Genomic DNA, 56,240 nt, shown 5'->3' on the forward strand with positions numbered 1-56,240 from the left:
GCTGTGGGTGGGCGGTGATCGTTTCCGTGCCCTCGATAGGCGCCCGCTTCATGTGTGGACCCAGGCGCCGCAGGTAGCTTCTACCTGCGGCTACGCCTCCGCTTCCGCTACGCGGAGACGTAATGAGGCTCGGCCGCCGACCACGTTGTAGATCTGATGGTGGTCGCGGGCGAGCAGCGCGGCCGCCTGCCGCGAGCGCGCCCCGAACCGGTGATCATCGGGCGATCCGCCGGCACTTCATCGACCCGGCCAGGGAGCTGGCCGAGCGGGATGTGCCGGGCCCGGGGTGCGTGCCCGGCACGCCATTCGGCCGGCTCCCGGACGTCGAGCAACTGCCCCCACCGGCGACCAGGGCCGCAGCCTCCTCGGGCCCTATGGACGTGTACGGCTCTCCGAAGACCTTCTTCAGCGTCCCGCCGAGGTTCACGCGCGTCCGCTCCCGTCACCACGGCGCGACCACTGTGGGCCCACCCGCCGGCGCGAGCTTCGAGGAGGCCGTCACCCGCGACGGGACCGTGCTGGTGGACTTCTGGGCGAGCTGGTGCGGCCCCTGCCGCGGCTTCGTCCGTCTTCGAGCAGGCCAGCGAGAAGCACCAGGGCATCGTGTGCGGCAAGGTGGACACCGAGGCGGAGCAGAGCCGGATTCCCGGGGAGCCGGCGAGCCGGTGACACCCTGACGACCTCCTCCCGGGCGCACGGCCGCAGCCCGCAGGCATGGCTCTCCCGGCACCGGGTGGGGGTGGCCGTCGGCGTGCTCGGGACTGCGGCCGGCGTCCTCGCCTGCCGCCGGAACTGATCACCCTTCGCCTGTGGTCCCGCGACCACCGACCGCACCACCCCGGTTGGCGCCGCCCGTGCCGATCCAGGTCGAGCGCGCGTAGCGCCGGCGAAGCCGCTGCCGGCGGGTAGAACGCGCTGAACAGATCGGTGGTGAAGCCGGGCCCCAGCACCTCCGCGGAACGCACTGCCCAGCCCGGCACGTCGTCCGCCTCCAGCACGAGGACGTGCCACCCGGCGTCAACCAGCAGGTTGGCGGTCGCACCCGCCCGTGCTCATCGGGCCAATCCTGTCTGTCCAGACACGTCCTGGCGTTCCCCGGCGCCACCGCCGAAACGAGCGGTCACCCACCGGGCGGCGCCGCCGCGTCGGGCACGTCGGCAAGACTGCTGCCGTCTCCGAGGCGGCCGCGGGTGATGACGCTGAGGCTCCCGTCGGTCTCCAGCACCACCGCCTCGAGGTCACCCAGATCGCCAGTGCCCTGGCTACGCGCGGCTTGCCGGATCTCGCTCTCCGCCACCCGGACGCTGCGCATGGTTTCGTACCGGAGATGTCCGTCCCGCAGCAGCAGGGTCGGGCGTGCCTTGAGCAGCCGCTGCGACGGCGGCCAACGGACCGCGAGCAGCGCGGCCCCGTACTGCAGGCCGACCAGCAGCGCCAACGCGAGGATCCCCTCGACCAGGGAGACGTCCCGAGACAGCAGGATTGTCGCCAGCGTCGAACCCAGTGCCACCGTGACCACGAAATCGAACGCGTTGAGCTTGGACAGCGTTCGCTTCCCGGACACCCGCAGGATCACCACCAGCGCCGGGTAGACGAGCAGCGCGACGACGAGTAGACGCAGCAGGTCCGCGGGGTTCTTCCACACCATGCCGGGGAGCTACCCACGAGGTCCGGTCCCTATCCAGCGCGGTGGTTTCTTTCTGCCGGTGCCCGTCACGGCGGGCACGGCGGCGGCTTGCAGCCCAGCCAGGATCCGGGCCCAGGTGCCATCACGCTGCCAGCAAGGGAACCATCGATACAGCGTCGGCTACGGGGCGTCGTTGGCGGCGGGTCGTCGGCTGGGAACGATAGCCGCTCACCTCGAGCTCTCGCCCGACATGCGACCGGCGGTGGCGTGCCGCGCACGGGGACCTGAGCGAGAATGGGCCAGTTCGAACTCTGCGCAACCCTGGAAGGACTCCTCCCTTGGCCGGTGGACTCGTAGCCCTGCTTGATGACGTGGCGGTGCTGGCCCGAGCCGCTGCCGCGTCGATCGATGACATCGGGGCGGCCGCCGCGAAAGCCGGCGCCAAGGCTGCGGGCGTCGTCGTCGACGATGCTGCCGTCACGCCGCAGTACGTACGGAGCCTGGCGGCCGAGCGTGAGTTGCCGATCATCAAGCGCATTGCCCTGGGGTCGCTGCGCAACAAGTTCTTCATCATCCTGCCGGCGGTGCTGCTGCTCAGTCAGTTCGTGCCCTGGCTGCTCACTCCGATCCTCATGCTCGGCGGCGCCTACCTCTGTTACGAGGGCGCGGAGAAGGTGTGGGCCAAGATCGCCCATCACGATGCCCACGGCGCGGGCGAGGAAAAGGTGCAGGACGAGACGACACTGGTGTCCGGGGCGGTACGAACCGACCTGATCCTCTCGGCGGAGATCATGGTCATCGCCCTCAACGAGGTGATCGATGAGGCGTTCTGGTCCCGCCTGGTGATCCTGGCTGTCGTCGCCGTCGTCATAACCGTTCTGGTGTACGGCGTGGTGGCCCTGATCGTAAAGATGGACGACGCCGGGCTGCGCCTGTCGCAACGTTCCGGCGCCGTCGCCACGTTCGGCCGCGGTCTGGTGAGGGCGATGCCGGTAGTCCTCACCGTGCTGACGGTAGTCGGCACCGCGGCGATGCTGTGGGTGGGCGGGCACATCCTGCTGCTGGGCACGAACGAGCTGAACCTGCACTTCCTGTACGAGGCCGTGCACCACGTGGAGGTCGCCGCCCACGACGCCACGGGTGTTCTCGGCGGGCTCGTCGGCTGGCTCGTCAACACGGTGGCCAGCGCGATCCTCGGGCTGATCGTCGGAGCGCTGGTCGTGCTGGTCATGACTCTCACGCTCCACCGCCGCAAATCCAAGGCTGCGACTGCGGCGGCGGCCACGACTCGTACTGACGCCACCGTCCCCGCGCAGCCGAGCCGTGCAGCTCAACGTCGCGACGCTCCCGCGGACCGCGCGCCGCGCGGTTGACCGCGAAATCATCGCACTCAAAGACCGAACTGTGGCCTATTGCTGCTATGTCGACCGAAGGTGTCGGATTCGGGCAGGGGTGTTCGTAGTCAGGGTGAGGGGCAGCCTGCGAGCGTGCTGTCGCGGTGACAGGAGGTGATGGGTGATGCACCCGTGCGTCGAGGTCTGCCGCATGTTCGATCTCGTCGGCCCATTGCCACCGTGACCTTCTCCGAGGCGCCGAACGAGGCATCCTGGCCGTCGTCATGTGCGATTACCGGAGACGGCTACTTCGCGGGCCGGGCCGCGCTGCTGGGGCTGGTGACGGCGCAGGGATGCACGCGGTCGTCGGCAACGTGCGGGTGGCCGATCGACCTTGCCGCCTGGGCCGTGGTCAGCGCGCCGACCACGGGCCGGGCTCTGTATGCCGGCTCCGGGCACTCGATGTGCCGGAGGAGCCGGGCCCGGCTTCATGCGTTCACCACGCTGACGAGTGTCCAGGCTGTTGCGGTTGATCATTGAGAGGTAGGGGCATGACAAAGCTGATATATGTGAACAACGTGTCGCTTGACGGCTACATGGAGGACGAAAGCGGCGCGTTCGCCTGGTTGCCGATGGACGACGAGGTGTTCGTTGTCTACACCGATCTCCTGCGGTCCGTGGGCACGTTTCTCTACGGGCGGCGACTGTACGAGGCGATGGCGGTCTGGGAGACCGACGCCGCTCTGGCCGCGCAGTCCGACCTCATGGCCGACTTCGCAAGCGCCTGGCAGGCAGCGGGAAAGGTCGTGTACTCCACGACCCTCGCCGCGGTGTCGACCGCCGATACCCGACTCGAACGCCGCTTCGACCCCGCTGCGGTACGCGAACTGAAGGCCACGGCCAGTAGCGATCTCACCGTTGGAGGTGCACACCTCGCGGCGCAGGCTCTTGAGGCCGGGCTGGTCGACGAGTGCCAGCTGTTCGTCTGGCCCGTGGTCGTCGGCGGGGGTAAGCCGGGCCTGCCGACCGGCATGCGCGTCGACCTCGAACTCCTCGATGAGCGCCGATTCCGAAACGGCGTCGTACGCCTCCGCTACCGCCCTCTCGGGCAGTGAACGACGGCCCCGCCCCGATCGCCAGCGCTTGCTCGACGGCGCAGCGCTGACGGCTGATCCGGCCGGACGAGGTCGACCATCGCCAACTCCGGTTGCGTCTCGTTGCAGTGTGCGGGGGCGTCAAGCGCCGCGTCGGGACGGCGGTGGCGATCCTGGCCTCCGGGCGGGCCTCGACCGGCCGAGGTGGACTGCTGGTCGACCGCCTCCAGGACCGGGTCGTGGTCGGCGTCAGCGATCCCCGGACGCGCGGCGCGCGGCCTGGTCAGCTTCGTCGGGTGCGCCCCGCCCGGCGCCGATGGGTCTGTGCCGCCGATGCTGCACGGCCGCGCCACCCCGCGATGTGGGCGAGCGGTCCGGCGTGACCTCCCGGAGCGCATCGGAGAGGGCCACGCACTCGGGAAAGTCCTCGTGACCGTCGTCTGACCGGCGGCATCCGGATCCGCCGCTGTCGAGGCGTGCCGCCCCCGTGAGTGCGGTCGGTAGATGCAGGTCAGCAGTCGCTGGCCGGACGCCGCCGTCAGCCGATTTCGCCGGCTCCAGGAGCGACGAGCCGTTGTCCGGCAGCCTGCGCGACCGTTCATCCCAGCTCGTCCGCGGCAGCCCGATCACGAGCCGGAATCGGGGGAGCAACCGTGGGGCGGCCCGGCGTCGAGTCGACCCGGCGCCGGCGCGGTTCGATCCCTCATCCCGAGCACACTGTTGCCCCCGCCGCCGGCGATCCTCTACGGTCGGTTGAAGCGGTGGGCGGTGCGGTCCGCATCCGACCGACACCGCCGGGAGCCCGTCGCGCGGGCCGGGATGGTGGAGTCCCGGGCCACCCCGCCGGCGGTCGTCGCGGCGGTCGTGTGACTCCAGCTCGTACTCCGGGTGGTGCTGCCCGGCGCGGCTTCGCGCGGAGCCGACGGCGAGCGGGCCACGCCGATCCCCACCGGAGAATCCCGTGTTCCTCAGCCCGCACGAGCAGGACCGCCTGCTCGTCCACGTCGCGGCCGACGTCGCTCGCCGCCGCCGCGAGCGCGGCCTGCGACTCAACTATCCCGAAGCCGTCGCGATCATCGTCGCCTTCCTGCTCGAAGGGGCCCGCGACGGACGGTCGGTGGTCGACCTGATGTCCGCCGGCCGGACGGTGCTCGGCCGCGAGGACGTCCAGGACGGCATCCCCGAGATGCTGAGGGAGGTGCAGGTGGAGGCGACGTTCCCGGACGGTACCAAGCTCGTGACGGTGCACCACCCGATCCCGTGATCCCCGGGGAGATCCTGCCGGCGGCCGGACCGGTCGAGATCAACGTGGGCCGGCCGGTGACCACAGTGGTCGTGGTAAACACCGCCGACCGTCCGGTGCAGGTCGGCTCGCACTACCACTTCGCCGAGGCCAACCCGGCGCTGGCGTTCGACCGGGCCGTCGCCTGGGGCCGGCGTCTCGCCGTTCCGGCGGGTACCTCGGTCCGGTTCGAGCCGGGCGTGAGCCGCGTCGTCGAGCTGGTCCCGCTCGGCGGCGCCCGCGTCGTACCAGGCCTCCGCGGCGAGTGCGCCGGACCGCTGGACGGGGCGTCACCGCCAGCGCCGGAAACAGCCGCGCCGGGAACAGCCGCGCCGGGAACAAATGCGCCGACAACAGGCGGGCCGGCGCGGTGAGCGCCGTGCGGCGGGACCGCTACATCGACCTGTACGGGCCGACCACCGGCGACCGCATCCGGCTGGCCGACACGAGCCTGCTGATCGAGGTGGAGACCGACCACTGCGTGGGCGGCGACGAGGCGGTCTTCGGCGGCGGGAAGGTGATTCGCGAGTCGATGGGCCAGTCGCGGGCGACCCGCGCCGAGGGCGCCCTCGACACCGTCGTCACCGGCGCGGTGGTGCTCGACCACTGGGGCGTGGTCAAGGCCGACGTGGGTCTGCGCGACGGGCGGATCGTCGCGCTGGGCCGGGCCGGCAATCCGGACACCATGCCCGGCGTCCACCCTCAGCTGGTCATCGGCCCGGCTACCGAGGTCATCGCCGGGAACGGCCGGATCCTCACGGCCGGCGCCGTCGACACCCACGTGCACTTCATCTGCCCGGAGATCGTCACCGAGGCGCTCGCAAGCGGCATCACCACACTCGTCGGCGGCGGCACCGGCCCCGCCGAGGGCACCCGGGCCACGACCGTCACCCCGAACGCCTGGTACCTGGCCCGCATGCACGAGGCGCTGGACACGCTGCCGGTCAACGTGCTGCTGCTCGGCAAGGGCAACACCGTCTCGCCGGAGGCGCTGTGGGAGCAGTTACGCGCCGGCGCGGGCGGTTTCAAGCTGCACGAGGACTGGGGCACCACACCGGCGGCGATCGACGCCTGCCTGCGGGTGGCGGACGCCTCCGGGGTGCAGGTGTCCATTCACACCGACACCCTCAACGAGGCCGGTTTCGTGGCCGACACGCTGCAGGCTATCGCCGGCCGGGCCATCCACTCGTACCACACCGAGGGTGCGGGAGGCGGGCACGCGCCGGACATCATCACGGTGGCCGGCGAGCCCAACGTGCTGCCGTCGTCGACCAACCCGACCCGGCCGTACACCGCCAACACCCTCGCCGAGCACCTGGACATGCTGATGGTCTGCCACCATCTCAACCCGTCCGTGCCGGAGGACCTGGCCTTCGCCGAGAGCCGTATCCGGCCGTCCACCATGGCCGCCGAGGACCTGCTGCACGACCTCGGCGCGATCTCCATCATCGGCTCCGACTCGCAGGCGATGGGCCGGGTGGGCGAGGTGATCCTGCGAACCTGGCAGAGCGCCCACGTCATGAAGGAGCGGGTCGGCGCGCTGCCCGGCGACGGCGCGGCCGACAACCACCGGGCCCGCCGGTACGTGGCGAAGTACACCATCTGCGCGGCGATGGCGAACGGGCTGGACCGGGAGATCGGCTCGGTCGAGCCGGGCAAGCTGGCCGACCTGGTGCTGTGGGATCCGGCGTTCTTCGGCGTACGACCGCACCTGGTGCTCAAGGGCGGCATGATCGCGTACGCCCAGATGGGTGACGCCAACGCGTCCATCCCGACGCCGCAGCCGATGCTGCCGCGACCGATGTTCGGGGCGTACGGCGCCGCGGCGTCTGCGACCAGCCTGGCGTTCGTCGCGCCCGCCGCCCTCGACGCCGGGCTGCGCCTCGACGTACGGCGACGGGTGGTGCCCGTCGCGGACGTGCGCTCGCGGGGCAAGGCCGACCTGCCGGAGAACGACGCGATGCCCCGGATCGAGGTGGACCCGGACACCTTCACCGTGCGGATCGACGGTCAGGTGGTGGAGCCGGACCCGGTGCCACGCCTGCCGATGGCCCAGCGGTACTTCCTGTTCTGATGGCCACGTCGAGCCTGCTCCTGCTGCTGGCCGACGGTCGTTTCCCGGCCGGCGCGCACGCCCACTCCGGCGGCCTGGAGGCCGCCGTCGCCGCCGGCCGGGTCACCGGCCTGGCCTCGTTGGAGGCGTTCCTGGCCGGCCGGCTGGCCACCGCCGGGCTGGTCGGTGCGGCGTTCGCGGCGGCGGCGCACCGGGCGGTGACCTCGGCCGGTCCCGCCGTACGCGGGTCCACGCTGGCGTCGCTCGACGCGGAGCTGGACGCCCGGACGGCGGCGCCGGCGCTGCGCACGGTGTCCCGTCGCCAGGGACGTGCTCTGCTGCGCGCGGGCCGGGCCATCTGGCCGGAGGCGCCCTTCGACGACCTGCCCGCCACACCTGGCGGGGCACACCAGCCGCTTGTGCTCGGGCTGCTGTGCGCCGCCGCCGGTCTGAACCGCGCCGAGACCGCCACGGTCGCCGCCCACGGGACGGTGACCGGTGCGGCCAGTGCGGCCGTTCGCCTGCTCGGCCTCGACCCGTACCGGGTCCAGGCCCTGCTTGTGGGTCTCGCCGGCCTGTGCGACGGCACCGCCGCCGCCGCGGCCCGGGCCGCCGACGATCCACCCGAGCGGCTGCCCGCGGCAGCCGCGCCCCTTGCCGACATCCATGCCGAAGCTCATGCCACCTGGGAGGTGCGTCTCTTTGCGTCCTGAAACCGTTGCGCCCGATGCCGACCGGAACCCTGCCCCGCACGACGAGACCGTTCCGCACACCCACCCCGAACCGGGGGCGGACCCGCATCCGCCCCTGGCGCAAGCCGGGCGGGCGCTGCGCGTCGGTATCGGCGGGCCGGTCGGATCCGGCAAGACCGCCCTGGTGGCGGCCCTGTGCCGGGCGTTCGCCGGCGAGCTGCGGCTCGGCGTGGTCACAAACGACATCTACACGACCGAGGACGCCGACTTCCTCAAGCGGGCCGGCGTCCTGGACCCGAGCCGGATCCGTGCCGTGGAGACCGGGTGCTGCCCGCACACCGCCATCCGGGACGACATCGGGGCCAACCTCGACGCCGTGGACGAGTTGGCCGAGGCGGTCGGCCCGCTGGACCTGGTGCTTGTCGAGAGCGGCGGGGACAACCTGACCGCCACCTTCAGCCGGGGCCTGGTGGACCGGCAGATATTCGTGGTCGACGTGGCCGGCGGGGACAAGGTGCCGCGCAAGGGCGGACCCGGTGTGACGTCCGCCGACCTGCTCGTGATCAACAAGACCGACCTGGCCCCGATGGTGGGCGCGGACCTTTCCGTCATGGACCGGGACGCGCGGGCCCGGCGCGGCGACCTGCCGACCGTTTTCCTGTCGATCGTCGGCGACACGGCGGCGGGGCCGGTCGCCGACTGGATCCGCCACGAACTGGCCCACCACGCGGCAGTGCATCCGGTCGCCGCGCGGGGCGGCCCGGCCTGATGCGCGCGTACGCCCGGCTGGCGGCCCGGGCCGACGGCCGGGGCGGCACGGTACTCGCCGAGCTGCGCGGTGAGACGCCGCTGCTGCTGCGACAGACCCCCGGCACCGGTCGTGCCGTGACCGTGTACGTCGTCGGCGGGGCGGCCGGCCCGCTCGCCGGCGACGACCTGCGGCTGGACATCGACGTGGGACCGGGGGCGGCGGTGCGGATACACACCGTCGCCGCCTCGGTCGCACTGCCCGGCCGGCCCGGCGTCGTGTCGCGGATGGCGGTCCGCGCCGTGGTGCACGACGGCGGCGCACTGCACTGGCTGCCCGAGCAACTGGTCGCGGCGGCCGGCTGCGCGCATCTCGCCGAGTCCCGGGTGGAGCTGGCCGCCGGGGCGAGGCTGACCTGGCGCGACGAGGTGATCTGCGGCCGGTACGGCGAGGCGCCGGGCGGCGCCGTCGTCCACACCCGGGTCGACTACGACGGCCGGCCGCTGCTGCGCCAGTCGCTGGCCGTGGGACCGGGTGCGCCCGGCTGGGCCGGCCCCGCGGTGCTCAGCGGCGCACCGGCCACCGGGTCGCTGCTGGTGGTGGACCCGTCGCTTCTCCACGAGACCGCGACGGTCGAGGGCACAGTCGCCCGGCTGCCCCTGGCGGGTGGCCCGGCGACACTGTGGACCGCCACCGCTGCCGACGCGCACACGCTGCGCGCCCACCTCGAAGGCGAGCCGCTGCTCACCGAGGTGTAGGGAGGCGAAGGCCGGCCGCCTCGGCGTTGTCGCGGCGACCCGCCGGGTCGAGGCGGGCGATCAGGTCGGCGAGATGGTCGAGCAGGGCGGTGCCGGCCGGTACGCCCGCCTCGGCGAGGCAGGTCCGGACCCGCTCGTCGAGGCGGGCGTGCTCGCGGCGGCCCCGGGTGGTCAGGTAGGCCCGGATACGTCTGCGGTCCAGCGGGTCGATCCGCCGGAACACCAGGTTACGGTCGACGAGCTGGTCGACCAGCTTGGTGAGGGTCCCGGGCGGCAGCGACGCCTCGGCGGACACCTCGCTCATCGGATGGCCCTGACCGTCGGCGAGCAGGCAGAGCACCCGCCACGCCTCGGTGGTCAGGTCGTCGTCGGCCAGTACGGCGGCCAACCGGCGGGAGAGCAGCCGTTCGGCGCGGGTGAGCGAGCGCAGCAGATCGGCTGGCGCCCCGGGCACGTCTGACATGGAACTCCCTGGGCCGGTGGCCCTGTCATGGTAGCGACTCGTCCCGCTCCGTGGAGAGCTGTGGTTTTCCCACGTCGGCCGGGCAATCATGGGCTCATGTCCGCGCCGGCACCGCCGTGGCTCACAGTCGATCGGACCGTGGTAAGCATCGCGCTGGTGTACCCGATGCGCGGGCCGGCGGGAATGTTCGGCCCGACCTGCGAACTCTGTGCCCAGCTCGCGGTCGAGGAGATCAACGCCGGTGGCGGGGTGCTGGGCCGCGAGGTGCGGCTGGTGCCGGTCGACGGTGGCGCCCCGCCGGCCGAGGTGGCCGCCCAGGTGGAGGCGCTGGTGTCGGTGGGTGCCGTGCAGGGCGTGACCGGCTGGCACATCTCCTCGGTGCGGCAGGCGCTCGCGCCCCGGGTCGCGCACCGCGTGCCGTACGTCTACACCGCCCTGTACGAGGGCGGTGAGCGTACCGAGGGGGTCTATCTGACCAGCGAGACGCCGGACGCCCAGCTGTGGCCGGCGATGCGGCTGCTCGCGGGGGAGCAGGGCGTGCGCCGCTGGTTCGTGGTCGGCAACGACTACGTGTGGCCCCGGCGCACCGCGCGGGCGGCTCAGCGGTACGCGTTGCGCGGCGGTGGCCGCGTGGTGGGCCAGGCGTTCCTGCCGTTGGAGACGCACGACTTCGACGACGTGTTGCGCCGGATCGAGCGCAGCGAGGCCGATGCCGTGGTGATGCTGCTCGTCGGCGCGGACGCGGTGCGGTTCAACCGGGCGTTCGCGCGTGCCGCGATGGACCAGCGCTGCCTGCGGCTGAGCACCCTGATGGACGAGAACATGCTGCTGGCCAGCGGGGCGGGTGCGACGCGACGGCTCTACAGCGCGGCGGGCTTCTTCGCCGGCCTCGTGACGCAGGAGAACCTCGACTTCCACGGCGAGTTCGCCCACCGGTTCGGGGTGGAGGCGCCGCCGCTGGGCAGCCTGGGGGAGTCCTGCTACGAGGGCGTGATGCTGCTCGCCGCCCTGATCGGGCAGGCCCGCACCCTCGACGTACGGGCGATCGAGACGGCTGCCGACACGGTGGCGTACCACGGGCCGCGCGGCCGGCTGCAGCTGCGCCGGCGGCACGTGCGCCAGCGGATCTACCTCGCCGAGGCCGACGGCCTGGACTTCACCGTGCTCGCTCAGATCTGACCGTCCGATGCGGACCCTTGACACGTCCACCCGGTCCGGCCCTAAGATGCTTCCTGCGTGAAGTATCTGTCCCGGAGGATGGATACCGCGATCTTCTGTCCACCGTCGGCGAAATGCGTCCGCCGACCTCGTGGTGGCAATTCTTCACCGCACTGACCACGGCTGAAACCGTCTTGCATCCGACGGTTTCAGTCGTCGTGGCGTGCTCTCTCTCCGCTGCGTGGGAAACAGTCAATTAAGGGCTGGGAAACGTTAACGCAATCATGCCGGTCGACGCTTTGCGTGCCCATGACCGACGCGATGACCACAGGCGACGTCCACCCGTCGACCCCGCATCGCCGACTCCACCGGACCGCACCGCCCGTCCTTTCGCTTCTTGAGTGCACCGCAGGGAGATTAGATGTCACTTCTTCGGAGCCGCCGCATCCTGGCGGGTGCCATGACCCTCGTCGCCGCGGCGGCCATGACCGCGTGCGGCAGCAAGACCAGCGACGAGGGCGGCGCGGCCGGCGTCACCGCCGACGTCTCCGGCGACACCGTCAAGGTGGGCCTGCTCAACTCGCTCTCCGGCACCATGGCGATCAGCGAGGTCACCGTCCGCGACTCCATCATGCTCGCCGTCGAGGAGATCAACGCGGCCGGCGGCGTCCTCGGCAAGAAGATCCAGCCGGTCGGGGAGGACGGCGCCTCGGACTGGCCCACCTTCGCGGAGAAAGCCGAGAAGCTCATCTCCGAGGACCGGGTCGCGGCCGTTTTCGGGTGCTGGACGTCGGCCAGCCGCAAGGCGGTCAAGCCGGTGTTCGAGAAGAACAAGGCGCTGCTGTTCTACCCGGTGCAGTACGAGGGTCTGGAACAGTCGCCCTACATCTTCTACACGGGCGCGACGACCAACCAGCAGATCGTCCCCGGGCTCGACTACCTCAAGGCTCAGGGAACGAAATCGGTCTACCTGGTCGGCAGCGACTACGTCTTCCCACGGACGGCCAACAAAATCATCAAGGCGTACGCGGCGGCGAACGGCATGACTGTGGTCGGCGAGGACTACGCGCCGCTCGGGTCCACCGAATTCGGCACGATCGTCAACAAGGTCAAATCGTCCGGCGCGAAGGCGGTCTTCAACACCCTCAACGGCGACAGCAACGTGGCGTTCTTCAAGGAGTACAAGTCGGCCGGGCTGACCGCCGCCGCGATGCCGGTGGTGTCGGTGTCCATCGCCGAGGAGGAGGTCAAGAGCATCGGCACCCAGTACCTGGAGGGCCAGCTGACCGCCTGGAACTACTACCAGACCACGCCCGGCACGGCGAACGGCAAGTTCGTGGCCGCGTACAAGGCGAAGTACGGCGCGGACAAGCCGACGAGCGACCCGATGGAGGCCGCCTACGTCAGCGTCTACCTGTGGAAGGCGATGGTCGAGAAGGCCGGCGCGTTCGACGTCGAGAAGGTCCGCGGCGCCTCCGACGGAATCACCTTCGACGCGCCGGAGGGCCTGGTCACCGTCGACGGCAAGACCCAGCACATCGCCAAGACCGCCCGCATCGGCAAGGTCGGCGCGGACGGCCTGATCACCGAGGTGTGGAACTCCGGCAAGCCGATCGCGCCGGATCCGTACCTCAAGACCTATCCGTGGGCGAGCGGCCTGAGCTGACGACGCCGGACCCGGGCGGGCACCGCGACGACGCGGCCCGCCCGGGGCCACCGACCAGCAGTACGGGAGTACCCACCGTGACAGTCCTCTTCGGTCAACTCTTCACCGGCATCAGCATCGGCGCGGTGCTGCTGCTCATCGCGCTCGGGCTGGCGCTGACCTTCGGCCAGATGAACGTCATCAACATGGCGCACGGCGAGTTCATCATGGCCGGCGCCTACACCACGTACGTGCTGCAACAGAGCATCACCGGCGCCGGTCTGTCGCTGCTGGTCGCGCTGCCTGTCGCGTTCGTGGTCGCCGGCACGATGGGGGTGCTGCTGGAGGTCCTGCTGATCCGCCGGCTCTACGCCCGTCCCCTGGACACCCTGCTGGTCACCTGGGGCGTGTCCCTGATGCTGCAGCAGCTCGCCCGGGACGTCTTCGGCAGTCCGAACGTGCAGACCCGCGCGCCGGAGCTGCTCACCGGCAACGTGGCCCTGCCCGGCGGGCTGACAGTCGCCAACAACCGGCTGTTCATCCTGGCCCTGGCCCTGGCCGCCGTCGCCGCCCTCACCCTGGCGCTGCGGCTCACCCCGTTGGGACGCCGGATCCGCGCGGTCGTGCAGAACCGCGACCTCGCCGCGGTGTCCGGCATCCCCACCGCCCGGGTCGACCGGACGACCTTCTTCCTCGGCTCGGGCCTGGCCGGGCTCGCCGGGGTGGCGCTCACCCTGCTCGGCCCGATCGGCCCGACCATGGGCACCAACCTGATCATCGACGCCTTCCTGGTCGTCGTGGTCGGCGGGATCGGCCAGCTCAAGGGCAGCGTGATCGTCGCCTTCGCCCTCGGGGTCCTCCAGGCCACCGGGGAGTACCTCACCACCCTCAGCGTCGCCAAGGTGATCGTCTTCGTGGCGATCGTCGCGTTCCTCCAGTGGCGGCCACAGGGCCTGTTCACCCTGCGGACCAGGAGCCTCGCATGACCGCCGTGACACCCGCGCCGCCGAGCACCGCCGGCGCACCGGCCCCGGCCGACGTCGCGCCGGCGAGCCGGTCCGGTCGCCGGTCCCGGCTGCGCGCGGCGGCGGGGTTCGCGTTCGGCGCGGCGCTGCTGTTCGCCGTCGCGCCGCTGGCGCTGTCGGACTTCCGGCTGTCCCTGCTCGCCAAATACCTGTGCGTCGCCATGGTGGCCGTCGGCATCGGCATCGCCTGGGGACGCGGCGGCATGCTCACCCTCGGCCAGGGCGTCTTCTTCGGCCTGGGCGGCTACGCGATGGCCATGCATCTCAAGCTCGCCGACGCGGGTCCCGGTGGGATGCCCGACTTCATGCAGCTGTACGGGCAGCTCGACGAACTGCCGGTCTGGTGGCGGCCGTTCGCCAGCCCGTGGTTCGCCCTGCCGGCCACGGTGCTGCTGCCGATGGCGGTCGCCTTCGGGCTCGGCTCACTGGTGTTCCGCCGCCGGGTGCGGGGCGCGTACTTCGCCATCCTCAGCCAGGCGCTCGCCGCCGCCATGGTGATCCTGTTGATCGGCCAGCAGGGGACCACCGGTGGCACCAACGGGCTCACCGACATCCAGGGCTTCTTCGGCTACGACCTGGACGACCCGGTCAACCAGCGGATGGTCTACTTCATCATCGCCGGCGTCCTGCTCGCGCTGCTCGCGCTGGCCCGCCAGATCGTCCACAGCCGCTACGGGGAACTGCTGGTGGCGGTGCGGGACAGCGAGGAGCGGGTCCGTTTCCTCGGCTACGACCCGGCGTCGGTCAAGCTCGTCGCCTACGTGGTGGCGGCGGGCATGGCGGGCCTCGCCGGCGCGCTGTTCGTGCCGGCGGTGGGCATCATCTCGCCCGCCCTCATCGGCATCGTCCCGTCGATCGAGTTCGTCATCGGAGTGGCGGTGGGCGGCCGGGCCACGCTGCTCGGGCCGGTGCTCGGCGCGGTGGCGGTCGCCTGGGCGCGTACCGCCCTCTCCGAACGTTTCCCGGGCACCTGGACGTACCTGCAGGGTCTGCTGTTCGTGGTGGTGGTGGCGTTCCTTCCCGGCGGCCTGGCGTCGCTGTGGGCGCTGGCCCGCCGCCCCGCGAAGCGGGCGGAGGTGGAGACACCGTGAGCGACGACCGGCTGGACGGGCTGTCCGTCCGTGACGTGCGGGTCAGCTTCGACGGCTTCACCGCCGTCGACGGCGTCTCGCTGGAGGTGCCCGCCGGTGACATCCGATTCCTGATCGGGCCGAACGGCGCCGGCAAGACCACAGTGGTCGACGCGATCACCGGTCTCGTGCGGGCCACCGGCTCGGTGTGCTTCGGCGACCAGGAGCTGCTGGGCCGCCCGGTGCACCGGATCAGCCGGCTCGGTATCGGCCGGACGTTCCAGACGTCGACGGTCTTCGAGGAGCTGTCGGTCGTGCAGAACCTCGACATCGCCGCGGGCGCACGCCGGAGCTGGGCCACCCTGGCCCGGCGCCGGCGGGGGATCCCCGACGAGGTGGCCGCCGCGCTGGAGACCGTCGGGCTCACCGGCCGGGCCGACCAGCTCGCCGGCACCCTCGCGCACGGCCAGAAGCAGTGGTTGGAGATCGGCATGCTGCTTGTGCAGGACGCGCGGCTGCTGCTGCTCGACGAGCCGGTCGCCGGGATGAGTCACGAGGAGCGCGACGCCACTGGCGCCCTGCTGGAGACGGTGAGCCGGGACCGCACGGTGGTGGTGATCGAGCACGACATGGACTTCCTGCGTCGCTTCGCGCGCAGCGTCACCGTGCTGCACGCGGGGAAGGTGCTCAGCGAGGGCACCGTGGCGCAGGTCCAGGCGGACCCGCGCGTGCAGGAGGTCTACCTCGGCCACCCGGTCGACGCCGGGCGGGTCCCCAGCCCTCTGGAGGCATGATGCTGACTCTGCGCGGGGTGCACGCCGGATACGGGCGTTCCCGGGTGCTGCACGGCGTGGACCTCGCCGTCCCGCCCGACGGGGTGGCCGCGGTGCTCGGGCACAACGGCGCCGGCAAGAGTACCCTGCTGCGGGTCGCGGCGGGCCTGCTGCGCCCGAGTGCCGGCACCGTCGAGCTGGACGGCGAGGACGTCACCCGGCTCGCGCCGCACGAGCGGGTGGCGCGCGGCATGGCGTACGTCCCGCAGGGCCAGCAGTGCTTCCCGCACCTGACGGCGGCGGAGAACCTGCGCCTCGTCGCCGACGCCCGGCGCGACGGCGCGGTGGCGACGGCGGAGGCGCTGGACCTGTTCCCGGCGCTGCGTCCGCTGCTGCGGCGGCGGGCCGGGCTGCTCTCCGGTGGCCAGCGTCAGCAACTCGCCATCGCCCGCGCGTTGATCACCCGGCCACGACTGCTCATGCTCGACGAACCGACCGAGGGCATCCAGCCGTCGGTGGTCGCCGAGATCCAGGAGCGGATCGTCGAGCTGACCCGGCAGTCCGGCTTCAGCGTGCTGCTCGTCGAGCAGCACCTCGGGTTCGCGCTGCGGGTGGCGAACCGCTACCACGTCCTCGAATCCGGCCGGGTCACCTCGCACGGCGACGGGGGAGTGACGGCGGAGCGGGAGGTACGCGCGGCCCTCGCGGTCTGACCCGATACGTCGGTATCGATTTACATTGACAGCCGTCTTCACTACCATCGTGGCTGGGAGTCGCCAAGCGCTGCTGGGCAGCAGTGCCGTCCACCTGGTGGGCGGCTTGAACCGATCGGCGTCATCTTCTCCGGGGTGGGCACCCAGCGAGGGTCACTGGGCGTCGGCGCATCCACTGGAGCATCATGAAAATCTCACGGACAGCACGCCGTCTGGGACTGGCCGGGGTCGCAGTTCTCGTCGCCTCGTTCACGATGGTCGTGGTCAACCAGGCCGGTCCGGCCTCGGCGCACGGATCGGTCACCAACCCGCCGTCACGCAACTACGGATGTTACGAGCGCTGGGGTTCCGACCACCTCAACCCCACGATGGCCCAGACCGACCCGATGTGCTGGCAGGCGTGGCAGGCCAACCCGAACACCATGTGGAACTGGAACGGCCTGTACCGCGAGAATGTCGGCGGCAACCACCAGGCCGCCGTGCCGGACGGGCAGCTGTGCAGCGGCGGCCGCACCCAGAACGGCCTGTACGCCTCGCTCGACGCGGTCGGCGCGTGGACCGCGAAGCCGATGCCGAACAACTTCACGCTGACGCTGACCGACGGTGCCAAGCACGGTGCCGACTACATGCTGATCTACATCACCAAGCAGGGCTTCGACCCGACCACCCAGCCCCTCACCTGGAATAGCCTCGAACTGGTACTCCGCACCGGCAGCTACCCGACCACCGGGCTCTACGAGGCGCAGGTGAACGCGGGCAACCGCACCGGGCGGCACGTCGTCTACACCATCTGGCAGGCGTCCCACCTCGACCAGCCGTACTACCTCTGCAGTGACGTGATCTTCGGCGGCGGCGGCAACCCGCCGCCGACGACCCCGCCGCCCACCACGCCGCCGCCCACCACCCCGCCGCCGACGACTCCGCCGCCCACCACGCCGCCGCCGGCCGGAAACGGTGCCTGCACCGCCACCTTCCGCAAGACGAACGAGTGGTCCGGTGGATTCGGCGCCGAGGTCACCGTCCGGGCCGGCAACGCCGCCATCTCCGGGTGGACTGTGGCGTGGACCTGGCCCAACGGCCAGAGCATCACCAACTCCTGGAACGCGACGGTCACGTCGAGCGGTTCGTCGGTCTCCGCGTCGAACGTCGCCTACAACGGTTCCCTGAGCGCCAACGCCAGCACCAGCTTCGGCTTCAACGCCTCCTGGAACGGCACCAACTCCACACCCACCCTCACCTGCACCGCCCGGTAACAGCATCTGCGGTGGGGTGGCGCGGCACGCGCCACCCCACCGTCGGCGCGCTCCGCCACCATCAGGAACCGCGACGAGGTGAAGAACGATCATGATTTCCCGGGTAGGCGTCGGCGGCTGGTACCGGAGCCACGTCGTGTGGATCGAGGTGTGCCTGCTGGCCGCGTCGATCGGTGTGGCCGCCGTGGCCACCGCGACCACCCCGAAGACGGACCGGGCGGTTCTCCACCAAGAGATCCTGACCCGGATGCGTACGACCCTCGAGCAGGCGGACCCGGCGCAGCATCAACACGCCGGGCACACCGCTGCCCAGGTACCGGCCGGAGAGCAGGGCGCGCCGGCGATCGTCTGCGGAGTCCATGTCTACGGTTACGAGCCCGCCGGGGCCGCCACAATGGCCGACGTCGCGACGGTCTACGGCTTCCACCTCTGCGGCGTCGCCGAACAGAAGCGCCACTGGGACGGAGCGGTCAAACTCGTCGGTCCGGTGATCATGGACATGACCACCCGACCTCCCGGCATTCAGGTGGTCGAGGCGACCGCCGACGTCAGGTTCGTCGACCGGCTACGGGAGATGTTCCCCGACAAGTACGAGGAACTGGCACTCAGGGAAGCGCTTCCTCCATCGGAGATGGCCGACCTGCGGCGCCGGTACGACGCCGCCGCCGGCCTCTGACCACGCCGGATCGGCGTGCAACGGACCGAGACCGTGCGAGGCGCGGGGGTAGCTGTGGCACTCGTTCATGCGCGCGGCGGGTCCAGGAAGCGCTGCGCCAGGTCGGCGAGGGTGTCGGCGGTGTGGTCGACGGGCGCGGTCGGCAGCACGATGTGGCTGACGACCAGTCGCGCGAGGGATTCGGCACCGACGGTGACGTCATCGGGCGGCACCCGGGGCAGGTGCGTGTCCGCCCACTCCCTCAGCACCGTGACGGCGGCGGCCAGGGCCAGGTCGGCGCGGGTGGTCAGGTAGGGGAGCAGGGCGTCGGTGCCTCGGGCGCTGTTGAGGACGGCTTTGACCAGCGGATCGGTCCCGGCCTGCGTCAACACGAACGTGACCGCGGCATGGACGGCGGCTCGCACGTCGCTGCCGTGGGCGGACAACGCCTCCCGCACACCGTCCATGAACCGGTCGATCTCGCGGTGGGCGATGGCTTCGCCCAGTCCGGCCTTGTTGGTGAACTCGTTGTAGAGCGTCTGCCTGCTCACGCCCACGCGGGCTGCCACGTCGGCCATTCGTACCGCGTCCCAGCCGCTGTCGATCGCCAGGTCGCGACCGGCCGTGATGACCGCGTCACGCAGGTGCCGGCGGGCGGTGTGGCGATAAGGCGGAGGGGCTGCCATGGTGCGCCGAGTCTATCGACTGGACACACACACCTTCTGTGTCCACCGAATTGACGCAGCGGCAGATATTGTCAAGCGTGGTTATCCGTGTGACAGTCGACGCAGCGCTCGACACTCCGGAGGCGGGACATGCAGACCTCGACCGATGCTCCAGCAGTCGCCGCCGGTTGGCGTGACGGCAAGAAGCACCTGTGGCCACTGGCTCTCCTCGTGCCGGTGCTGCCGTTTCTGGCGTACGCGTTGTGGCGGGCCGGCGCGGGCCCCGCTGCCTGGTGGCTCACCCCGGCGGTGGTCTTCGGACTCATCCCGATCATCGACGTGCTGCTCGGTGACGACGGAGAGAACCCGCCCGACGACATCGCCCGGCGGTTGCAGGAGGTCCGTTACTACCGCTGGATCACGTTCCTGTTCCTACCGGTGCAGTACGCCGCACTGCTGCTCGGCGCATGGGTCTGGACGCGCGGCGGTCTCGGTGCCGCCGGCGCCGCCGGCCTGGTCGCCACCATCGGGATCGTCAACGGATTGGCCATCAACACCGCACACGAGCTCGGCCACAAGCGCGAGACGGTCGAGCGGTGGTTGTCGAAGATCGCACTCGCGCCCACCGGGTACGGCCACTTCTACGTCGAGCACAACCGCGGACACCATGTCCGTGTCGCCACACCGGAGGACCCGGCCAGCGCCAGGCTGGGGGAGAGCTTCTACTCGTTCTGGCCACGTACGGTCTGCGGCAGCCTCATCTCGGCGTGGCGGCTGGAGACCGGCCGCTTCCGGCTGCGCCACAAGAGCCCGTGGACGCTGCGTAACCACCTGCTCAACGCCGGGCTCATGACCGTCGTGCTCTTCGCCCTGCTGATCGCGGTGTTCGGGTGGCGGCTCGTGCCCTTCCTGTTCCTGCAGGCGATCGTCGGCTTCTCGCTGCTGGAAGCGGTCAACTATCTCGAGCACTACGGATTGTGCCGCCAGCGCACCGCCACCGGCCGCTTCGAGAAGGTCGACCCACGGCACAGCTGGAACAGTGACCGCGTCGTCACCAACGTGTTCCTCTTCCAGTTGCAACGCCACAGCGACCACCACGCCAACCCGCTGCGCCGCTACCAGACGCTGCGCAGCTTCGACGTCTCGCCGCGACTGCCCGGAGGCTACGCCTCGATGGTGTTGCTCGCTCTCGTCCCGCCGCTGTGGTATCGGGTGATGAACCCACGGGTTCTGGCGCACTACGGCGGCGACCTGAACCTCGCCAATCGCAACCCCCGCGCCGAGGCCCGGCTGCGTCGCCGCTACGGCCGGCCCGCAGCGGACACCACAGCGGTTCACGCCGCCTGACCCGACCCGGGAAGTGTGGGGCTGACGGCACCTCTCTGTGTCAAGGCGTAGGATCTCTGTTCCTGCACGGAACGGGGCCGCGCCCGGCCGATCGCGCCGCCTCGGCCTCGCCGGGCGCCGCGGCGTCCGGGACGAAGGGTGGACACCCCGGATGCACCAGCGGATCCTGCTGCGAGCCCGCAAGGGCCCGTTCGACGTCGTCACCGCCGAGGAGACCTACGAGCGGGACTGGATCGGCAAGAACAGCGGCAACCTGGTCTTCAGCCACGCCGCGCACAAGCTGCTGGCCACCTCGACGGCGGAGATCACCCCGTCGCGGTTCCGGGCGGACCCGCGCGATGCCGACGAGATCAACGAGAAGTACGACGTCTTCGTGATCCCGCTGGCGAACGCGTTCCGCCACGACTACGCGAACCGGCTGATGTCGATGGCCCGGCTGATCGAGCGACTCAAGATCCCGGTGGTGGTGCTCGGGGTCGGGGCGCAGACCGACGTGGACGGCGGCCTGGAGTCCCTGCGCCCGATCGACGAGCCGGTGAAGGCGTTCTGCCGGGCGGTGCTGGACCGGTCGCACAGCATCGGCGTACGCGGCGAGATCAGCGAAAACTACCTGCGGAAGCTGGGCTTCTCCGCCGTCGAGCAGATCGGCTGCCCGTCGATGTTCCTGCACGGCGACAGCCTCCGGGTCGAGAAGGCGAAGGCGGCCCTGAGGACCGAGGACCGGCTCGCGTTCGTCATCTCGCCCTACGTCCGCGCGTTGGCCCCGCTCGTCCGGCACCACCACCAGCGCTACCCGAACCTGCGCTACATCGCGCAGGGCCTGTACGCCCTGGGCACCCTGCTCTACGGCGACGCACCGAACTTGCGCGGCAAGACCGACGACATGCCGATCCACACCTCACATCCGCTCTTCGTCGAGGACAAGGTGCGGATGTTCATGGACCCGTGGCCCTGGATGGAGTATCTCGCCGGATTCGACTTCGCCTTCGGCACCAGGATCCACGGCACCATCACGGCGCTGATCTCCGGCACTCCCGGCTATCTCCTCGCACACGACTCGCGCACCCTGGAACTGGCCCGCTACTTCGACATCCCGCATCGGTTGATGCGCGACGTGCCGGCCGACGTCGACGCCGCCCAGCTCTACGAGGAAGCCGACTACTCGGCACTGAACGAGGGCCACAAGGAGCGGTTCGCGCGGATCAGCGCGTTCCTCGCCAAGCACGACCTCGGCCTCTCGTTCGCCGACGGGGACAGCGCGGTCCGCTTCGACGAGCAGGTCCGCCGAACCGTCTACCCGCCGGCGGTCCGGCCGGCCTCCGCCTACACCGCCGAGGAACTGCTGGCGCGCATGCAGTGGCTGCGGGACGAGAACCAGACGTTGCAGCAGAAGCTCAAGGCACGCCGCGCGCAGCCACTGCGCGACCAGGTCAAGCAGGCGGTGGGCAGCCGGGTCCGCCGGATGCTGTCGCGCTGACCGTCGTACGCCTGCGCAGGCTCCGCCGGCCGCGAATCGCGAGAACCCTTCTTATTCCCATCGACCGGCATTACGCTCTGGGCCAGCCCTGAGGTGCATCACATCGGAGGTTCCTATGAGGATGATGACCATCCGTCGCACGACTGCACTCCGTCTGGTGTCCGGCGCACGCCGGCTGTGGATCGAGTGGTGCTGGTAACTGCCGGCCCGGCGGGCGCTTCCGGGCGCCCGCCCCTGCGGCGCCGGGCCCTGCGGTGACGGACGGCGCGGAGCGCTACGACTGCCACCGCGACCACGGACCGTACGCCGGAGTCTCGGCCTTCCTCGGTCGCGTCGCCGCCGACCGGCCCCGCCTGGCGGCCCGGCACGCGGTCGAACTGCACGCGATCGTTCCCCGGCTCGATCCGGCGGCCCGGCCGGCCGGCGAGGAGGAGCCGATCCGCTTCCACCCGGCTCGTCGTACCGCCTGCCTGGCCTACGGTGCGGCGGAACTCGTGGCAGCCTGGGCCGGCACACGCCGGCGGCCCGTGACCGTCCGGTTCGATCACGTCGCCGGCGCCGACGAGACGACAGCCGAACTGCTGGGCGCGCTGGCCCGCCGGCTCGGGCCTTCCCCGCTGCGCCTCGACCTGCGCGACGACGGTGCCCCCGGCCCGGCGCCCGACGAGCGCACCCCGCAGGCGTTGCGGCGGGCCCTGGGCGACAGCCTGGCCAGCGGCTACTACCACCACGCGGCCCGGGTCGCCCGGCGCGGGCGGGCGGCGGTCACCCCCGACGGCGACCTGCGGCACTGGTGGGCGTTCACCACCGGCCTGGCCACCGCCCTGGCGGCCCTGAACCGGGCCGCCGAGGCGCTCGATCTCTACGACGAGGCGCGGGCCGCCACCGACGATCCGAAGATCACGATGTCGGCGGCGTACGCCACCGCCATGCTGCACGCCCGGCACCTGCCGGCGGCCGACCAGGACCCGGCGCTGGCCCGGCAGTGGCTGGAGCGGGCGCTGTACCTCGCCGCCGAGCTGGCCGATCCACGCCAGCGGCTGTTGTCGACGGTCTTCTACGAGCAGGGCCTGGCACTGCTGGACAGCCGGGCAGGCCGGCCCGACCGGGCGCTGCGGCTCGTGGACGACGGGCTGGCCCGGCTGACGGCCGCGCTCGGTCCCGGTGAACGCCCGCAGGACCTGGCCCGGCTGCGCCACAACCGGGCGCAGGTGTACCTCGCGCTGGGCGACCCGGCGCGGGCGCTGGCCGACCTGGACACCGTGATCGCTCAGGACCCCGGCAACTGCGAGTACTACGTGGACCGCGCCGCCCTTTACCGGGCAGCGGGCCGGACCCGAGCCGCGATCAGGGACTACGACGCCGCCATCCGGCTGGGACCGCACCTGCCCGAGGCGTACTACAACCGGGCCGCGCTCCAGCAGGAGCGGGGCCGCCCCGAGCGGGCGCGCGCCGACCTGGTGCGGGTGCTCGCCATCGAACCGGGGCACCTCGACGCCCGGATCGCCCTGGTCAACCTGCACGTGGAGCGCGGCGCGCTGGACGCCGCCGAGGCGAGCGCGCGGGCCGGGCTGGCCGGCGCTCCGCAGGAGCCCGCGCTGCTGTGCACCCTGGGCCTGGTACTCGCCGAGCGTGGCCGGGCCGCCGAGGCCGACGAACTGCTCACTCGGGCACTGAGCGGGGACCCCGAGCTGGTGGAGGCGTGGACGAACCGGGCCGCCGCCCGGTTCGAGCGCGGCGACGTGGCCGCCGCGCTCGACGACCTGGACCGGGCGGTGGCGCTGTCGGAGGCTCCCGTGCCGCGCTACAACCGGGGTACGGCCCTGGCCCGGCTGGGCCGGTGGGACGAGGCGGCCCGCGACTTCGCCCAGGCGCTCGCCCAGCCCGGCCTGGACCGGGCCCTACGGCGGGATCTGCGAGCGGAACTCGCCCGGTGCCGCCGGGCGCTGGCCGTCTGACCCGGCCCGGCCGGGGAACCGGCGCTCATCGTGCCCCTCCCCCCGGCCCCGGCCGGGGGGAGGGGAGCGGGTTCAGCAGCCCTGGCGGCGGCTGTAGATCTGGTGGCGCTGACCGGCCCATCCGATGTAGCCGACCGCCTCGACGCAGTAGTTCGCCGTGCCGGTGACGGCGACCGGGCCGGCGTAATAGCTGAAGTCACCGGAATTGGTGTCCGCGCCGCCCGACCGGGTGCAGTGCGCGCCCTCGCCCGACCGCTCCGCGCAGCGGTAGATCTGCACGAAGGTGGGCGCCGACTTCCCGTACGCCGCGCCGCGGTGGTAGAAGCAGGCGCTGTTGGTGCCGCCGTTGCTGCTGTTGTAGTAGATCACCAGCTCACCGAGCCCGGACGACTGCACCTGGCTGTAGGTGATGGTCCCCGAGCAGGAGCCGGCCGCTTGGGCGGCGGGGGCGCCGACAGTCAGGCCCGCCGCGACGGTCACCAGCGCGGTCAGCGCCGAAAGCATGCGTCTCATGAACCACCCAATCCACAGTCGACTGTTCCGGAGTGGATCTTAATCAACCGGTGACCTTCACCGTGGCCCCGATCCATAGCCAACCACCTATTGACAAACAATATTAACAATTGGACCCTGCTGAGAGAGCGCTCTCCCGTCCCCCCTGTCTCCAGCGAGGTGTCGCCATGCGTCTCCGAAGAAGGCTGCTCGCCGCCGCGTCCGCCCTGCTCGCCGGGCTCACCGGCGCCGTCGTCGCCACGCCCGCCCAAGCGGTCGGACCGGCGTTGCTACCGGTCACCGTCACCAACACCACCGGCCGCAGCGACCCGGTCTACCTCTACGTCATCGGCGTCCAGCTGTCCTCCGGCCGGCTCGGCTACGTCACCTCCGGCGGTGCCTTCGTGCCGTGGACCGGCGGGCAGATCCCGCCGTCGCCCGCGCCGGACGTCTCCATACCGGGCCCCGGCAACGGCGGCAGCACCACGATCCAGTTCCCCCGCGGCTTCTCCGGCCGGGCCTACTTCTCCCTCGGGCAGAAGCTGACGTTCTTCCTCACCCCGGACGGACTGGTGCAGCCCGCGCCCTGGGCGGCCGGTGACGCGAACCGCGACATCCTGTTCGACTGGAGCGAGTTCACCTACAACGACTCCGGGCTGTGGCTCAACAGCTCCCAGGTCGACATGTTCGCGATCCCGCACGCGGTCACCGTGACCGGCGCCAACGGCGTCACCAAGCGCACCGGCGACGTGGTGGCCAACGGACGCAACGCGGTCATCGACGGGATCCGGGCGCAGCCGGGCTGGGCCGGCACCGTCCACACCCGCTCCGACGGGACCGTGCTGCGCGTCCTGGCTCCGGGCAAGGCGGCCGGGGCCGGCCTGCTCAGCACCACGTACCTGGACTCGTACATCGCGTCCGCGTGGAACGCGTACACCACGAAGACCCTGACCGTGGCGCCCTTCGCCGACCAGCCGGCCATCCGGTACTACGGCCGTACCTCGGGCAACACCATGACCTTCACAGACGGCAGCGGCCAGGTCGTCGCCTCCTTCAACCGGCCCTCCTCGGCCAGCGTCTGGGGCTGCGACGGCGACCTGCCCGCGCCGAACGACCAGGTGGTCGGCCCGATCTCGCGTACGCTCTGCGCCGCCCTCAACCGCGGCACACTCGGGACCATCGACACCCAGCCCAGCACGAACGCCGCCGACTTCTACCGCAGCAACCCCACCAACCAGTACGCCCGCCTGATCCACGCCAACATGACCGACGGCCGGGCGTACGCGTTCGCCTTCGACGACGTCGGCGGATTCGAGTCGCTGGTGCACGACGGCGACCCCCGTTCGGCCGGACTGATCCTCAGCCCGTTCACCGGCGGTGGCGGCGGCACCCCGGCCACCGGGGTGCCAGTGGTCAGCAACTGGAACAACAAGTGCATCGACGTGCCGAGCTCCAACTTCGTCGACCGCGCGCCGCTGCAGATGTGGAACTGCAACAACACCAGCGCGCAGAAGTGGACGTTCAGCGGCACGGCGCTCAAGAGCCAGAACAACAAGTGCATGGACATCGACGCCGGCTCCACCGCGAACGGGGCGGCGGTGCAGCTCTACACCTGCAACGGCACCGGCGCCCAGCAGTTCACCCTGAACGCGGCCGGAGACCTGGTCAACCTCCAGGCCGGAAAGTGCGTCGACATCAAGGACTGGAACGGCGGCGACGGCGCGAGGCTCCAGCTCTGGGACTGCGGGGGCACGGCCAACCAGAAGTGGCGCAAGGGCTGACCGGCCCTGCGACGAGGGCGGGGGCCGACCGCGAGTCGCTCCCGCCACCCGCCGCGACGGCTTGCCGTCCCGCAGGGCGGACGCGCCGGCCACGTCGGCTCACCGCCCCATACGATGAACAACGGTGCTGGTTCGCCGTGCCCGTGACGGGTGTGGCGTCGTAAGAGGGAACCCGGTGTGAGTCCGGGACTGCCCCGCAGCGGTGAGTGGGAACGACAGCCGTCATCGAAGCACTGGACCGTGAGGTCTGGGAAGCGACGGCCAGTAGGTGACCGGGTGGATCCGGTCGCGCCCGCGAGTCCGAAGACCTGCCCGCACCGCGTGCACCGTCCGGTGTGCGCCGCCGACGGTCGCTCGGGACGGCCGGTGCGGAAGCCGGTACGCCGCCTGTACCTCTTCCCTCCCTGCCCCGATCGGCCTCGTGTGCTTCGAGGGAAGGGATCTCCATGAGTACCGCATTCGGTCAGAGCACCGTGCTGGGCTATCCGCGTATCGGGGGCAACCGGCAACTCAAGAAGGCCGTCGAGGCCTACTGGGCGGGCCGGATCGACGCCGAGGAGTTGGCGGCGACCTCTGCCGCGCTACGGGCGAAGGTCTGGCGGACGCTGCGCGACGCGCGCCTGGACGCGATCCCGTCCAACACGTTCTCCTACTATGACCACGTGCTGGACACGGCCGTCGCCGTCGGCGCGATCCCGCACCGGTTCGCCCGGCCCGGCCTCGGCGATCTCGGCACCTACTTCGCCATGGCCCGGGGCGTCGATGCCGAGCCGGCGCTCGAACTGACGAAGTGGTTCGACACCAACTACCACTATCTGGTTCCCGAGATCGGCTCCGACACCGCCTTCGCGGCGAATCCCGACAAGGCGCTGCGCGAGTACCGTGAGGCCCGCGAGCTGGGAATCGACAGCCGGCCGGTGCTGGTCGGGCCGGCCACATTCCTGCTGCTGGCCAAGCCCACCGAGGCGCGCGGCGAACCGTTCGACCGGTTGACCGACCTGGTCGACGTGTACGCCGACATCCTGCGATCCCTCGCCGCGGCGGGCGTGCGATGGGTGCAGCTGGATGAGCCCGCCTACGTCGCCGACCGGAGCACCGCCGAGATCGACGCGCTGCGGGAGGCGTACACCCGGCTCGGCGCGGTGGAACAGCGGCCGGCGATCTTCGTCGCCACCTATTTCGGCGAGCTCGGTGACGCGCTGCCCGCCCTGCTCGACACGCCGGTCGAAGCGGTCGGCGTGGATCTGGTGGCCGGGCCCGGCAACCTGCGGCGGCTGGCCGGTGCGGGACCGCTGCGCGGCAAGACGATCGTGGCCGGCCTCGTCGACGGCCGCAACGTCTGGCGTACCGACCTGCGCGCCGCCGTTGCGGCTGGTGCCGCCGTTGCCGCCCTCGCCGACCACGTCGCCGTGTCCACCTCGTGCTCGCTGCTGCACGTGCCGGAGGACCTGTCCGCCGAGACCGCCCTCGACCCGGCGTTGGTTCAGCGGCTCGCCTTCGCCCGGCAGAAGGTTGATGAGGTCGTTCGGCTCGGCCGCGCGCTGCGCAACGGCACCACGTCCCTGCCCGAGCCGCTGCCGCCCACCCCCGCCGCATGGCGCGACGACACCGTACGCGGCCGGCTCGCCGCACTGCGCGCCGGGGACCGGCGGCGCGGCGCGTACCCGGAGCGAGCGGCGGCACAGCAGGCCCGGCTGAATCTGCCGCCCTTGCCGACCACGACCATCGGATCGTTCCCGCAGACCGACGAGCTGCGCCGCGCGCGTGCCGAGCATCGAGCCGGCCGCCTCGACGACACCGCCTACACCCGGCGAATGCGCGCCGAGGTCGAGCACGTCGTCCGGCTTCAGGAGCGGCTGGGTCTGGACGTGCTCGTGCACGGCGAGCCGGAACGAAACGACATGGTCCAGTACTTCGGCGAGCAGCTCGACGGGTTCGCCGCCACCGAACACGGCTGGGTCCAGTCCTACGGCTCCCGATGCGTGCGTCCGCCCGTCATCTACGGCGACGTGGCACGCAGGGCACCGATGACCGTCAACTGGTCCACCTACGCGCAGTCGCTGACCGACCGGCCGGTCAAGGGCATGCTCACCGGCCCGGTCACGATCCTGGCCTGGTCGTTCGTCCGCAGCGACCAGCCACTGGCAGACACCGCGGACCAGGTCGCGCTCGCCCTGCGCGACGAGTGCCGTGATCTCGAGGCAGTCGGTATCCGGGTCATCCAGGTCGACGAGCCGGCGCTGCGTGAGACGCTGCCACTGCGCAGGGCGGACCAGAAGGCGTACCTGGACTGGGCAGTCGGGGCGTTCCGCCTGGCCACCTGCGGAGTCGCCGACGACACCCAGATCCACACCCACCTGTGCTACTCGGAGTTCGGGGAGGTGATCACGTCCATCGACGCCCTCGACGCCGACGTCACAAGCATCGAGGCGTCCCGCTCCCGGATGGAGGTCCTCGACGACCTCGCTGCGATCGGATACCGCCGAGGTGTGGGGCCCGGCGTCTGGGACATCCACTCACCCCGGGTGCCGTCCCACGACGAGGTCGTCGGCGCGCTGCGCCGGGCGGTGGCCGCGGTGCCGGCCGAGCGGCTGTGGGTGAACCCCGACTGCGGCCTCAAGACGCGCGGCTATCCCGAGGTCGAGGCGTCCCTCCAGCACTTGGTCGCCGCCGCGGCCGAGCTGCGCGGACGCTGAGCCGGCGGGCCGGGCGGAACGCCGCGCCGTTCCGCCCGGCCCGGACCCGGTTCAGCCCTTGACAGACCGTGCCCCGACCGCCGGCGTTCGCCGGGGGCAGAGACCAGGCACGCAGGACGGTGTCCGGCACTAGATTGAGGCGGTGAGCCGGGGCGAACCATCGGTGGAGGCCGGTCCGTCGGGCGAGGACCTGACGGCAACGCTGCTGGCTGCGGCGCGTGCGGGCGACGGCGCGGCCTTCAGCCGCCTGGTCGCGCCGCTGCGTGACGAGCTGCGTGCGCACTGCTACCGGATGCTCGGTTCCTTCCACGACGCGGAGGACGCGGTTCAGGACACTATGGACCGGGCGTGGCGGGCTGTCGACCGGTTCGAGGGGCATTCGATCCGGTCATGGCTCTACCGGATCGCCACCAACCGGTCGCTGTCTCTCCTCCACTCGCGCGGGCGGCGTGAACTGCCCACCGATCTCACCGCCCAGGGCGTGTCCCGGGCCGAGGTGAGCTGGCTCGAACCGTACCCGGACCGCCTCGCGGCCCCGTCCGTCCAGCCGGACCCGGAGGCCCACGTGATCGCGAGGGAGGCCGTGGAACTCGCGTTCGTCGCCGCGTTGCAGCATCTGCCACCGCGACAACGTGCCGTTCTGCTGCTGCGCGACGTTCTCGGGTACTCCGCCGAGGAGACCGCCGCGATGCTGGTCTCCACCGTCGCTGCGGTCAACAGCGCGATGCAGCGCGCCCGCCGGATCGTCGCCGGGCTGACGCCGCCGGACAGTCAGCAGCGGATCCTCGCCGACCTGGGCGACGCGGGGCAGCGGGAGGTGGCCAGGCGGTACGCCGAGGCGTGGGAGTCCGGCGACGTCGAGACGATCGTGGCGATGCTGACGGAGGACGCGCGGTACTCGATGCCGCCGCTGACCATCTGGTACGAGGGCCATGCGCAGATCCGCGGTTTCCTGGCTGAGGTGACCGCGGGGCGAAGGTGGCGGTTCCGGCGGGCGAGTGCCAACGGGCAGCTCGCTTTCGGGACGTACCTGTGGGACGACTCGGCTGCCGCCTACCTGCCGGCGGGGCTGGACCTGCTCGTGCTGCGGGGGCGCCGGGTGGCCGAGGTCGTCTCGTTCCTCGACGCGCGCCTGCCCGCCTTCGACCTGCCGGATCGGCTGCCGGAAAGTTCGCGCGGACGCGATGAGTTCGCGGTCCGGTCGGGGTTGTAGTCCTGACGGGTTTCACCAGCCACGAAGGGCAGAGCCGACATGCCGAGCAACGAAGAACAGATCCGCGCCCTGGTCGAGCGCTGGGCCGCCGCGGTTCACGACGGGAACCTTGCCGGCGTCCTGGCCGACCATGCCGAGGACCTGGTGATGTTCGACGTGCCGCCGCCGTACGAGGGCGTACGCGGGCTGGACGCCTACCGGGAGATCTGGCCGCCCTTCTTCAGGTGGCAGGCACAGGGCGCGTCGTTCGAGGTCGAGTCGCTGGACGTCGTCGCAGGCGAGGACGTGGCCTTCGCGTACGCGCTCGTGCGCTGCGGCACGGCGGCCGACTTCGCCGCACGTCCGGCGAACCGCCTGCGGGTGACGTTCGGCCTGCGGAGGCGGGAGGGCCGGTGGGTCGTCACCCACGAACACCACTCCTTCCCGCTCGCCGATCCCGCCGCCGAGGCGGCTCCGGACGCGGCCGTCGCCGAGGCGGAGGTACGCGGGCTCCACCGGCGCTGGTTCGACGGCACCGCGGCCAAGGATCTCGATGCCCTGATGGAGGCCGTCGCCGACGACGTGGTCTCGTACGAGCACGACCAGCCGCTGCGACACGTCGGCGTGAACGCGGTCCGCGAGATCTGCGCGGCGGGCCTGGCGGCGTCGGGTGACGGATCAGTCGCCTGGGACGTGCCCGACCTGACGATCGTGGTCGACGGCGACCTCGCCGTCGCGTGGGGCCTCAACCACGTCTCGGTACGCCCGAACCTTGGTCCGTCGATCGAGAGCTGGTCCCGGGGCACCCGGGTCTTCCAGCGACGCGACGGGGCCTGGCTGATGACCCACCAGCACCTCTCCTACCCGTACGACCCCTCGACCGGGACGGCGCGGACGGATCTGCGCCCGTAGCGGCGCGAGCACGACGTCGCACACCGAGTCGTCCATCGACGTTCATCCAACAGATCGGCGCGCGTAAGCTCCGCACGGTCGGATCTGGGGAACCTACGGAGGAGGTTCCATGGATCGTCGAACGATGTTGCGGGCCACTGTTGTCGGTGCGGGCGCTGTCGCCCTGCCGTTCACGGCATGGTCGGCCGCGTACGGAGCCCCGGCGCAGAACGCGGCGGGCCCCTACGGTGGGCTCCAGCCCGCCGACGCCAACGGCATCCAATTGCCGGCCGGCTTCACCAGCTCGATCGTCGCGCGGTCCCGTCGGACGGTGCCGGGGACGTCGTACACCTGGCACGACGCTCCGGACGGTGGCGCCGTGTTCCCGAACGGCACCGGCTGGATCTACGTGTCGAACTCCGAGGTGTCAGCCGGGGCGGGCGGCGGTGCCTCACGACTCGTCTTCGACTCCAGCGGTGCCGTGATCGGGGCGTCGCGGATCCTCGCCGGAACCGACAACAACTGCGCCGGCGGGAAGACACCGTGGAACACCTGGCTCTCCTGCGAGGAGGTGTCCCTGGGCCGGGTCTTCGAGACGTACCCCCTCGGCGGGACCGCCGTGGCGCGTCCCGCGATGGGCCGGTTCAAGCACGAGGCCGCAGCGGCCGACCCGGTCCGCCGGGTCGTCTACCTGACCGAGGACGAGACCGACGGCAAGTTCTACCGGTTCGTGCCGGCCACCTGGGGCGACCTCTCCGCCGGAACCCTCCAGGTCTTCCGCGCCGGTACGGCGACCTCCGGCACGTTCACCTGGGCCACGGTGCCCGATCCGGACGGCTCGCCCACCCCGACCCGGCAGCAGGTGTCCGGCGCGAAGACGTTCAACGGCGGCGAGGGCTGTCACTACGCGGACGACACCGTCTGGTTCACCACGAAGGGCGACAACCGCGTCTGGCAGGTCAACCTGGCTTCCGGCACGTACGAGCTCGCCTACGACGACAACCTGGTCAGTCCGGGCACCCCTCCGCTGACCGGGGTCGACAACATCACCGGGTCCACTGCAGGTGACCTGTACGTCGCCGAGGACGGCGGCAACATGGAGATCTGCATGATCACGCCCGACGACAAGATCTCGGTCTTCCTGCGGATCACCGGACAGAGCGGCTCGGAGATCACCGGGCCGGCGTTCACCCCGGCGGGGGACCGGCTGTACTTCTCCTCGCAACGCGGCACGACCGGCTCGTCGTCCGGCGGCATCACCTACTGCGTCACCGGGCCGTTCCGCCGATGACCGGCTCCCGGCCGCGGCCGGCCACCACGGGGCCGGCGTACGGCTGGGTCGGCGCTCCGGTCAGCGCCCCGTGCCACCGGCGGCCGAGGTCGGACGAGCCGTTCTTTCCACTGTCTTACGGGACAGACGCGCTGGCCAACATCCCGGGACCTCGTCCTTCTGCGGGAGCGGCACCGTGTCCGCCGGCTGTGGCGAGGTCATGATCCAATGAAGCGCATGATTCTCCAGCGCATCGCGGCCGGCCTCCTGTTGCTGATCGGGCTTCTGGCGATGGCGGCCACCCACACCTTCCCGTTCCTCGACGACCTCTCCGAACCGGCCGAGTCGGCGGTCGCGATCGGGGGCGCGGCGTGCCTGCTGGCAGGGGTGTGGCTGTGGTGGCGCAAGCCGGTGGACCGGTCGTCCGCGCCGTCGGCCGGCGACGGTGGGAGTCCGTGACGGAGGCGGCAGGGCCGGCGTGCTCGGCGCGCGGTCCCGGCGGCGGCGTCGGATACTGAGCCGATGACCAACCCCGACCTCGATCCCGAGCTGTACCCGCCGATCGACCCGCGTGAGGACGTGCCGGACGACCCCGGCGAGCTCCTCCCGGACACGCCCGGCGAACTGCCCGAGGCGCCGGTCGAGCCGATGCCCGACGACGGGGAGCCCGGGGGCGTACCCGAACCGGCCTGACCGGCCGCCGCCGGGGCACCCATGAGATCGACGATGATGGATAATCCTGTGGTGACCGGTGCGCCGACCGCAGGGGAGACCGGATGAGGATCGTCGACGCCCGGGTGATCGTGACCTGCCCCGGCCGCAACTTCGTGACGCTGAAGGTCGTCACCGACGAGGGAGTCACCGGCGTCGGCGACGCCACCCTCAACGGCCGGGAGCTGGCCGTCGCGTCCTACCTGCGGGACCATGTCGTGCCGCTGCTGATCGGGCGCGACCCGGCCCGGATCGAGGACACCTGGCAGTACCTCTACCAGGGGTCGTACTGGCGGCGCGGGCCGGTCACGATGAGCGCCGTCGCCGCCGTGGACACCGCGCTGTGGGACATCAAGGGCAAGGTCGCCGGGCTGCCGGTCTACCAGCTGCTCGGCGGCCGGTCCCGCGAGGGCGTGACCGTGTACGGGCACGCGAACGGCGAGACCGTCGACGAGGTGCTGACCGAGGTAGCCCGCTTCGTCGACCTCGGCTATCGCGCGGTGCGGGTGCAGTGCGGCGTGCCCGGCCTGCCCCGGACGTACGGCGTCAGCGCCGACAAGATGTTCTACGAGCCCGCCGACGCCGCGCTGCCGACCGAGACGACCTGGTCGACCGAGGCCTACCTGGCCCACGTGCCGGGCGTGTTCGCCCGGGTCCGCGAGGAGTTCGGCCCCACCCTCCGCCTGCTGCACGACGTGCACCACAGGCTCACCCCGATCGAGGCGGCGCGGCTCGGCAAGAGCCTGGAGCCGTACGCGCTGACCTGGATGGAGGATCCCGTCCCGGCGGATCTGCAGGAGGGCTTCCGGCTCATCCGCTCGCACACCACCACGCCGATCGCGGTCGGCGAGGTCTTCAGCAGCATCTGGGACGCCGCCCAGCTCATCCGGGAACAGCTCATCGACTACGTCCGCACCACTGTGGTCCACGCCGGTGGGATCACCCACCTGCGACGCATCTTCGACCTCGCCGCGCTGCACCACGTCCGCAGCGGCTCGCACGGCGCCACCGACCTCTCCCCGGTCTGCATGGCCGCCGCGCTGCACCTGGACATCGCCATCCCCAACTTCGGCCTGCAGGAGTACATGCGGCACACCGAGCAGACGGACGAGGTGTTCCCGCACGGCTACCACTACGACGGCGGCTACCTGCATCCGGCCGAGACTCCGGGGCTCGGGGTGGACATCGACGAGCAGGCGGCGGCCCGCTACCCGTACGCGCCGGCCTACCTGCCGGTGAACCGGCTGGCGGACGGCACCGTGCACCTCTGGTGAGCGCGCCGGTTCAGTGGATGCGGCGACCGTGCGCGTCCGGCACCCCGGACTTGCGGAAGAAGTAGGTGTTGATCTGGTCCCGCCACTCGACGGCGCTGCGGAACTGTTCGTCGAGGCGCTCGGCCACCCGGTCGTGGACGGCCCGGTCGACCGCCCCGGCGAGGAGCCGCCACCGCTCCCGCATAGCCGCCACCTCCTCGACCCCGGCGAAGTGCGTGTCGTAGATGTGCTGGATCACGGTACGGCCGCTGCGCAGCACGTGCCGGTACGGGACGTGATGGAAGAACAGCAGCAGCTCGTCGGGGCAGCGCTCGCGTGACTCGTACACTTCTGCCCACGGCGGCGGGTACTGGCCGGTGAAGCCGGTCCCGGTCGCCCGGGTCCGGTCCACCCCGACGCCGTCACGGTCGGCGAAGTGGTACGTGCCCCACGGCGTGTACTCGTAGCCGTCCACGTCCGGGCCGTAGTGGTGACCGGGCCGCACCATGAACCCGACGCCGAGCGGGGCGGTGTAGCGCTCGTAGGTGCGCCAGGAATCGTCCATGATCGCGTGCATCGTCCGCCGCACCGCTTCCGGATCGCCGGTGCTGACCGGCAGCCACGTCAGCTCGATCCACTCGTCGAGGATCGCGCCGGGATCCAGCAGCGGATCCCAGGCGAGCCGGCCGAAGGCGTACAGGTTCGCCTGGGCCAGCGGGTGCCCGGTCCAGAACCTGTCGTCGCCCACGTTGGACACGGCGACCAGGCCGCCGCCGGTGCCCGCCCGGCCGGCCGCCACGTCGGCGATCGTGCCGCCGGCCTCGCCCCACGGCCGGAACCGCAGCACCTCGCTCCACCAGGGCGCGAGGTAGCAGACGTGCCGCTGCTGGCCGGTGTACTCCTGCGTCGCCTGCACCTCCACCGCCAGCCGGGTCGCAGGCATCGCGGCGAGCACCGGGGACACCGGTTCGCGTGGCTGGAAGTCGATCGGGCCGAACTTCACCTGGAGGATCACGTTGTCGGCGAACCGTCCGTCCAGCGGCGCGAAGTGGTCGTGCGCGGCCCGGGCCCGGTCGGTCGACCGGTCCCGCCAGTCCTGGTGGTGGTCGTAGACGAACGCCCGCCAGCGCACCACGCCTCCGTGCGGGGCGAGCGCCTCGGCGAGCAGGTTCGCGCCGTCGGCGTGGTCGCGCCCGTAGGCGAACGGACCGGGCCGGCCCTCGGAGTCGGCCTTGACCAGATAACCGCCGAAGTCGGGGATCCGCCGGTAGACCTGCCGGGTGGCGGCGGCCCACCAGGCCCGTACCCGCTCGTCCAGCGGATCGGCGGTGGACAGGCCGCCGAGGACCACCGGGGCGGCGAAGGTCACCGACAGATGCACCCGGATGCCGTACGGGCGGAGCACCTCGGCGATCTCCGCGACGTCGCCGAGCCGGTCGGTCAGCAGCCGCGCCTCGGTGTCGTGCACGTTGACGTTGTTCACGCAGATCGCGTTGACGCCGCAGGCGGCGAGCAGGCGGGCGTAGTCGCGGAGCCGGGCGGGCTCGCGCCGGGCGGCGCCGTCGCACCAGAACAGGGAGCCGCCGGCGTAGCCCCGCTCGACCTGGCCCGACACCGGGTGTACGGCCACGTTGTCCCAGTGGTCGAGCATCCGCCGGTCCAGTGCCGGTCGGTGCCGCCGCGCCGGGAGGTCGTCGTCGAAGGCCGCCGCGCCGAGCCGGACCACGTGGAACATCCCGTACAGCAGGCCGGCCGGCGCGTCGGCCAGGACCACTGTCACGCCGTCCACCCGCGCCAGCAGGTACCCCTCGTCGCCGAGGGAGCCGTCACCGGTGCCGTTCACCGCCGGTGTCGCGCCGAGCCGGGCCGTCTCGGCTGCCGCGTTCGGCACCGGGCCGGCGCCGCGCAGGGCCAGCACCAGGTCGGCGTCGACCTGCCACGGCGGACCGTGCCAGAGCCGTCCGCCGTACCGGGTGCAGGCCCGGCTCACCTCGTCGAGGACGGTGTCGACCAGCAGGCCGTCGCCGTGCACCAGCACCCCGCGCGAGCCGAGTTCGCGGAACGCCGCTGGTGGGAGCCAGGCGGCGTGCCAGGCCGACTCGCCGGCGTCGGCGGACGCCCGGCCGGTGACCGGAACGCTCATGCGGTGAACTCCGCCCGGATCTCGTCGATCATGGGGTCGCCGATCCGCAGCAGCGCCAGCACCAGGAGCGCGGCGAGCAGGGCGAGTACCGCCTCGGAGAACACCGCGGTGACGCCGGCGGCGGCGGCCAGCAGCACGACGTTGCCGGCCGTGACGCCCGGCTTGCGCGCCACGTAGTAGACGGCGAGCCGGAGCACGTCGCGGGTGCGGAAGGCGAACAGGGAGACGATCACCAGCGCGTTGACCCCGACCAGGACCACCCCCGCCCCGACCACCACCAGCGGCACGGCCCACCAGCCGGGGACGGCGGCGGCGGGCAGGTTCGCCAGGTTGACAGCGATGACGGCCAGCCACAGCAGCGTCGGCGTCCAGACGCGCAGCACGCCCGGCAGGTTGGCCCGGTAGGCCCGGCGGAACGCGGCGGCGGGCCGGAGATCGGTCAGGTCGGGGCGCTGGTGCCGCAGCGTGTACAGCGCGGCCGAGACGGCCGGACCGACCGGCAGCGCGGCGGCGGCGACCAGCGGGAGGTTGCTGCTGTCGCGGTCGAGCAGCACGAGCACGGCCAGGCCGGGCAGCACGCTCACCAGGAGCAGCAGTTCGACCACGAGCAGGGTGTGGACCCTCGCGGCGGCCCGCGACAACGGCCCGTCGCCGAACTCCCGCAGCCCGCCGGTCGCGCCGGTCACCGTCGGTCCTCGGGCGGGTCGAGCAACCTGTCGTCCCACCACGGCGGCGTCTCGTCCACCACCGGCGTCAGCTCGGCGAGTGTGACCTCGTGCCGGGTGAGGACGAGGTCGAGGTCGGCCCGCCCGGCCGCGACCGGCACTGCCCGATGGGTACGGGCCGGCTCGGCGGCCTCCCGCAACGCGTCGAGTTGCCGGGGCCGTGGCGAGTGCGGGCTGCCCATCTCCCGCCAGGCCGCGAAGGCGTTGCCGGCGTCCTCGCCCACCGACGAGCGGAGCAGGAACGCCGACGCGGTGCCGGGAGGGCCGATCGGCACCGACAGCGACAGGGTGTGCCGCTCGGGTGCCGGCTCCCGGCCGGTGACGTCGACGGGGGCCCAGGCCAGCACCGCGACCCGGCCGTCGGGGTGCCGGGTGACGAGGTGGTCCGGTCCGCGGGCGAGCACCTCGTCGCCGAGCCGGGCCATGAACGCGTACAGGTGGTAGGTGGGTTTCTTGATCTGCCGGTGGGTGAGCAGGCCGAAGCCGCCGTGCAGCGGCGCGGTCGGCACCCCCTCCTCCTCGAACACGTCGCTGAAGGTCCAGTAGGAGAAGGAGTCGACCAGGTCCCCGCCGCCGGCCAGCACCGGAGCGAGGTAGGCGGCGTGGAAGGCCGTGTCGTGGATCGGGTTGTCCGGCCGGTAGGAGGAGTTGAACTCGGTGATGTGCACCGGAAGGTCGGCCAGCGCGGTGCCGGCCAGGTGCCGCCGGGGCGCGGCGAACTGCTCCAGCAGGTCCGCGGCCGGGGCGAGGGTCTGCCGGGTGCCGAACGGCAGGTGCCGCGCCGGGCCGGAGGTGTAGGCGTGCCGGCTGACGAAGTCGACAGGCACGTCGCGGTCGGTGACGAACTCGGCGAACGGCTTGAGCCACTCGTCGGCGCCGGGGGACAGGGCCGGCCCGCCGACCTGAAGCGCCGCGTCGACGTCCTTGACGGCGTGCGCCGACACCTCGTACAGGCGGTGGTAGGCGTCCTGGTCGGCGCCGGACCAGAACGCCGTCAGGTTCGGCTCGTTCCACACCTCGACCGGCCAGCCGCGCACCTCGTCGAGGCCGTACCTGTCGACCAGGTGGGCCACCGTGGCGCGGACCAGGTCACCCCATTCGGTGTACGACCGGGGCGGCGTCACGTTGCCCCGCCACCAGAACACCGTCTGGTCGCCGGAGGCGAGCGCCGAGGGCATGAACCCCAGCTCCACGAAGGGCCGGATGCCCAGTGCGAGGTAGGCGTCGACGACCTGGTCGACGTAGGTGAAGACGTGCCGCACCCGGCGTTCGCCCCGGAATTCGTAGGGGCGGTGCACCCCGACGCCGTCGCTGAGCAGCCCGTGCCCGCGGATGTGCCGGAAACCGATGTCCCGCTGCACCAGCGCCAGTGAGTCCTGATAGTCGCGTCGCAGGGCCAGGTCGAACCGGCCGGTGCCGACGCAGGTACGCCAGGCGTCGGACAGCCGGCCGACGGGCCGGTCGGGGACGAGGAGCCGCGTCATCCGTGGTTCTTGCGGTACCGGTCGTACGCCTTGTTGACCAGGTCGATGTAGGCCTGCGCGTTCTTGCCCTTCAGCTCCGAGACGTAGGCGTCCCACTCACTCAGCGGCCGCTGGCCGAGGGCGAACTTCAGCGTGTTCTGGGTGACGTGGTCCTTCAGCGCGGTCGCCCACAGCGTCGTCTGCTCCCGCTCGGAGTCGCTGAGCGGCGCAGGCGGCGGAGTCACCCAGGGCGCGGCCTTGCGGGCGTTCATCTCCTTCTGGAACTCCAGCTCCTCGGGCGAGAAGAACGACTGCACCAGGTCGAGCTTGCCGCCGTAGGCGAAGACGCCGTTGTAGAAGCCGAAGTCCTTCTGCAGGTGCTTGGTGCCCTTGGGGTTGAGGCCGATGACGTTGACGTCCGGGGCGAGGCTGCGCTTGCCCGAGCCGTCAGTGGTGTACGTGGTGCCCTCGACGCCCCACTTGGCGAACTCCTGGCCGGCGTCGGAGTACCAGAGCCAGTCGACGAACTGCATCATGGCCACGAAGTTCTTGCCGTCGCGCGCCTTGCTGGAGATCATCACGCCGTTCTCCAGCCGGCTCGCCGGGTTGACGGCTCCGGCCGGCCCGACCGGGAAGAGGATCTTGCCGAGCCGGGCGTTCGGGTTGATCTTCGCGATGTCCGGGCGGTAGTCGTTCACCAGGGTCTGTGCGTTCGTGCTGATCACGAAGGACTTGCCGCTGGCGAGCTTCTGCCGGGCCTGGTCGTCGGTCTGGGTGAACGTCTCCGGGTCGAGCAGCCCTTCGGCGACCAGCTTGTGGAGGTACTCCACCACCTGCCGGTAGCCGTCCGAGGCGCCGGTGAAGACGTACTTCCCGGCCCCTTCGTCCCAGCTCGTCGGCTGGTAGTTCCAGCCGGCGCCGGGCAGGCCGTGCGCGAGGGCCAGCATGTTCAGCAGGTTGCCGGCCGGGTTGGGCTTGCCGAACCGGTCGGAGAACGGGATGACGTCCGGGTGGGCCGCCTTCATCGCCTTGAGCATGGCGTACACCTCGTCCCAGGTGGTCGGGGACGGGATCTTCAACTGCTCCAGCACGTCGGTGCGGACCGCGAGCGTGTAGTCCTGCCAGGGCTTCTCGTGCAGGCCGGGCAGCAGGTAGAACTTGCCGTCCTCCTGCCGGAGCGTGTCCATCTCCGGCTTGAGGTTCCACTTCTCGATCTTGTCGTTGAAGTGCGGCATCAGGTCGAGGTAGTCGCTGACCGGCAGGATGGCGCCGGAGGAGACGTACGAGTTCTCCTGCGGGTGGTAGGTCTTCGGGATGATCATCGGGGCGTCGCCGGAGCCGACCAGCACACTGCGCTTCTGCTCGTAGTCGCTCAGCGGCACGGCGACCGGGTCCAGCTTGACGTTCGTCCGCCCGGCCAGCTCGGTCCAGAACAGCCACTCCGGCTTGAGCGGGTAGTTCGGGTGGTTGTTGTAGAGGATCGAGAACGTGACCGGCGCGGTGGCCTTGAACTGGTCCCCGACACCGTATTTCTCCATCGCGCCGGCGCGGTTGCGATCGAGGTCCTTCTTGTCCGGGGCGTCGTCGCCGCAACCCGCCAGGGAGACGACGGCGGCCGCGCCGGTGGCGAGCAGTACCTGGCGCCGGGACAGCTTGGCCATGGATCTTTCCTTCCGGTGGTGGGGTGGTGGTGCGGATGGCGGCTATCCCTTCACGGCGCCGAGCATGATCCCGGAGACGAAATAGCGCTGGATGAAGGGATAGACCGCGAGGATCGGCAGGATCGTCAGCACGATGGTCACGGACTGGATGGTGGCGGCGGACTGGACGACGTCGCCGGCACTGCCGAGGCCGCCGCCGGTCTGCGTGGCGTCGGTCGCGCCCGCGATCAGGTTGCGCAGATAGACGGTCACCGGGAGCAGGTCCTGGCGGTCCATGTAGAGGAACGCGGCGAACCAGGAGTTCCAGAACGAGACGGCGTAGAAGAGCACCATCGTGGCGACCATCGCCTTCGACAGCGGCAGCACGATCCGCAGCAGCGTGCCGTACGTGTTCAGCCCGTCGACGGCCGCGGCCTCCTCCAGCTCGACCGGCAGGCTCTCGAAGAACGCCTTCATCACCAGCAGGTTGAACACGTTTATGGCGTTGGGCAGGGCGATCGCCCACACGGTGTTCTTCAGCCCGAGGCTGGTGACCAGGACGTAGTTGGGGATCAGGCCACCGGTGAAGAACATGGTGAACACGGCGATCCCGACCAGCGCGGTCCGGCCCCGCAGGTGCTTCTTCGACAACACGTACGCGTAACAGGTGGTCAGCACGACGGAGATGAGCGTGGCGACCACCGTGTAGAAGACGGTGTTGCGGTAGCTGACCCAGAACGTCGGGTCCGACGTCACCACCCGGTAGGCGGTGAGGTTGAACCCCCGCGGCACGAGGTTCACCTCACCCGCGACGATGTACGCGTTGTCGCTGAGCGAGCGGGCCACGATGGTGAGGAACGGATACAGGGTCACCACCACGACGCCGGTCAGCACGACGGCGTTCACCACCTGGAAGACCCGGTAGCCCCGGCTGGGCCGGGGGCCACGCGGCCGGGCCGCCGGTTCCCGCGTACGGGCCGGGGTACGGGCCCGCGTGCTCACCACAGGCTCGTTCCCACCGTGCGCCGGGAGATCGCGTTCGCCGACAGCACCAGCGTCAGCCCGATCACGGACTCGAACAGGCCGATCGCGGCGGCGTAGCTGAGGTTCCCGGAGACGATGCCCACCCGGTACAGGTAGGTCGAGATCACGTCCGCCGTCGGGTAGGTGAGCGGGTTGTACAGCAGCAGGATCTTCTCGAAGCCGACGGCCATGAAGGTGCCGATGTTGAGGATCAGCAGGGTCACCATCGTCGGCCGGATCCCCGGCAGCGTGACGTGCCAGGTCTGCCGCCACCGGTTGGCGCCGTCGATGCGGGCCGCCTCGTACAGGTCGCCGTCGACCGTGGTGAGCGCGGCGAGGTAGAGGATGGTGCCCCAGCCGACGGTCTGCCAGACCTCGGAGGAGACGTAGATCGTCCGGAACCATCCGGCCTGCTGCATGAACGGGATCGGCTCACCGCCCACGGCGCGCACCATCTGGTTCACCGTGCCGTCCACCGACAGCAACTGGAGGACCGTGGCGGCCACGATCACGATCGACAGGAAGTGCGGCAGGTAGGACACCGACTGGACGAACCGCTTGAGGGCGCGGTTGCGCACCTCGTTGAGCAGCAGCGCCAGCACGATCGGCAGCGGGAAGCAGAACAGCAGGGTCAGCGCGCCCAGCACGAGCGTGTTGGTGAAAACGCTCCAGAAGGTCGGGTCGGTGAAGAACAGCCGGAAGTACCGCAGCCCGGTCCAGTACTCGCCGAAGATGCTGCCGCCCGGCTGGAAGCGCCGGAACGCGATCACGTTGCCGAGCATCGGCAGGTAGCGGAACGTCAGGAAGAACAGCAGCGGCAGGACGGCGAGCGAGTAGAGCTGCCAGTCCCGGCGCAGGGCCCGCCGCCAGGGCGTACGGCGACTGCGCGGGATCGGGGCTGCCAAACTCGTCCTCCCGCCTGACCGTCGCCTGGAACTTTCCGGTAATACGTCGTAAGCCTTTCGGAAATTTATGGGTATCGTTATCAGCGTGTCAAGAGCGTCGATTGATATCTCCCTCGAGCAGCTCCGCCGCTACGCACCGGCCGTTGCCGAGCCCGCCGACTTCGACCGGTTCTGGCGGGCCACCCTCGCCGCCGCCGCGGCCACCCCGGTGCTCGTCGACGTCCGTTGCGAACCCACCGACCTGCGGCTGGTCGACGTGTGGGACGTGACGTTCGCCGGGTTCGACGGCGAACCGGTCCGGGCCTGGTACACCCGTCCCGCGGGCGTACCGGCGCCGCTGCCGGCAGTGGTGGAGTACCCCGGCTACGGGCGCGGCCGGGGCCTGCCGGGCGAGCGGCTCACCTGGCCGGTGGCCGGTTACGCCCACCTGCTGGTGGACAACCGGGGACAGGCCGGCCTGTACAGCCGCGGCGACACCCCGGACCCGCACGACGCGCCCGGTGGGCCCGGCCCCGCCACGCGGGGGATCCTGTCCCCGGACGACTACCACTACCGCCGCCTCATCACCGACGCGGTCCGCGCGATCGACGCCGTCCGCGTCCTGCCCGGGGTGGACCCGGCCCGCGTCGCCGCGGTGGGCAACAGCCAGGGCGGTGGGCTCGCACTCGCGGCGGCGGGCCTCGTGGACGGCCTCGCCGCGCTTCTGGTCACCGCCCCGTTCCTGTGCGACATCCAGCGCGCCATCGAACTGACCGAGGCGTCCCCGTACGGCGAGATCGCCAGCTACCTGGCGGTGCACCGCGAGGCCGAGGAACCGGTCCGGCGCACGCTGTCGTACGTGGACGGCGTCACCTTCGCCCGGCGGGCCACCGCCCCGGCGCACTTCGGGATCGGTCTGCGCGACGAGGTCTGCCCGCCGAGCACCGGCTTCGCCGCGTACAACCAGTACGCCGCCGCCGGATCGACGGTGCCGTTACGGGAGATGCACACGTACCCGTTCAACGGCCACGAGGGCGGGGAGGCCGTCCACGTCCGGCGGCAGCTGCGCTGGCTCGACACGGTGCTCCGCCCCGCCGGGACGGCAGCCGGCTGACGGGCCCACCGGCAGGGCCCGCGACATCTACCATCCCTGATCATGATCTCGACCATGTGGCGGATTCTCACCCGCCAGATCGACCTCAACCCGGCGCAGGACGACGCCGTGCTGCGCGAGGCGTGCACACAGGCGCGGTACGGCTCCGACATCGGACCGGCCCGGAAGGCGCTGATCGCCACCCGCAACGACTACGACCGCCGGGCCCGGTACGTCCGTGTGCTCGCCGAATCGACAGCTCGTGGGCTGGGATCGCGGATCGACCGTACGACCGGCCGGGTCGACACCACGGACGCGTGGACCGACCGCTGGGTGTCGCGCGCGCCCGCCGATCCGGACGCCCAACTCGTCCGTGCCGGTTCCCTGATGGCGCGGGCGTGGGAGGTGCGCGGCGGCGACTGGGCCTCCAACGTCCGTCGGGAGCAGTGGGTCGAGTTCAGCCGCCTGCTGGACCTGGCCCGGCAGGTGAACGATCTCGCGATGCGGCTCGCACCGGACGACCCCACGCCGTGGGCGCACCGGCTGCGCCTCATGATCGACGAGAGTGCGTCACTGGAGGAGGTCGAGGAGACGTGGCGTGAGCTGACCAAGCGGGATCCCCGGCATCACCAGGGCCACGTGCTCCGGCTGACCTACCACTGCCGGAAGTGGAGCGGCTCGCACGAGGCGATGTTCGACTTCGCCCGCTCGGTCGCCGCCACGGCGCCTACCGGCTCACCACTGCTCGTGCTGCCGGTCCGGGCCGCCGCGGAGTGGGCGCTGTGGGAGCAGGATCGCGAACCTCACGGCGGTACCGCCGACGAGATCGGCGAGCGGTGGCGACAGGATCCGGTCATGCAGTCGGAGCTCGACAACGCGCTGAACCGGTGGTTCCACCAGCCGGCGACCCGGCACGCCGACTGGCTCGACGACGCGAACTTCCTGGCGTACGGGCTGGTGCGCACCGGCCGCGACGCCGAGGCCGCGCCGGTGTTCGCCTCGATCGGCCGGTACGCGACAGGCGTTCCGTGGGCCTGGTGGGGCGACGAGCGGTACGACGCCGTCTTCCTCCGAGCCCGTCGCCGCGCCCGCCGCGCCGCCTGACCACGGCGACGCCGTCACGGCCGCATTCGACTCCCATCGGAGGAGCCGTTCTTACCACTCTCTTACGGGACCGCGCTGGGGCGCACGCGCAGCGTTGCGGAACGCGATGCTGAGGTCCGACCACCGATCGGGGAAGAGGGCCACCACATGGGATCACTGGCGCGGCACGGGTTGTCGATAGCGACGGTCTCCACTCTGACGGCGGGTGTGCTGCTCCTACCGGTCACGCCGGTCGCGGCCGCGACCCCTTCTACGTGGACGGCGACGATCCCCACGCTGATCCACGAGAGCCGGCTGACCGACGTGGCCGCCGCCGGCCCGAACAACGCCTGGTCCGTGGGCTACCAGGCGTCGACATACACGGGGTACTCGATCGACCAGCCGTACGCCCTGCTGCGGTGGAACGGGCGGACGTGGACGGAACGGCGTCTGCCGCACCAGGCGTATCTGCTGTACAAGGTGGACGCGGCGGGCGCCCGGGACGTCTGGACGGTGGGCTCCCGGCGCCTCGGCGAGTCGTACGCCGGGCACTTCGACGGCGTGACCTGGACGGCGCACGCGCCGTGGCCCGCCCCGGCGGGAACCTCGGAGCTGCTGGACGTGGCCGCGACCGGCGGCGGACGGGCCGTGTTCGTCGGCCACGACGGCGGCCGGCCGCTGGTCGTCGAGGGCGGCACCGGTCAGTTCGGCCGGGTCGCGGTGCCGGGGACGGAGGGAATCAACGGTGTCCTGCGCGGGGTGGCGCGCACCGCGGACGGTGGCGTGTTCGCTGCCGGGGAGCGGTACGTCGCCGACGCGCCCTACCCGGAGCCGATGATCGCGCAGCGCGTCGGCGGGTCGTGGCGGGTGGCGCCGCTGCCGTCGATCCCGAGCGCCCGGCTCACCGGCGTGTGGGCCCGCTCGTCGACCGACGCCTGGGCGGTCGGCACCCAGGACTACGACTCCGCCCCCAAGCCGGTCATCCTGCACTGGGACGGCCGGACGTGGCAGCGGGTGGCCGGACCGGCACCGGCCGGCTGGGCCTACGCGGTCGCGGGCGACGCGAACGGAAGCGTCTGGATCAGCGGCACGAACCCGATTCCGCCGTACGTCGAGTACCCGGGCACGCTGCTGCTGCGCTACACCGCCGGGCGCTGGAGCGTCGCGTACGGGCCGAAGGTCGAGGGCAACGATCCGAGCCTGGACGCCCTGGCCAACATCCCGGGGACCTCGTCGTTCTGGGGGAGCGGCACGGTGTCGACAGCCGGGCTCCGCCTCACCGCAGTGATCGAGCGGACCAGGTGAGGGTGGGGGCGTGAGCGCGGCACCGCTCACGCCCCGCCACCCTGGCACCCGGCGGAGGAACTACCGCCCGGGGGTCAGCACCGAGCGCGTCAGCGCGGTCAGCCCGGCATCCCAGCGCTCGTCGGGCCAGTCGCGGAGGTGCTCGACGAGATCGCTGCGCACCGCGGCCAGCAGGGCGTGCGCGAGGAACTCCGCCGACTCGGGGCCCCGGGCCTCGGACACGATGGCGGTCAGTCTCGCGTGCCACTCCTCGTACGACTCGTTGCGATAGGGGCTTCCGCTGCCCGCGTTCTCCAGGGCCAGCGTGAGGACCCGGTTGGCCCGCTTGAACCGGACCAGCTCCCGCAGCAGATGCAGGGCGCGGTCCGCCGGCGAGTCGCCGGGCAGGCTCGTCGCGAGGGACGCCTGGAGCTGTTCGCCGCGTGCGCCGTAGAGGGCGCGGACGAGGCCCAGCCGGTCGCCGAAGTGGCGGAACAGCGTGCCCTTGCCCACGCCGGCGGCAGCGGCGACGTCGTCCATGGAGATCCGGTCGGGGTCGGTCGCCGCCTCGAACAGCCGATCGGCCGCGGCGAGCACCGCCTCCCGATTCCGCGCGGCGTCAGCACGCACTCCTGCCCCCTCTCGCAAACGGACCGTCAGTCCGCTATGGTGAAGCGGACCGGCCGTCCGCTTATCGTAGATCACCGCGGGCGGCCCGCCGACAGGAAGGAACAGCAGTGCCGAGTACCGCCACCGATGTGTTCCACCAGGCCCTGGACCGTCTGCTCGCCAAGGACATGCCGGGCTTCATCGCCCTGTTCGCCGACGACGCCGTCATGGAGTTCCCGTTCGCGCCGGCCGGGCGGCCCAGCCGGGTGGCCGGCCGCGCCGAGCTGCACGACTACCTCATCGACTACCCGCGGACCCTGGACATCCGCGAGATCGCCGACGTCACGGTGCACCAGACCGCCGACCCGGAGGTGATCGTCGCCGAGTTCACCGCCACCGGCGTCGTCGTCGCCACCGGCGAGCCGTACCGCCTGCGCTACATCGCCGTCCTCACCATCAGGGCCGGGCGGATCGTGCGCTACCGCGACTACTGGAACCCCCTGGCCGTGCGGGAACTGTTCGGCGAGGGGGTGCGGGCATGATCCTCGTCGTCGGAGGCACGGGAACGACAGGCCGGCTCGTCGCCGCGAGACTCGCCGCCGCCGGCCGCCGGGCCCGCGTCGCCAGCCGCCGGGCGTCCGCCGAGGGCGTCCGCTTCGATTGGTACGACCGCAGCACGCACGACACGGCGCTGGACGGGGTGACAGGGCTCTACCTGATCGCGCCCCTCGGCGACGCCGACCCGGCGCCGACCATGCTGCCGTTCCTGGACCTGGCCCGCCGCGCCCGGGTACGGCGGGCCGTCCTGCTCAGCTCGTCGGCGATCGAGGCCGGCACGCCGGGACTGGGCGAGGTGCAGGCCCAGCTCGGCGAGATGATCCCCGAGTGGGCGGTGCTGCGACCGTCCTGGTTCATGGAGAACTTCGTCGGCGACCATCCGCACGCCGCGAGTGCCCGGGACCGTGGCGAGATCGTCAGCGCCACCGGCGACGCCCGCGTGGGCTTCGTCGATCCGGCCGACATCGCCGAAGTGGCGGTGCGTGCCCTCACCGACCCGGCGCCCCACGACACCGAGCACGTCATCACCGGTCCCGAGCGGCTGAGCTACGCCGACGTCGCCGCCACGCTCACCGACCTCCTCGGCCGCCCGGTCCGGCACCGCGCGGTCGACGAGGACGCGCTCACCGCGTACCACGAGGCTCACGGCCTCGCGCCCGACTACGCCCGCTTCCTCGCGGGCCTGGACACGGCCGTCGCCGCGGGCTCGGAGGACCGGGTCACGACGACCGTCGCGGACGTGACCGGCCGGCCACCCCGGACGTTCCGGGACTTCTGCCGCGACCGGCCGGCCGGGGCATCTCGGGCCGTGGACGTCTGAGATCGGCCCCGGCCGCCGTCAGGCGGGGCTGGAGGGCTCGGTCCTGCTCGCGTCGGGCGCCTCGTGCGGCGGTGTGCGGCCACGCGTCGACGCGGCCCGGGCGGCCAGGGAACCCAGCAGGCGCAGGTTGTCGTGTGACGGGCTGCCGGGATCGGTGGTGTAGACGAACAGTGTCTGGTCCGGGTCGCCGGGCAGGGCGAGTGCCTCGTAGTGAAGGGTGATCGGCCCGACCGCCGGATGGTTCATCCGCTTCGTGCCGTGCGTGCGTTCGTGCACGTGGCGGCCGTTCCACCAGGTCCGGAACTCAGGGCTCTTGATGCTCAACTCGCCGACCAGCTCGCTGAGCTGCGGATCGTCGGGATTACGCCCGGCGTAGAGACGCAGCGTGCCGACCACGTCGGCGGCCACCGTCGGCCAGTCCAGGAAGGCGTCGCGGGCGCCCGGGTCGAGGAAGACCCACCTGATGTAGGTGCGGTGCCTCGGCGGCAGGAGCGTCCAGTCGGTGAGGAGCGCGCGGGCGAGGGCGTTCGAGGCGAGTACGTCCGTGCGGCGGCCGAGGATGAGCGCGGGGTGTTCGGTCATCGAGGCGAGCAGTTGGTGCATCGCCGGGCGTACCCGTTGGGCCGGCGTCTGCCGGCTGCTGCGCCTCGCCGGCCGCGCGAGGTCGGCGAGGTGGGCGCGGGCGGCGGCATCGAGCTGGAAGACCCGCGCCAGGGCGTCGACGACGGCCGCCGACGGGCTGGCGTGCCGGCCCTGTTCGAGGCGGGTGTAGTAGTCGACGCTCACGCCGGCGAGCATCGCCACCTCCTCGCGGCGCAGCCCGCGGACCCGGCGTCCCTGCGCCGCGGCGGCGATGCCGGCCGCCTCCGGAGTCAGGTCGGCCCGGCACTGACGGAGGAACCGCCCCAGGTCTGAGTGTCCCGCCATGACTCGATGATCCGCCGCGAACGCCGTCCGCGACACCGTCTGGGTGGGTACGCCGTTCCCAGGCAGCGCTGGGCTCGTCCGGCTGTGTTCTCGGCCGTCTGTCGTACCCACGATTGATCTGTGTCCCAGCCCGGGGACACGACGACATCGAGATCGGGAGTTCCCATGCCTTACCCCACCGCAGGTCCGGCCACGTGGTTCGTCACCGGCACGTCCCGCGGCATCGGCCTCGCACTGGTCACGCAGCTGCTGGGGCGGGGCGACAACGTCGCGGCGACGACCCGCTCGGCCGAGCGTCTCGCCGCGGCCCTCGGCCCGGTCGACAGCGAGCGGCTGCTTCCCCTCGAACTCGACCTGACCGACGAGGCGGCGGTGAGGGCGGCAGTCCGGGCCACCACCGACCGTTTCGGCGGGATCGACGTCGTGGTCAACAACGCCGGCTACGGCTTCCTCGGCGCGGTCGAGGAGGCGGGCGACGCCGAGGTCCGGACGATGTTCGAGGTGCAGGTCTTCGGCGTCTGGAACGTGCTCCGCGCGGTCCTGCCCGGCATGCGCGCCGCCCGCAGCGGCCACATCGTCAACGTCTCCTCGATCCTGGGGCTGACCGCCTTCCCCGGCTGGGGCCTCTACTGCTCGGCGAAGTACGCCCTGGAAGGCCTGTCGGACGCGCTCGCGGCCGAGGTCGCGCACCTCGGCATCACTGTCACCGTCGTGGAACCCGGGTACACGCGTACCGACTTCCTGCGCACATCGTCGCTCGGCCTGCCGGCGAACACCACCGACGGCTACGAGGCGGTCCGCGAGATGACCGAGGCGCACCTGGCCATGCCCGGCACTCAGCTCGGCGACCCGGTCAAGGCCGCGGGCGGCCGTCATCGAGGTGGCAGTGGGCGGCAAGGCCCCGCTGCACCAGGTGCTCGGCTCCGACTCCTACGACCTGGCCAAGGCCCGCGTGGCGACGTTGCTCGCCGACATCGAAGCAGGCCGCGAACTCGCGCTCACCACTGACGTCGACGAAGCCTGACCGCTTCGCCGACGGGTCACGCGCTGCCGCGCAGCCGGACAGCTCGGCGTCGATCCGGTGTTGTCGGAGCCCGTGGCTATCCTTTCGCGGTGTCGTACGCCGATCTCACTTCCGCGCAGTGGAACGACCTCTCCGACAGCGCTGCCGGCCGGCTGGCGCGGGACATCGCCGGCCGGCACGAGCTGACAGTGGCCTGCGTGGAGAACAGGGCGTACGCGGGCCGGTCGCACCGCACGGCGCTGTTCGACCGCGGCGGGATGCGGTTCGCGCTCGTACCCGGCGGGCGCCCGGCGCTCGGCTACGACGCGGCCCGGTTCCGTCCCGCCGCGCACCAGGCCGCCGACTACGCCGACAGCGCCGCCGAGTTCGGCCTCCCGTCGCTGACCGAGTTCGTCGACTCGATGACGTCGCCCGTCCGCGACGTCGACATGCCGGCGATGCTGGTCGCGGTGGACGCCTTCGACCCGTGCGAGGTGCCGCTGGCGCCGGACGACCCCCGCGTGCGGGAACTGGTCGCGGCGGCCGGGGGCCGGTTCGGCGGGGTGCGCACCTTCCGCTCCGGTGACGGGCTGACCGTGGAGTTCGACCGGACGACCGGGCAGGTGGTGCGGGCCCGGGCGATCCGCGAGGTCTCGTACGACGACGCGATGGCCGGGCTGGCCGATCTCGGCCTGCGCACGACCACTCCGGACGAGTGGGAGTGGGCGTGTGGCGCCGGGGCGGCGACGCTGTTCCGCTGGGGCGACGACTGCCCCGGCGACGGCTACCCGTACGACCACAGGACCGGCCCGCACCGGCAGGACAACCTCTGGGGTCTGGCGATCGGGCAGGACCCCTACCGGCACGAGGCGACGACCGAGCGCACCGTCGTGTGCGGTGGCGACGGCGGCGGTGCCACCTGCGGCGGCAGCGGCTTCTTCCTGGGCTGGCTCACCCTGGCGACCGCGTACCGCGACGAGGATTTCGGCCGGTGGACCGCCTCCGACGACGGATACGCCGACGAGATCCTGACCCGGCCCGTCGTCGAGCTGGGCTGAGGCCCGGATGGACGCCAGGACCGGCGAACCCCTCCGCCCGGTGGGCGATGACTGATCGTCCGCTGCTGTTCCTGGACGTCGACGGGACGCTCCTGCCCTTCGGCGGCTCCGCCGGGCCGCCGGAGGACGGTGTCAACCCGCTGCTGGCCGGTCTGGACGCCGGGCACGGCCGCCGGCTCGCCGCGTTGCCGTGCGATCTGGTGTGGGCCACGACCTGGATGCACGATGCCAACGAGGTGCTCGCGCCGCGGCTCGGCCTGCCTCCGCTGCCGGTCGTCGACTGGCCGGACGACGAGGACGACGACGGTCGGCTGCACTGGAAGACGCGGCGACTCGTCGAGTGGGCCGCCGGACGCCGGTTCGTCTGGCTGGACGACGAGATCACCGACGCCGACCGGAGGTGGGTAGCAGGGAACCACGGCGCGCCGGCGCTCATGCACCGCGTCGATGCGCGTCGAGGCCTCACCGACGCGGACCACCAGGCTGTCGCGCGATGGCTGAGGGGATAGGCCTTGTGCCGGCGTCCGCGCGCCCTAAGCGACCCGGTCTCGTGGCAACGCCCGGGTGGGCAGCACCAGGACCTTCCCGTCCTCCTTCTCGACGAGGCCGATCTCGACATCGGGAAGGTCCGACACGGACACGGTCTCCTCGGCCGCGAGCTGACGCAGGCGGCCCGGCCATTCGAGCAGGTTGTTCACCTCGCCCTGGGTCAGCAGGCGATCGGTGAAGCTCTTGGTGGGTGCCCGCAGCCGCAGGTCCGCGAGGGCGCCGAGGAGCGCGTGCAGTTCGTCCTGTAGTTCGTCCACGCTCCGCTGCTCGTCCTGCAGCATGGCGGTGAAGCGGCGGAAACTGAGCTCGGGCGACTTCTGGGCGTGCTCCACGGCTTGCAGCACCGCGACCCGTCGCTTCGTCGCGATGGCCAGTGAAGCCAGCCGGAGCTCGACGCGGAAGGCGCCGTCGGGCTTGTCGATCCCGGGGAAGGCCTTGATGAGGTCGGCGACCTCCACCCCGTCGGAGGAGAACGCCGCGACCTTCGCCCGCCATGCGCCCGCCCTGCGTCGGGCCGCGGCGATGGCGGTGTCGACGGTGTGTACGGCCGCGTCCAGCCCGAGGGAATGTCCCGCCTCACCCTTGTCGAGCAGGAGGGCGGTCGCCCGTTCGACGGCCGCCGTCGCGCCGTGGAGGCGGTCGCGTTCCGCGTCGAGGTTCTCGGCGGTCAGCTCCTCGAGAAGCTCGGTGACCCTTTCCATGGCCTTACGACGCTGCTCTTCGGCGTAGACGCTCGCGGCGGTCGCCACGGCGAGCAGGATGAACGATGCCGCGGCGGTGACGATACCGGCGGTGGTCGCCGCCTTCGCGGTGCCGCTCACCGCCCCCGTGACGCCTGGCCGGGACGCGTCGGCCGCCACCGGTACGAAGGTGGCCTTCTGCACGATGCCCGTCTTGCCGAGGATGTCGCCGTGGATGCCACCCGCGACGGCCTTGGACGGCATGGACCGTACGAGACCGTCACCGAGCTGCGAGGCCACCGACCTCGGCACCACCATGCGGTACAGCGTCTCCGTCGACCCTGCGGCGGCCGTCGCCGCGGACCCGGCATTCGGCGTCTTCAGCAGTCGTCGGAGCTCCATCGCGAGCGGCGACGCGGCGTCGAGGAGTCGTCCCCCTCGGACGTCCGTCATCGGCGGAAGCGGGTACGCCTCCACCGTGACGAGCGGCGTGTCGAGGAAGGCGGCGAGCGCCTGCCGCAGCCCGGCGAGCCGCTCCGGTGACATGCCCTTGTGGTCCACGGGAAGCTCCGCCGCCCGCGAGATCTTCCCGGGCTCCGTCGCCAGGGTCCACACCGGCACCTGCTGATGGTCCGTCACGCCGTTCCGCCGTTCCTAGTCGTGGCGAGCGCCATGAGACTAGCCAGTGCGTCGCTGATCGGCAGACCCGTGTCTGCCACCGGACACGGCCTGTCATGCTCGAAACGATGACCACCGAGCGCCCTCGCGGCTCCCGTCTCCCGCGCGTCCTGCTGATCGTCGGCGTCCTCGGGGCGCTCGCCGCCGTCGCGGCGGTCGTGGTGCCGCTGGTGCGGCCGCCCGGCCCGCGACCGGACTTCCAGCTCCCGGTGGCGTGCGGCGAGACGTGGCGGCTGTCCACCTATCCGGGGCACGACGACTACGACGTCGACCTCTTCCCGACCTCGGGGGAGGCTTGGGGGAGGCCGGTGCTCGCCTCCGCCGACGGCACCGTCACCGTCGCGGGGATCAACGGCTCGCTGGGCGGCCGCACCCCGCAGGATCCGGACGGGCCGCGCGGGCGCGGCGGCGGTTACTGGGTGAAGATCGACCACGGTGGCAAGTGGGAGACGCAGTACCTGCACCTGCTCGAACCGCCGTCGGTGCAGGCCGGTCAGCGGGTGGCCCGGGGCGACCAGCTCGGGCGGGTCGGCAGCACCGGGAACTCCGGGGCCCCGCACCTGCACTACGAGCAGCGCCGCGGCTGGGAGAAGGTGGAGGCCCACTTCGACGGCGTGCCCTCCGGGATCACGTCCGACGACCGCGAGTACTCGGTGCGGCTGACGAGCGCGAACTGCGCGCCGCCGCGCCAGTGACCGGGGCGGTCAGCGTCCGTCGGTGGTGGCCCGGGTGTGGCGGGCCTTCCCGATCAGGCCGAGGTGGGTGTGCTCGAACCCCTCGCCCGTCTTGAGGCCGTACCCCAGCGCGCGGTCGACGGCGATGTGGAACGCCCACGCGACGGCCAGGACGCCGAGCCAGTCGATCCGGTCACCGGACGCGGCCGCCGCCACGGCCACCGCGCCGAGCGCCGCCGGCAGCGCGTACGAGTGCGCCAGGTTGTAGCAGGCGGCACCGAGGCGCGGCCCGCGCAGGTAGCCGAGCATGGACAGGTCGAAGACGAGGAAGAGGGCGAGCAGCGACCACCACGGGTATCCGGCCGCGACGGTCACGACGACGGCGAGGACAGCGACGACGGCGGCCTCGACGCGCTGCGTCGTCACGGGGTTGAGCTGCGGCATCTCCCACCTCGATGTCGGTGCCGGGGCCGGCGCGGAGGCGGCCGGCTCGCGCCGTCGGCCTGCCCGGACAGCGTACGCAGGCGACTGTGGGCCGGTGCGTCGAGGTCATTGACGCACCACGGTGACGCCACGGCCGGTTACCATCCCGAGTCATGGCGAGATACGTCGCTCTGCTGCGCGCGGTGAACATCGGTGGCGCCAGTTCCATGGCGATGGCGGAGCTGAAGGAGGTCTTCGTCTCCTGCGGCTTCGACCAGGTGGCGACCTACATCCAGAGCGGCAACGTGGTGTTCGGCTGCCCGGAGACCGACGAGGCCGCGATCCTGGCCGAGATCGGCCGGGGCATCACGCGGCGGTGGGGCCGGGACGTGCCGGTGCTGCTGCGCAGCCTGGCCGAGCTGGACGCGATGATCGCCGCGAATCCGTACGTCGACGCGCAGACCGATCCGACGAAGCTGCTGGTGACGATGCTCAGCAGCGACCCCGGCGCGGACAAGCAGGCGGCGCTCGCGTCCCCGCCCGGCGAGACCGGGACGCTGACGCTCGTCGGCCGGGACGTGTTCGTGCACGTGCCCGACGGGTACGGGCGCAGCAAGCTCGGCAACGCCTTCGTGGAGAGGAAGACGGGTGTGGTCGGCACGACCCGCAACTGGCGCTCGGTGCTGAAGTTGCGTGAGATGGCGGCGGCCTGACCCGGCGCCGGGCGCGAGGGGCGTCGTCGAGGTGACTGTGCAGTTCCGGGTGCTGGGCCCGCCGGAGGTGGTCCGGAACGGCCGGGTGGTGCCCCTCGGCGGGCCGAAGCAGCAGGCACTGCTGGCCCTGTTCCTGCTGCGCCCGAACCGGTTCGTCGCCGCCGACTGGCTTGTCGACGCGCTCTGGGACGGACGGCCGCCGGCCAGCGCCCAGACCACGCTGCGCACCTACGTCGCCGGGCTGCGCCGGGCCGTGGAACCGCAACGCTCCCACCGCGAGCCGGCGCGTGTCCTGCGCAGCCACCCCCGGGGGTACGAGCTGCGGGTGGACGCCGACGCCGTGGACGCGGTCCGGTTCGGCGCCCTGGTGGACCGGGCGGCGGACGCGCTCGCGGGCGGGCGGCCGGAGTCCGCCGAACGGACGTACACCGAGGCGCTGGCGTTGTGGCGTGGTGAGCCGCTGGCGGGCGTGGCCGACCTGGCCGCGGTGCGCCCGGAGGCGGCCCGGCTGGCCGAGCTGCGGGTGAGCGCCGAGGAGGGGCGGCTGACAGCGGCCGTCGCCGCGGGCCGGCACGCGACGCTGCTGCCGGAGCTGCGCCGGTTCGTGGCGGCGCATCCGCTGCGCGAGGGCGCCCGGGCGCAGTTGATGCTGACGCTGTACCGGTCGGGGCGGCAGACCGAGGCGCTCGCCGTCTTCGACGAGGGCCGCCGGATCCTGGCCGACGAGTACGGGATCGACCCGGGGGAGCAGATCCGGGCGGCGCACCGGCTGATCCTGGAGCAGGCCGTACCGCAGGACGCCGGCAGCCCTGCCGACACCGGCGTCCGGGCGGCCGCCGAGACGGCCCCGGAGCGGGACGTCGAGGCGCTGGTGGGGCGGGATGCGGAGCTGGACCGCCTGCGGGGGGCGCTGGACTCGGCGACCGGGCAGGGCGGGCGGGTGCTGACGCTGGTGGGGGAGGCCGGCATCGGCAAGACCAGCCTCGCCGCGGCGCTCGGCGCCCGCGCCGCCGCAGCCGGCGTCCCGGTGGTCTGGGGTCGCTGTCCGGACGTCGGGCAGGCGCCGCCGTTCTGGCTGTGGAGCCAGGTGGTACGCGCGCTGCTGGCGCTGCCGCACACCCGCGCCGCCGGGTCGGCGAGCCGGCTGGACGGGTTCGCCGCGGGCGCGCCGAGCGGACCGGCCGACGGTCGCGGACTGGACCCCACGGCGCGGTTCCAGGTGTACGAGGCGGTGGCGGACCTCGTGCACGCGGCGACCCGGGAACGCGGGCTGCTCGTCGTCCTCGACGACCTGCACGCCGCCGACCCGGACTCGCTGCTGTTGCTGCGGTTCCTCGCCACCGCCCTGCCCGCGTCCCGGGCGCTGGTGGTCGCCACGCTGCGCCCGTACGACGACGATCCGGCCCTGGTGGCGACCGTGGCCGAGCTGGCGCGCGGACGCGGCTTCGGTCAGGTCCGGCTCGCCGGGCTGGACGCCGCGGCGGTCGCCGACCTGGTCCGGGACCGCACCGGCGTGGCGCCGCCGGAGCCGCAGGTGACCCGGCTCGTGACCCGCACCGGCGGGAACCCGTTCTTCCTCACCGAGCTGCTGCGGTCCCGGGCCGGCGCGGGCGCCGACGCGGAGCTGCCGCCGAGCATCCGGGACACGGTACGGCTGCGGCTGGCCGGGCTGCCCGCTGCCACCCGGCGCTGCCTCGACCTGCTCAGCGTCGCCGGACACGACGTGGACCTGGCGGTGCTCGCGGCGGCGCTGCACAGGACGGCCGAGGCTGTCGCCGAGGACCTCGCCCCGGCGTACCCGGCCGCGCTGGTGGTCGAGACCGGGCCGGGTGCGCTCGCGTTCCGCCATCCGCTGATCGCCGAGGTCACCTACGCCGAGCTGGTCCCCCCGCGCCGGGCCGCGCTGCACGCCCGGCTGGCCGCCGCGTACGAGCGGACCGCGGGCGCCGCACCGGCGGAACTGGCCCACCACTACGGCGAGGCGATCGGGCTGGGCCACGGCGAGGACCACCTGCGGTGGTCGCTGCGCGCCGCCGACGACGCCACCCGCCGGGTCGCCTACGAGGACGCCCTGGGCCACCTGGAACGTGCCGCGCTCCGGCTCGCCCCCGCCGCGCGGGTGTCGCCGGACGCG

General features: G+C 71.9%; 53 protein-coding genes, 2 pseudogenes and 1 riboswitch (1 of these 56 running past the window's edge). Of the genes and pseudogenes, 39 read left to right on the forward strand and 16 right to left on the reverse strand.

What is annotated here, in order from left to right; genetic code table 11:
- Positions 1-107: 107 nt before the first annotated feature.
- A complete protein-coding gene (locus tag IRY44_RS31380) occupies positions 108-449 on the reverse strand; it encodes a rhodanese-like domain-containing protein (protein WP_370585010.1) in 342 nt (113 codons plus the stop codon).
- A gap of 12 nt (positions 450-461) precedes the next feature.
- Between IRY44_RS31380 and IRY44_RS30875 the strand changes: the two are divergent.
- Positions 462-636: pseudogene (locus IRY44_RS30875) on the forward strand (thioredoxin family protein); the annotation flags it as partial.
- Positions 637-845: 209 nt separating this feature from the next.
- Here the strand turns inward: IRY44_RS30875 and IRY44_RS30880 are convergent.
- Positions 846-1,028 (reverse strand): annotated as a pseudogene (locus tag IRY44_RS30880) (NAD(P)/FAD-dependent oxidoreductase); the annotation flags it as partial.
- A gap of 92 nt (positions 1,029-1,120) precedes the next feature.
- Positions 1,121-1,648 (reverse strand): DUF421 domain-containing protein, encoded by a 528-nt coding sequence (locus tag IRY44_RS25260; protein WP_194802712.1) that lies wholly within the window; start codon positions 1,646-1,648, stop codon positions 1,121-1,123.
- Positions 1,649-1,965: 317 nt separating this feature from the next.
- Here IRY44_RS25260 and IRY44_RS25265 point away from each other — a divergent pair, with 317 nt between their 5' ends.
- The 8 genes from IRY44_RS25265 (at position 1,966) to IRY44_RS25300 (ending at position 9,588) form a co-directional block, all read left to right on the forward strand.
- The gene (locus tag IRY44_RS25265; protein WP_194802714.1) at positions 1,966-3,000 is read left to right on the forward strand and encodes a DUF808 domain-containing protein; all 1,035 of its coding nucleotides are present in this window, start codon (positions 1,966-1,968) and stop codon (positions 2,998-3,000) included.
- 512 nt (positions 3,001-3,512) lie between these two features.
- Positions 3,513-4,076: a dihydrofolate reductase family protein gene (locus IRY44_RS25270; protein WP_194802716.1), complete on the forward strand. Its 564-nt coding sequence runs from the start codon at positions 3,513-3,515 to the stop codon at positions 4,074-4,076.
- Positions 4,077-5,016: 940 nt separating this feature from the next.
- On the forward strand, positions 5,017-5,319 hold the full coding sequence (locus tag IRY44_RS25275) for an urease subunit gamma (RefSeq protein ID WP_073827834.1): 303 nt from the start codon (positions 5,017-5,019) through the stop codon (positions 5,317-5,319).
- Complete coding sequence (locus IRY44_RS25280; RefSeq protein ID WP_194802723.1) at positions 5,316-5,711, forward strand: urease subunit beta; 396 nt, start codon at positions 5,316-5,318, stop codon at positions 5,709-5,711. The genes IRY44_RS25275 and IRY44_RS25280 overlap by 4 nt, the downstream gene beginning before the upstream one ends.
- Positions 5,708-7,411 carry an urease subunit alpha gene (locus tag IRY44_RS25285; protein ID WP_194802724.1) on the forward strand — a complete coding sequence of 568 codons (1,704 nt, stop codon included), beginning with the start codon at positions 5,708-5,710 and terminating at the stop codon, positions 7,409-7,411. The genes IRY44_RS25280 and IRY44_RS25285 overlap by 4 nt, the downstream gene beginning before the upstream one ends.
- Positions 7,411-8,103 (forward strand): urease accessory protein UreF, encoded by a 693-nt coding sequence (locus tag IRY44_RS25290; RefSeq protein ID WP_194802725.1) that lies wholly within the window; start codon positions 7,411-7,413, stop codon positions 8,101-8,103. Before IRY44_RS25285 ends, IRY44_RS25290 begins: the two co-directional genes overlap by 1 nt.
- The gene (gene ureG / locus IRY44_RS25295) at positions 8,093-8,851 is read left to right on the forward strand and encodes an urease accessory protein UreG (protein WP_194802726.1); all 759 of its coding nucleotides are present in this window, start codon (positions 8,093-8,095) and stop codon (positions 8,849-8,851) included. Before IRY44_RS25290 ends, ureG begins: the two co-directional genes overlap by 11 nt.
- Positions 8,851-9,588, forward strand: coding sequence for an urease accessory protein UreD (locus IRY44_RS25300; RefSeq protein WP_194802727.1), 738 nt, complete (start codon positions 8,851-8,853; stop codon positions 9,586-9,588). Before ureG ends, IRY44_RS25300 begins: the two co-directional genes overlap by 1 nt.
- Here the strand turns inward: IRY44_RS25300 and IRY44_RS25305 are convergent.
- Positions 9,575-10,051 (reverse strand): MarR family winged helix-turn-helix transcriptional regulator, encoded by a 477-nt coding sequence (locus IRY44_RS25305; protein ID WP_194802728.1) that lies wholly within the window; start codon positions 10,049-10,051, stop codon positions 9,575-9,577. The genes IRY44_RS25300 and IRY44_RS25305 overlap by 14 nt on opposite strands.
- Positions 10,052-10,147: 96 nt before the next feature.
- Between IRY44_RS25305 and IRY44_RS25310 the strand changes: the two genes are divergently transcribed.
- The 8 genes from IRY44_RS25310 (at position 10,148) to IRY44_RS25345 (ending at position 18,364) form a co-directional block, all read left to right on the forward strand.
- Positions 10,148-11,230, forward strand: coding sequence for a substrate-binding domain-containing protein (locus tag IRY44_RS25310; RefSeq protein ID WP_194802729.1), 1,083 nt, complete (start codon positions 10,148-10,150; stop codon positions 11,228-11,230).
- Positions 11,231-11,630: 400 nt separating this feature from the next.
- Positions 11,631-12,875, forward strand: coding sequence for an urea ABC transporter substrate-binding protein (gene urtA / locus IRY44_RS25315; RefSeq protein ID WP_194802730.1), 1,245 nt, complete (start codon positions 11,631-11,633; stop codon positions 12,873-12,875).
- A gap of 77 nt (positions 12,876-12,952) precedes the next feature.
- A complete protein-coding gene (urtB, locus tag IRY44_RS25320; protein WP_194802731.1) occupies positions 12,953-13,840 on the forward strand; it encodes an urea ABC transporter permease subunit UrtB in 888 nt (295 codons plus the stop codon).
- Positions 13,837-14,970, forward strand: a complete 1,134-nt coding sequence (gene urtC, locus IRY44_RS25325; protein WP_194802732.1) for an urea ABC transporter permease subunit UrtC — start codon at positions 13,837-13,839, stop codon at positions 14,968-14,970. The genes urtB and urtC overlap by 4 nt, the downstream gene beginning before the upstream one ends.
- Complete coding sequence (gene urtD / locus IRY44_RS25330; RefSeq protein WP_194802733.1) at positions 14,967-15,743, forward strand: urea ABC transporter ATP-binding protein UrtD; 777 nt, start codon at positions 14,967-14,969, stop codon at positions 15,741-15,743. Before urtC ends, urtD begins: the two co-directional genes overlap by 4 nt.
- On the forward strand, positions 15,743-16,435 hold the full coding sequence (gene urtE, locus IRY44_RS25335; RefSeq protein WP_064446439.1) for an urea ABC transporter ATP-binding subunit UrtE: 693 nt from the start codon (positions 15,743-15,745) through the stop codon (positions 16,433-16,435). The genes urtD and urtE overlap by 1 nt, the downstream gene beginning before the upstream one ends.
- Before the next feature lie 185 nt (positions 16,436-16,620).
- Positions 16,621-17,688: a lytic polysaccharide monooxygenase gene (locus IRY44_RS25340; protein WP_194802734.1), complete on the forward strand. Its 1,068-nt coding sequence runs from the start codon at positions 16,621-16,623 to the stop codon at positions 17,686-17,688.
- A 91-nt stretch (positions 17,689-17,779) separates the two neighbouring features.
- Entirely contained in the window at positions 17,780-18,364 is a 585-nt protein-coding gene (locus tag IRY44_RS25345; RefSeq protein WP_194802735.1) for a hypothetical protein, read from the forward strand.
- Between the two features lie 65 nt (positions 18,365-18,429).
- Here IRY44_RS25345 and IRY44_RS25350 read toward each other — a convergent pair whose 3' ends face one another.
- The gene (locus tag IRY44_RS25350; protein WP_194802736.1) at positions 18,430-19,029 is read right to left on the reverse strand and encodes a TetR/AcrR family transcriptional regulator; all 600 of its coding nucleotides are present in this window, start codon (positions 19,027-19,029) and stop codon (positions 18,430-18,432) included.
- A gap of 129 nt (positions 19,030-19,158) precedes the next feature.
- On the opposite strand from IRY44_RS25350, the gene IRY44_RS25355 reads away from it, so the two are divergent.
- From IRY44_RS25355 to IRY44_RS31385, 3 genes are all read left to right on the forward strand, one after another.
- Positions 19,159-20,355: an alkane 1-monooxygenase gene (locus tag IRY44_RS25355; protein WP_194802737.1), complete on the forward strand. Its 1,197-nt coding sequence runs from the start codon at positions 19,159-19,161 to the stop codon at positions 20,353-20,355.
- Between the two features lie 151 nt (positions 20,356-20,506).
- A complete protein-coding gene (locus IRY44_RS25360; protein ID WP_194802738.1) occupies positions 20,507-21,832 on the forward strand; it encodes a polysaccharide pyruvyl transferase family protein in 1,326 nt (441 codons plus the stop codon).
- Positions 21,833-22,086: 254 nt separating this feature from the next.
- Positions 22,087-23,790 carry a tetratricopeptide repeat protein gene (locus tag IRY44_RS31385; RefSeq protein ID WP_194802739.1) on the forward strand — a complete coding sequence of 568 codons (1,704 nt, stop codon included), beginning with the start codon at positions 22,087-22,089 and terminating at the stop codon, positions 23,788-23,790.
- Positions 23,791-23,862: 72 nt separating this feature from the next.
- Here IRY44_RS31385 and IRY44_RS25370 read toward each other — a convergent pair whose 3' ends face one another.
- Positions 23,863-24,303, reverse strand: a complete 441-nt coding sequence (locus tag IRY44_RS25370) for a hypothetical protein (protein ID WP_194802740.1) — start codon at positions 24,301-24,303, stop codon at positions 23,863-23,865.
- Positions 24,304-24,470: 167 nt separating this feature from the next.
- Between IRY44_RS25370 and IRY44_RS25375 the strand changes: the two genes are divergently transcribed.
- The 8 genes from IRY44_RS25375 to manD all read left to right on the forward strand — a co-directional run bounded on the left by IRY44_RS25375 (position 24,471) and on the right by manD (position 34,097).
- Positions 24,471-26,063 (forward strand): beta-1,3-glucanase family protein, encoded by a 1,593-nt coding sequence (locus IRY44_RS25375; protein ID WP_194802741.1) that lies wholly within the window; start codon positions 24,471-24,473, stop codon positions 26,061-26,063.
- Between the two features lie 111 nt (positions 26,064-26,174).
- Positions 26,175-26,394, forward strand: a riboswitch (cobalamin riboswitch).
- A 115-nt stretch (positions 26,395-26,509) separates the two neighbouring features.
- A complete protein-coding gene (metE, locus tag IRY44_RS25380; RefSeq protein ID WP_194802742.1) occupies positions 26,510-28,759 on the forward strand; it encodes a 5-methyltetrahydropteroyltriglutamate--homocysteine S-methyltransferase in 2,250 nt (749 codons plus the stop codon).
- Positions 28,760-28,949: 190 nt separating this feature from the next.
- On the forward strand, positions 28,950-29,972 hold the full coding sequence (locus tag IRY44_RS25385; RefSeq protein ID WP_370585015.1) for a sigma-70 family RNA polymerase sigma factor: 1,023 nt from the start codon (positions 28,950-28,952) through the stop codon (positions 29,970-29,972).
- Positions 29,973-30,011: 39 nt separating this feature from the next.
- A complete protein-coding gene (locus IRY44_RS25390) occupies positions 30,012-30,863 on the forward strand; it encodes a nuclear transport factor 2 family protein (RefSeq protein ID WP_194802743.1) in 852 nt (283 codons plus the stop codon).
- Positions 30,864-30,972: 109 nt separating this feature from the next.
- Entirely contained in the window at positions 30,973-32,133 is a 1,161-nt protein-coding gene (locus IRY44_RS25395) for an alkaline phosphatase PhoX (protein ID WP_194802744.1), read from the forward strand.
- A gap of 207 nt (positions 32,134-32,340) precedes the next feature.
- Positions 32,341-32,571, forward strand: a complete 231-nt coding sequence (locus IRY44_RS25400) for a hypothetical protein (protein WP_194802745.1) — start codon at positions 32,341-32,343, stop codon at positions 32,569-32,571.
- 63 nt (positions 32,572-32,634) lie between these two features.
- Positions 32,635-32,805: a hypothetical protein gene (locus tag IRY44_RS25405; RefSeq protein ID WP_184686617.1), complete on the forward strand. Its 171-nt coding sequence runs from the start codon at positions 32,635-32,637 to the stop codon at positions 32,803-32,805.
- Between the two features lie 83 nt (positions 32,806-32,888).
- Complete coding sequence (gene manD / locus IRY44_RS25410) at positions 32,889-34,097, forward strand: D-mannonate dehydratase ManD (RefSeq protein ID WP_194802746.1); 1,209 nt, start codon at positions 32,889-32,891, stop codon at positions 34,095-34,097.
- Between the two features lie 10 nt (positions 34,098-34,107).
- On the opposite strand, the gene IRY44_RS25415 is transcribed toward manD, so the two are convergent.
- Genes IRY44_RS25415 through IRY44_RS25440 form a run of 6 tightly spaced genes read right to left on the reverse strand, consistent with a single transcriptional unit; the run spans position 34,108 to position 41,975 of the window.
- Positions 34,108-36,219: an alpha-glucuronidase gene (locus IRY44_RS25415; RefSeq protein WP_194802747.1), complete on the reverse strand. Its 2,112-nt coding sequence runs from the start codon at positions 36,217-36,219 to the stop codon at positions 34,108-34,110.
- Positions 36,216-36,905 carry a hypothetical protein gene (locus tag IRY44_RS25420; RefSeq protein ID WP_194802748.1) on the reverse strand — a complete coding sequence of 230 codons (690 nt, stop codon included), beginning with the start codon at positions 36,903-36,905 and terminating at the stop codon, positions 36,216-36,218. The genes IRY44_RS25415 and IRY44_RS25420 overlap by 4 nt, the downstream gene beginning before the upstream one ends.
- On the reverse strand, positions 36,902-38,428 hold the full coding sequence (locus IRY44_RS25425) for a xylan 1,4-beta-xylosidase (protein ID WP_194802749.1): 1,527 nt from the start codon (positions 38,426-38,428) through the stop codon (positions 36,902-36,904). Before IRY44_RS25425 ends, IRY44_RS25420 begins: the two co-directional genes overlap by 4 nt.
- Complete coding sequence (locus IRY44_RS25430) at positions 38,425-40,068, reverse strand: extracellular solute-binding protein (RefSeq protein ID WP_194802750.1); 1,644 nt, start codon at positions 40,066-40,068, stop codon at positions 38,425-38,427. The genes IRY44_RS25425 and IRY44_RS25430 overlap by 4 nt, the downstream gene beginning before the upstream one ends.
- Before the next feature lie 42 nt (positions 40,069-40,110).
- Positions 40,111-41,049, reverse strand: coding sequence for a carbohydrate ABC transporter permease (locus tag IRY44_RS25435; RefSeq protein WP_269697237.1), 939 nt, complete (start codon positions 41,047-41,049; stop codon positions 40,111-40,113).
- Positions 41,046-41,975, reverse strand: a complete 930-nt coding sequence (locus IRY44_RS25440) for a sugar ABC transporter permease (RefSeq protein ID WP_194802752.1) — start codon at positions 41,973-41,975, stop codon at positions 41,046-41,048. Before IRY44_RS25440 ends, IRY44_RS25435 begins: the two co-directional genes overlap by 4 nt.
- 67 nt (positions 41,976-42,042) lie before the next feature.
- On the opposite strand from IRY44_RS25440, the gene IRY44_RS25445 reads away from it, so the two are divergent.
- The 3 genes from IRY44_RS25445 (at position 42,043) to IRY44_RS25455 (ending at position 45,435) form a co-directional block, all read left to right on the forward strand.
- Positions 42,043-43,068, forward strand: coding sequence for an acetylxylan esterase (locus IRY44_RS25445; RefSeq protein WP_194802753.1), 1,026 nt, complete (start codon positions 42,043-42,045; stop codon positions 43,066-43,068).
- Positions 43,069-43,110: 42 nt separating this feature from the next.
- The gene (locus IRY44_RS25450) at positions 43,111-44,151 is read left to right on the forward strand and encodes a DUF4034 domain-containing protein (protein WP_194802754.1); all 1,041 of its coding nucleotides are present in this window, start codon (positions 43,111-43,113) and stop codon (positions 44,149-44,151) included.
- A gap of 147 nt (positions 44,152-44,298) precedes the next feature.
- Positions 44,299-45,435: a hypothetical protein gene (locus tag IRY44_RS25455; protein ID WP_194802755.1), complete on the forward strand. Its 1,137-nt coding sequence runs from the start codon at positions 44,299-44,301 to the stop codon at positions 45,433-45,435.
- A gap of 60 nt (positions 45,436-45,495) precedes the next feature.
- Here the strand turns inward: IRY44_RS25455 and IRY44_RS25460 are convergent, their stop codons facing one another.
- Complete coding sequence (locus IRY44_RS25460; RefSeq protein WP_194802756.1) at positions 45,496-46,044, reverse strand: TetR/AcrR family transcriptional regulator; 549 nt, start codon at positions 46,042-46,044, stop codon at positions 45,496-45,498.
- Between the two features lie 107 nt (positions 46,045-46,151).
- On the opposite strand from IRY44_RS25460, the gene IRY44_RS25465 reads away from it, so the two are divergent.
- Both IRY44_RS25465 and IRY44_RS25470 read left to right on the forward strand, forming a co-directional pair.
- A complete protein-coding gene (locus IRY44_RS25465; RefSeq protein WP_194802757.1) occupies positions 46,152-46,565 on the forward strand; it encodes a nuclear transport factor 2 family protein in 414 nt (137 codons plus the stop codon).
- On the forward strand, positions 46,562-47,401 hold the full coding sequence (locus IRY44_RS25470; protein WP_194802758.1) for an ergot alkaloid biosynthesis protein: 840 nt from the start codon (positions 46,562-46,564) through the stop codon (positions 47,399-47,401). The genes IRY44_RS25465 and IRY44_RS25470 overlap by 4 nt, the downstream gene beginning before the upstream one ends.
- Before the next feature lie 18 nt (positions 47,402-47,419).
- On the opposite strand, the gene IRY44_RS25475 is transcribed toward IRY44_RS25470, so the two are convergent.
- Positions 47,420-48,328: a helix-turn-helix transcriptional regulator gene (locus tag IRY44_RS25475; RefSeq protein ID WP_194802759.1), complete on the reverse strand. Its 909-nt coding sequence runs from the start codon at positions 48,326-48,328 to the stop codon at positions 47,420-47,422.
- Between the two features lie 165 nt (positions 48,329-48,493).
- Between IRY44_RS25475 and IRY44_RS25480 the strand changes: the two genes are divergently transcribed.
- From IRY44_RS25480 to IRY44_RS25490, 3 genes are all read left to right on the forward strand, one after another.
- Positions 48,494-49,336, forward strand: coding sequence for an SDR family oxidoreductase (locus IRY44_RS25480; RefSeq protein WP_228532787.1), 843 nt, complete (start codon positions 48,494-48,496; stop codon positions 49,334-49,336).
- Positions 49,337-49,441: 105 nt separating this feature from the next.
- Entirely contained in the window at positions 49,442-50,389 is a 948-nt protein-coding gene (locus tag IRY44_RS25485; RefSeq protein ID WP_194802760.1) for a hypothetical protein, read from the forward strand.
- 47 nt (positions 50,390-50,436) lie between these two features.
- Positions 50,437-50,898, forward strand: a complete 462-nt coding sequence (locus tag IRY44_RS25490) for an HAD domain-containing protein (protein ID WP_194802761.1) — start codon at positions 50,437-50,439, stop codon at positions 50,896-50,898.
- Positions 50,899-50,922: 24 nt separating this feature from the next.
- Here the strand turns inward: IRY44_RS25490 and IRY44_RS25495 are convergent, their stop codons facing one another.
- The gene (locus IRY44_RS25495) at positions 50,923-52,239 is read right to left on the reverse strand and encodes a hypothetical protein (protein ID WP_370585011.1); all 1,317 of its coding nucleotides are present in this window, start codon (positions 52,237-52,239) and stop codon (positions 50,923-50,925) included.
- Between the two features lie 125 nt (positions 52,240-52,364).
- Between IRY44_RS25495 and IRY44_RS25500 the strand changes: the two genes are divergently transcribed.
- Positions 52,365-52,991 carry a M23 family metallopeptidase gene (locus IRY44_RS25500; protein ID WP_194802763.1) on the forward strand — a complete coding sequence of 209 codons (627 nt, stop codon included), beginning with the start codon at positions 52,365-52,367 and terminating at the stop codon, positions 52,989-52,991.
- A gap of 9 nt (positions 52,992-53,000) precedes the next feature.
- Here IRY44_RS25500 and IRY44_RS25505 read toward each other — a convergent pair whose 3' ends face one another.
- Entirely contained in the window at positions 53,001-53,414 is a 414-nt protein-coding gene (locus IRY44_RS25505) for a DUF4260 domain-containing protein (protein WP_194802764.1), read from the reverse strand.
- A 152-nt stretch (positions 53,415-53,566) separates the two neighbouring features.
- Here IRY44_RS25505 and IRY44_RS25510 point away from each other — a divergent pair, with 152 nt between their 5' ends.
- Positions 53,567-54,106, forward strand: coding sequence for a DUF1697 domain-containing protein (locus IRY44_RS25510; protein WP_194802765.1), 540 nt, complete (start codon positions 53,567-53,569; stop codon positions 54,104-54,106).
- A 31-nt stretch (positions 54,107-54,137) separates the two neighbouring features.
- Positions 54,138-56,240: the 5' portion of a BTAD domain-containing putative transcriptional regulator gene (locus tag IRY44_RS25515; RefSeq protein ID WP_370585012.1), read on the forward strand. Its footprint extends 996 nt past the window's final position; only the first 2,103 of its 3,099 coding nucleotides appear in the window; it begins with the start codon at positions 54,138-54,140; its stop codon lies beyond the right edge, outside the window.

The sequence above is a fragment of the Micromonospora sp. ANENR4 genome, from assembly GCF_015354395.1.
GTDB lineage: Bacteria > Actinomycetota > Actinomycetes > Mycobacteriales > Micromonosporaceae > Micromonospora > Micromonospora aurantiaca.

What these genes read in the sequence shown, in the direction of transcription:
- IRY44_RS25260 (WP_194802712.1), bottom strand. Translation starts at nt 1,648, where the DNA reads ATGGTGTGGAAGAACCCCGCGGACCTGCTGCGTCTACTCGTCGTCGCG.
- IRY44_RS25340 (WP_194802734.1), top strand. Translation starts at nt 16,621, where the DNA reads ATGAAAATCTCACGGACAGCACGCCGTCTGGGACTGGCCGGGGTCGCA.
- IRY44_RS25355 (WP_194802737.1), top strand. Translation starts at nt 19,159, where the DNA reads ATGCAGACCTCGACCGATGCTCCAGCAGTCGCCGCCGGTTGGCGTGAC.
- IRY44_RS25470 (WP_194802758.1), top strand. Translation starts at nt 46,562, where the DNA reads ATGATCCTCGTCGTCGGAGGCACGGGAACGACAGGCCGGCTCGTCGCC.
- IRY44_RS25455 (WP_194802755.1), top strand. Translation starts at nt 44,299, where the DNA reads ATGGGATCACTGGCGCGGCACGGGTTGTCGATAGCGACGGTCTCCACT.
- IRY44_RS25390 (WP_194802743.1), top strand. Translation starts at nt 30,012, where the DNA reads ATGCCGAGCAACGAAGAACAGATCCGCGCCCTGGTCGAGCGCTGGGCC.
- IRY44_RS25425 (WP_194802749.1), bottom strand. Translation starts at nt 38,428, where the DNA reads ATGACGCGGCTCCTCGTCCCCGACCGGCCCGTCGGCCGGCTGTCCGAC.
- IRY44_RS25500 (WP_194802763.1), top strand. Translation starts at nt 52,365, where the DNA reads ATGACCACCGAGCGCCCTCGCGGCTCCCGTCTCCCGCGCGTCCTGCTG.
- IRY44_RS25345 (WP_194802735.1), top strand. Translation starts at nt 17,780, where the DNA reads ATGATTTCCCGGGTAGGCGTCGGCGGCTGGTACCGGAGCCACGTCGTG.
- IRY44_RS25395 (WP_194802744.1), top strand. Translation starts at nt 30,973, where the DNA reads ATGGATCGTCGAACGATGTTGCGGGCCACTGTTGTCGGTGCGGGCGCT.
- IRY44_RS25510 (WP_194802765.1), top strand. Translation starts at nt 53,567, where the DNA reads ATGGCGAGATACGTCGCTCTGCTGCGCGCGGTGAACATCGGTGGCGCC.
- IRY44_RS25480 (WP_228532787.1), top strand. Translation starts at nt 48,494, where the DNA reads ATGCCTTACCCCACCGCAGGTCCGGCCACGTGGTTCGTCACCGGCACG.
- IRY44_RS25370 (WP_194802740.1), bottom strand. Translation starts at nt 24,303, where the DNA reads ATGAGACGCATGCTTTCGGCGCTGACCGCGCTGGTGACCGTCGCGGCG.
- urtA (WP_194802730.1), top strand. Translation starts at nt 11,631, where the DNA reads ATGTCACTTCTTCGGAGCCGCCGCATCCTGGCGGGTGCCATGACCCTC.
- urtC (WP_194802732.1), top strand. Translation starts at nt 13,837, where the DNA reads ATGACCGCCGTGACACCCGCGCCGCCGAGCACCGCCGGCGCACCGGCC.
- IRY44_RS25310 (WP_194802729.1), top strand. Translation starts at nt 10,148, where the DNA reads ATGTCCGCGCCGGCACCGCCGTGGCTCACAGTCGATCGGACCGTGGTA.
- IRY44_RS25360 (WP_194802738.1), top strand. Translation starts at nt 20,507, where the DNA reads ATGCACCAGCGGATCCTGCTGCGAGCCCGCAAGGGCCCGTTCGACGTC.
- manD (WP_194802746.1), top strand. Translation starts at nt 32,889, where the DNA reads ATGAGGATCGTCGACGCCCGGGTGATCGTGACCTGCCCCGGCCGCAAC.
- IRY44_RS25445 (WP_194802753.1), top strand. Translation starts at nt 42,043, where the DNA reads ATGGGTATCGTTATCAGCGTGTCAAGAGCGTCGATTGATATCTCCCTC.
- IRY44_RS25305 (WP_194802728.1), bottom strand. Translation starts at nt 10,051, where the DNA reads ATGTCAGACGTGCCCGGGGCGCCAGCCGATCTGCTGCGCTCGCTCACC.
- metE (WP_194802742.1), top strand. Translation starts at nt 26,510, where the DNA reads ATGAGTACCGCATTCGGTCAGAGCACCGTGCTGGGCTATCCGCGTATC.
- IRY44_RS25290 (WP_194802725.1), top strand. Translation starts at nt 7,411, where the DNA reads ATGGCCACGTCGAGCCTGCTCCTGCTGCTGGCCGACGGTCGTTTCCCG.
- IRY44_RS25375 (WP_194802741.1), top strand. Translation starts at nt 24,471, where the DNA reads ATGCGTCTCCGAAGAAGGCTGCTCGCCGCCGCGTCCGCCCTGCTCGCC.
- IRY44_RS25490 (WP_194802761.1), top strand. Translation starts at nt 50,437, where the DNA reads ATGACTGATCGTCCGCTGCTGTTCCTGGACGTCGACGGGACGCTCCTG.
- IRY44_RS25475 (WP_194802759.1), bottom strand. Translation starts at nt 48,328, where the DNA reads ATGGCGGGACACTCAGACCTGGGGCGGTTCCTCCGTCAGTGCCGGGCC.
- IRY44_RS25430 (WP_194802750.1), bottom strand. Translation starts at nt 40,068, where the DNA reads ATGGCCAAGCTGTCCCGGCGCCAGGTACTGCTCGCCACCGGCGCGGCC.
- IRY44_RS25505 (WP_194802764.1), bottom strand. Translation starts at nt 53,414, where the DNA reads ATGCCGCAGCTCAACCCCGTGACGACGCAGCGCGTCGAGGCCGCCGTC.
- IRY44_RS25300 (WP_194802727.1), top strand. Translation starts at nt 8,851, where the DNA reads ATGCGCGCGTACGCCCGGCTGGCGGCCCGGGCCGACGGCCGGGGCGGC.
- IRY44_RS25350 (WP_194802736.1), bottom strand. Translation starts at nt 19,029, where the DNA reads ATGGCAGCCCCTCCGCCTTATCGCCACACCGCCCGCCGGCACCTGCGT.
- IRY44_RS25400 (WP_194802745.1), top strand. Translation starts at nt 32,341, where the DNA reads ATGAAGCGCATGATTCTCCAGCGCATCGCGGCCGGCCTCCTGTTGCTG.
- urtE (WP_064446439.1), top strand. Translation starts at nt 15,743, where the DNA reads ATGCTGACTCTGCGCGGGGTGCACGCCGGATACGGGCGTTCCCGGGTG.
- IRY44_RS25415 (WP_194802747.1), bottom strand. Translation starts at nt 36,219, where the DNA reads ATGAGCGTTCCGGTCACCGGCCGGGCGTCCGCCGACGCCGGCGAGTCG.
- IRY44_RS25405 (WP_184686617.1), top strand. Translation starts at nt 32,635, where the DNA reads ATGACCAACCCCGACCTCGATCCCGAGCTGTACCCGCCGATCGACCCG.
- IRY44_RS25270 (WP_194802716.1), top strand. Translation starts at nt 3,513, where the DNA reads ATGACAAAGCTGATATATGTGAACAACGTGTCGCTTGACGGCTACATG.
- IRY44_RS25450 (WP_194802754.1), top strand. Translation starts at nt 43,111, where the DNA reads ATGATCTCGACCATGTGGCGGATTCTCACCCGCCAGATCGACCTCAAC.